Source organism: Actinoplanes sp. NPDC051411 (assembly GCF_040682075.1).
In the GTDB taxonomy this organism is placed as follows: domain Bacteria; phylum Actinomycetota; class Actinomycetes; order Mycobacteriales; family Micromonosporaceae; genus Actinoplanes.
This window is the reverse complement of record NZ_JBFBAD010000062.1, coordinates 1-56,078: the sequence shown is the minus strand read 5'-3', so window position 1 is coordinate 56,078 and position 56,078 is coordinate 1. Positions and strand designations below refer to the sequence as shown.

Annotated in this window: 50 protein-coding genes, 5 tRNA genes and 3 pseudogenes (1 of these 58 running past the window's edge); 33 read left to right on the top strand and 25 right to left on the bottom strand. The window is 70.7% G+C overall.

Annotated features, from left to right (window positions below):
* Positions 1-782: the 5' portion of a LuxR C-terminal-related transcriptional regulator gene (locus AB0M88_RS30425; protein ID WP_364108263.1), read on the bottom strand. Its footprint begins 34 nt before the window's first position; 782 of the gene's 816 nt are visible here — the first part of the coding sequence; the start codon lies at positions 780-782; its stop codon lies beyond the left edge, outside the window.
* A gap of 64 nt (positions 783-846) precedes the next feature.
* Here AB0M88_RS30425 and AB0M88_RS30420 point away from each other — a divergent pair, with 64 nt between their 5' ends.
* Entirely contained in the window at positions 847-2,466 is a 1,620-nt protein-coding gene (locus AB0M88_RS30420) for an AMP-binding protein (RefSeq protein WP_364108261.1), read from the top strand.
* A 27-nt stretch (positions 2,467-2,493) separates the two neighbouring features.
* The gene (ileS, locus tag AB0M88_RS30415) at positions 2,494-5,604 is read left to right on the top strand and encodes an isoleucine--tRNA ligase (RefSeq protein ID WP_364108259.1); all 3,111 of its coding nucleotides are present in this window, start codon (positions 2,494-2,496) and stop codon (positions 5,602-5,604) included.
* A gap of 172 nt (positions 5,605-5,776) precedes the next feature.
* Here the strand turns inward: ileS and AB0M88_RS30410 are convergent, their stop codons facing one another.
* From AB0M88_RS30410 to AB0M88_RS30400, 3 genes are all read right to left on the bottom strand, one after another.
* A complete protein-coding gene (locus AB0M88_RS30410) occupies positions 5,777-7,558 on the bottom strand; it encodes a glycosyltransferase family 39 protein (RefSeq protein ID WP_364108288.1) in 1,782 nt (593 codons plus the stop codon).
* Positions 7,559-7,618: 60 nt separating this feature from the next.
* Positions 7,619-9,295, bottom strand: a complete 1,677-nt coding sequence (locus AB0M88_RS30405) for an AMP-binding protein (protein ID WP_364108257.1) — start codon at positions 9,293-9,295, stop codon at positions 7,619-7,621.
* A gap of 79 nt (positions 9,296-9,374) precedes the next feature.
* A complete protein-coding gene (locus AB0M88_RS30400) occupies positions 9,375-9,812 on the bottom strand; it encodes a hypothetical protein (protein ID WP_364108255.1) in 438 nt (145 codons plus the stop codon).
* A 690-nt stretch (positions 9,813-10,502) separates the two neighbouring features.
* On the opposite strand from AB0M88_RS30400, the gene AB0M88_RS30395 reads away from it, so the two are divergent.
* From AB0M88_RS30395 to AB0M88_RS30375, 5 genes are all read left to right on the top strand, one after another.
* Positions 10,503-10,576, top strand: a tRNA-Trp gene (locus tag AB0M88_RS30395).
* A gap of 112 nt (positions 10,577-10,688) precedes the next feature.
* Positions 10,689-10,761: transfer RNA gene (locus tag AB0M88_RS30390), tRNA-Ala, on the top strand.
* A gap of 11 nt (positions 10,762-10,772) precedes the next feature.
* Positions 10,773-10,846 (top strand) — tRNA-Arg (locus AB0M88_RS30385).
* Positions 10,847-10,851: 5 nt separating this feature from the next.
* Positions 10,852-10,924: transfer RNA gene (locus AB0M88_RS30380), tRNA-Lys, on the top strand.
* A gap of 2 nt (positions 10,925-10,926) precedes the next feature.
* Positions 10,927-11,001: transfer RNA gene (locus tag AB0M88_RS30375), tRNA-Met, on the top strand.
* 249 nt (positions 11,002-11,250) lie between these two features.
* On the opposite strand, the gene AB0M88_RS30370 is transcribed toward AB0M88_RS30375, so the two are convergent.
* Entirely contained in the window at positions 11,251-12,048 is a 798-nt protein-coding gene (locus tag AB0M88_RS30370) for a DUF6745 domain-containing protein (RefSeq protein ID WP_364108253.1), read from the bottom strand.
* Positions 12,049-12,265: 217 nt separating this feature from the next.
* On the opposite strand from AB0M88_RS30370, the gene AB0M88_RS30365 reads away from it, so the two are divergent.
* Together AB0M88_RS30365 and AB0M88_RS30360 are read left to right on the top strand one after the other, a co-directional pair.
* Positions 12,266-13,117, top strand: coding sequence for a CDP-alcohol phosphatidyltransferase family protein (locus AB0M88_RS30365; protein ID WP_364108251.1), 852 nt, complete (start codon positions 12,266-12,268; stop codon positions 13,115-13,117).
* Positions 13,118-13,595: 478 nt separating this feature from the next.
* The gene (locus AB0M88_RS30360) at positions 13,596-13,904 is read left to right on the top strand and encodes a hypothetical protein (RefSeq protein WP_364108249.1); all 309 of its coding nucleotides are present in this window, start codon (positions 13,596-13,598) and stop codon (positions 13,902-13,904) included.
* 267 nt (positions 13,905-14,171) lie between these two features.
* Here AB0M88_RS30360 and ligD read toward each other — a convergent pair whose 3' ends face one another.
* The 3 genes from ligD to AB0M88_RS30345 form a co-directional block, all read right to left on the bottom strand.
* Positions 14,172-15,131 (bottom strand): non-homologous end-joining DNA ligase, encoded by a 960-nt coding sequence (gene ligD / locus AB0M88_RS30355; RefSeq protein ID WP_364108247.1) that lies wholly within the window; start codon positions 15,129-15,131, stop codon positions 14,172-14,174.
* Positions 15,132-15,142: 11 nt separating this feature from the next.
* Complete coding sequence (locus AB0M88_RS30350) at positions 15,143-16,855, bottom strand: acyl-CoA dehydrogenase (protein WP_364108286.1); 1,713 nt, start codon at positions 16,853-16,855, stop codon at positions 15,143-15,145.
* A gap of 73 nt (positions 16,856-16,928) precedes the next feature.
* On the bottom strand, positions 16,929-18,737 hold the full coding sequence (locus tag AB0M88_RS30345) for a diguanylate cyclase (protein WP_364108244.1): 1,809 nt from the start codon (positions 18,735-18,737) through the stop codon (positions 16,929-16,931).
* Between the two features lie 158 nt (positions 18,738-18,895).
* Between AB0M88_RS30345 and AB0M88_RS30340 the strand changes: the two genes are divergently transcribed.
* Together AB0M88_RS30340 and AB0M88_RS30335 are read left to right on the top strand one after the other, a co-directional pair.
* Complete coding sequence (locus AB0M88_RS30340) at positions 18,896-20,614, top strand: alpha/beta-hydrolase family protein (RefSeq protein ID WP_364108241.1); 1,719 nt, start codon at positions 18,896-18,898, stop codon at positions 20,612-20,614.
* A 16-nt stretch (positions 20,615-20,630) separates the two neighbouring features.
* The gene (locus AB0M88_RS30335; protein WP_364108239.1) at positions 20,631-21,671 is read left to right on the top strand and encodes an oxidoreductase; all 1,041 of its coding nucleotides are present in this window, start codon (positions 20,631-20,633) and stop codon (positions 21,669-21,671) included.
* On the opposite strand, the gene AB0M88_RS30330 is transcribed toward AB0M88_RS30335, so the two are convergent.
* From AB0M88_RS30330 to AB0M88_RS30315, 4 genes and pseudogenes are all read right to left on the bottom strand, one after another.
* Positions 21,668-22,327 (bottom strand): ABC transporter substrate-binding protein, encoded by a 660-nt coding sequence (locus AB0M88_RS30330; protein WP_364108284.1) that lies wholly within the window; start codon positions 22,325-22,327, stop codon positions 21,668-21,670. The two genes, AB0M88_RS30335 and AB0M88_RS30330, sit on opposite strands and share 4 nt — an antisense overlap.
* Positions 22,328-22,729: 402 nt before the next feature.
* Positions 22,730-22,945 (bottom strand): annotated as a pseudogene (locus AB0M88_RS30325) (ABC transporter substrate-binding protein); the annotation flags it as partial.
* Positions 22,946-23,109: 164 nt separating this feature from the next.
* Positions 23,110-23,745 carry a response regulator transcription factor gene (locus tag AB0M88_RS30320; protein ID WP_364108237.1) on the bottom strand — a complete coding sequence of 212 codons (636 nt, stop codon included), beginning with the start codon at positions 23,743-23,745 and terminating at the stop codon, positions 23,110-23,112.
* On the bottom strand, positions 23,697-24,983 hold the full coding sequence (locus AB0M88_RS30315) for a sensor domain-containing protein (RefSeq protein ID WP_364108235.1): 1,287 nt from the start codon (positions 24,981-24,983) through the stop codon (positions 23,697-23,699). Before AB0M88_RS30315 ends, AB0M88_RS30320 begins: the two co-directional genes overlap by 49 nt.
* Positions 24,984-25,129: 146 nt before the next feature.
* Between AB0M88_RS30315 and AB0M88_RS30310 the strand changes: the two genes are divergently transcribed.
* The 4 genes from AB0M88_RS30310 to AB0M88_RS30295 all read left to right on the top strand — a co-directional run bounded on the left by AB0M88_RS30310 (position 25,130) and on the right by AB0M88_RS30295 (position 27,635).
* Positions 25,130-26,128 carry an acyl-CoA desaturase gene (locus tag AB0M88_RS30310; protein WP_364108232.1) on the top strand — a complete coding sequence of 333 codons (999 nt, stop codon included), beginning with the start codon at positions 25,130-25,132 and terminating at the stop codon, positions 26,126-26,128.
* A 33-nt stretch (positions 26,129-26,161) separates the two neighbouring features.
* Positions 26,162-26,947, top strand: coding sequence for an SDR family oxidoreductase (locus AB0M88_RS30305; protein WP_364108230.1), 786 nt, complete (start codon positions 26,162-26,164; stop codon positions 26,945-26,947).
* A gap of 81 nt (positions 26,948-27,028) precedes the next feature.
* Positions 27,029-27,226, top strand: coding sequence for a hypothetical protein (locus AB0M88_RS30300; protein WP_364108228.1), 198 nt, complete (start codon positions 27,029-27,031; stop codon positions 27,224-27,226).
* Between the two features lie 4 nt (positions 27,227-27,230).
* Positions 27,231-27,635 carry a type II toxin-antitoxin system VapC family toxin gene (locus AB0M88_RS30295; RefSeq protein ID WP_364108226.1) on the top strand — a complete coding sequence of 135 codons (405 nt, stop codon included), beginning with the start codon at positions 27,231-27,233 and terminating at the stop codon, positions 27,633-27,635.
* 167 nt (positions 27,636-27,802) lie between these two features.
* On the opposite strand, the gene AB0M88_RS30290 is transcribed toward AB0M88_RS30295, so the two are convergent.
* On the bottom strand, positions 27,803-28,507 hold the full coding sequence (locus tag AB0M88_RS30290) for a SemiSWEET transporter (RefSeq protein ID WP_364108224.1): 705 nt from the start codon (positions 28,505-28,507) through the stop codon (positions 27,803-27,805).
* A gap of 192 nt (positions 28,508-28,699) precedes the next feature.
* On the opposite strand from AB0M88_RS30290, the gene AB0M88_RS30285 reads away from it, so the two are divergent.
* The 3 genes from AB0M88_RS30285 to AB0M88_RS30275 all read left to right on the top strand — a co-directional run bounded on the left by AB0M88_RS30285 (position 28,700) and on the right by AB0M88_RS30275 (position 31,556).
* Positions 28,700-29,911: a hypothetical protein gene (locus AB0M88_RS30285; RefSeq protein WP_364108222.1), complete on the top strand. Its 1,212-nt coding sequence runs from the start codon at positions 28,700-28,702 to the stop codon at positions 29,909-29,911.
* Between the two features lie 50 nt (positions 29,912-29,961).
* Positions 29,962-30,519, top strand: coding sequence for a pentapeptide repeat-containing protein (locus tag AB0M88_RS30280; RefSeq protein ID WP_364108220.1), 558 nt, complete (start codon positions 29,962-29,964; stop codon positions 30,517-30,519).
* Between the two features lie 86 nt (positions 30,520-30,605).
* Positions 30,606-31,556, top strand: a complete 951-nt coding sequence (locus AB0M88_RS30275; RefSeq protein WP_364108218.1) for an endonuclease/exonuclease/phosphatase family protein — start codon at positions 30,606-30,608, stop codon at positions 31,554-31,556.
* A 2-nt stretch (positions 31,557-31,558) separates the two neighbouring features.
* Here AB0M88_RS30275 and AB0M88_RS30270 read toward each other — a convergent pair whose 3' ends face one another.
* Positions 31,559-32,725 (bottom strand): hypothetical protein, encoded by a 1,167-nt coding sequence (locus AB0M88_RS30270; protein WP_364108216.1) that lies wholly within the window; start codon positions 32,723-32,725, stop codon positions 31,559-31,561.
* A 147-nt stretch (positions 32,726-32,872) separates the two neighbouring features.
* Between AB0M88_RS30270 and AB0M88_RS30265 the strand changes: the two genes are divergently transcribed.
* Complete coding sequence (locus AB0M88_RS30265; RefSeq protein ID WP_364108213.1) at positions 32,873-34,552, top strand: alpha/beta fold hydrolase; 1,680 nt, start codon at positions 32,873-32,875, stop codon at positions 34,550-34,552.
* Positions 34,553-34,594: 42 nt separating this feature from the next.
* On the opposite strand, the gene AB0M88_RS30260 is transcribed toward AB0M88_RS30265, so the two are convergent.
* Both AB0M88_RS30260 and AB0M88_RS30255 read right to left on the bottom strand, forming a co-directional pair.
* Positions 34,595-35,317: a lysozyme gene (locus AB0M88_RS30260; RefSeq protein ID WP_364108210.1), complete on the bottom strand. Its 723-nt coding sequence runs from the start codon at positions 35,315-35,317 to the stop codon at positions 34,595-34,597.
* A gap of 65 nt (positions 35,318-35,382) precedes the next feature.
* On the bottom strand, positions 35,383-35,505 hold the full coding sequence (locus AB0M88_RS30255) for a hypothetical protein (protein ID WP_364108208.1): 123 nt from the start codon (positions 35,503-35,505) through the stop codon (positions 35,383-35,385).
* A 142-nt stretch (positions 35,506-35,647) separates the two neighbouring features.
* Between AB0M88_RS30255 and AB0M88_RS30250 the strand changes: the two genes are divergently transcribed.
* Positions 35,648-36,598, top strand: a complete 951-nt coding sequence (locus AB0M88_RS30250; protein ID WP_364108206.1) for a helix-turn-helix domain-containing protein — start codon at positions 35,648-35,650, stop codon at positions 36,596-36,598.
* A 30-nt stretch (positions 36,599-36,628) separates the two neighbouring features.
* Positions 36,629-38,029 (top strand): glucose-6-phosphate dehydrogenase, encoded by a 1,401-nt coding sequence (gene zwf, locus AB0M88_RS30245; RefSeq protein ID WP_364108204.1) that lies wholly within the window; start codon positions 36,629-36,631, stop codon positions 38,027-38,029.
* Here zwf and AB0M88_RS30240 read toward each other — a convergent pair.
* Positions 38,000-38,752: an NAD(P)H-binding protein gene (locus AB0M88_RS30240; RefSeq protein ID WP_364108202.1), complete on the bottom strand. Its 753-nt coding sequence runs from the start codon at positions 38,750-38,752 to the stop codon at positions 38,000-38,002. The two genes, zwf and AB0M88_RS30240, sit on opposite strands and share 30 nt — an antisense overlap.
* A gap of 97 nt (positions 38,753-38,849) precedes the next feature.
* Here AB0M88_RS30240 and AB0M88_RS30235 point away from each other — a divergent pair, with 97 nt between their 5' ends.
* From AB0M88_RS30235 to AB0M88_RS30225, 3 genes are read left to right on the top strand one after another with little or no spacing between them, the layout of a single operon-like run.
* Positions 38,850-39,287: a MarR family transcriptional regulator gene (locus tag AB0M88_RS30235; RefSeq protein ID WP_364108200.1), complete on the top strand. Its 438-nt coding sequence runs from the start codon at positions 38,850-38,852 to the stop codon at positions 39,285-39,287.
* Entirely contained in the window at positions 39,284-40,666 is a 1,383-nt protein-coding gene (locus AB0M88_RS30230; RefSeq protein WP_364108198.1) for an MFS transporter, read from the top strand. Before AB0M88_RS30235 ends, AB0M88_RS30230 begins: the two co-directional genes overlap by 4 nt.
* The gene (locus tag AB0M88_RS30225; RefSeq protein ID WP_364108196.1) at positions 40,663-41,238 is read left to right on the top strand and encodes an isochorismatase family protein; all 576 of its coding nucleotides are present in this window, start codon (positions 40,663-40,665) and stop codon (positions 41,236-41,238) included. The genes AB0M88_RS30230 and AB0M88_RS30225 overlap by 4 nt, the downstream gene beginning before the upstream one ends.
* On the opposite strand, the gene AB0M88_RS30220 is transcribed toward AB0M88_RS30225, so the two are convergent.
* Entirely contained in the window at positions 41,235-42,326 is a 1,092-nt protein-coding gene (locus AB0M88_RS30220; RefSeq protein ID WP_364108194.1) for an IS630 family transposase, read from the bottom strand. The two genes, AB0M88_RS30225 and AB0M88_RS30220, sit on opposite strands and share 4 nt — an antisense overlap.
* 324 nt (positions 42,327-42,650) lie before the next feature.
* On the opposite strand from AB0M88_RS30220, the pseudogene AB0M88_RS30215 reads away from it, so the two are divergent.
* Positions 42,651-42,773: pseudogene (locus AB0M88_RS30215) on the top strand (helix-turn-helix domain-containing protein); the annotation flags it as partial.
* Positions 42,774-42,842: 69 nt separating this feature from the next.
* On the opposite strand, the gene AB0M88_RS30210 reads toward AB0M88_RS30215, so the two are convergent.
* Genes AB0M88_RS30210 through cbiE form a run of 5 tightly spaced genes read right to left on the bottom strand, consistent with a single transcriptional unit; the run spans position 42,843 to position 46,769 of the window.
* Positions 42,843-43,382 carry a hypothetical protein gene (locus tag AB0M88_RS30210; protein WP_364108192.1) on the bottom strand — a complete coding sequence of 180 codons (540 nt, stop codon included), beginning with the start codon at positions 43,380-43,382 and terminating at the stop codon, positions 42,843-42,845.
* Entirely contained in the window at positions 43,379-44,008 is a 630-nt protein-coding gene (locus tag AB0M88_RS30205; RefSeq protein WP_364108190.1) for a hypothetical protein, read from the bottom strand. The genes AB0M88_RS30210 and AB0M88_RS30205 overlap by 4 nt, the downstream gene beginning before the upstream one ends.
* Before the next feature lie 13 nt (positions 44,009-44,021).
* Positions 44,022-44,795: a cobalt-precorrin-6A reductase gene (locus AB0M88_RS30200; protein WP_364108188.1), complete on the bottom strand. Its 774-nt coding sequence runs from the start codon at positions 44,793-44,795 to the stop codon at positions 44,022-44,024.
* A gap of 22 nt (positions 44,796-44,817) precedes the next feature.
* Entirely contained in the window at positions 44,818-45,561 is a 744-nt protein-coding gene (cobM, locus tag AB0M88_RS30195) for a precorrin-4 C(11)-methyltransferase (RefSeq protein WP_364108282.1), read from the bottom strand.
* Complete coding sequence (gene cbiE, locus AB0M88_RS30190) at positions 45,558-46,769, bottom strand: precorrin-6y C5,15-methyltransferase (decarboxylating) subunit CbiE (RefSeq protein WP_364108186.1); 1,212 nt, start codon at positions 46,767-46,769, stop codon at positions 45,558-45,560. The genes cobM and cbiE overlap by 4 nt, the downstream gene beginning before the upstream one ends.
* A 54-nt stretch (positions 46,770-46,823) precedes the next feature.
* Between cbiE and AB0M88_RS30185 the strand changes: the two genes are divergently transcribed.
* The 5 genes from AB0M88_RS30185 (at position 46,824) to AB0M88_RS30165 (ending at position 51,029) form a co-directional block, all read left to right on the top strand.
* The gene (locus tag AB0M88_RS30185) at positions 46,824-49,151 is read left to right on the top strand and encodes a ferric reductase-like transmembrane domain-containing protein (protein WP_364108184.1); all 2,328 of its coding nucleotides are present in this window, start codon (positions 46,824-46,826) and stop codon (positions 49,149-49,151) included.
* Positions 49,152-49,169: 18 nt separating this feature from the next.
* Positions 49,170-49,667 carry an FMN-binding protein gene (locus tag AB0M88_RS30180; protein WP_364108182.1) on the top strand — a complete coding sequence of 166 codons (498 nt, stop codon included), beginning with the start codon at positions 49,170-49,172 and terminating at the stop codon, positions 49,665-49,667.
* A 32-nt stretch (positions 49,668-49,699) separates the two neighbouring features.
* Complete coding sequence (locus AB0M88_RS30175; RefSeq protein WP_364108280.1) at positions 49,700-50,428, top strand: FAD:protein FMN transferase; 729 nt, start codon at positions 49,700-49,702, stop codon at positions 50,426-50,428.
* 25 nt (positions 50,429-50,453) lie between these two features.
* Complete coding sequence (locus AB0M88_RS30170; protein ID WP_364108180.1) at positions 50,454-50,744, top strand: protease inhibitor I42 family protein; 291 nt, start codon at positions 50,454-50,456, stop codon at positions 50,742-50,744.
* A 156-nt stretch (positions 50,745-50,900) separates the two neighbouring features.
* Positions 50,901-51,029: a hypothetical protein gene (locus AB0M88_RS30165; RefSeq protein ID WP_364108178.1), complete on the top strand. Its 129-nt coding sequence runs from the start codon at positions 50,901-50,903 to the stop codon at positions 51,027-51,029.
* A gap of 18 nt (positions 51,030-51,047) precedes the next feature.
* On the opposite strand, the gene AB0M88_RS30160 is transcribed toward AB0M88_RS30165, so the two are convergent.
* Both AB0M88_RS30160 and AB0M88_RS30155 read right to left on the bottom strand, forming a co-directional pair.
* Complete coding sequence (locus tag AB0M88_RS30160) at positions 51,048-51,749, bottom strand: hypothetical protein (RefSeq protein ID WP_364108176.1); 702 nt, start codon at positions 51,747-51,749, stop codon at positions 51,048-51,050.
* A 111-nt stretch (positions 51,750-51,860) separates the two neighbouring features.
* Positions 51,861-52,730, bottom strand: coding sequence for a hypothetical protein (locus AB0M88_RS30155; protein WP_364108174.1), 870 nt, complete (start codon positions 52,728-52,730; stop codon positions 51,861-51,863).
* A gap of 175 nt (positions 52,731-52,905) precedes the next feature.
* On the opposite strand from AB0M88_RS30155, the gene AB0M88_RS30150 reads away from it, so the two are divergent.
* The 3 genes and pseudogenes from AB0M88_RS30150 to AB0M88_RS30140 all read left to right on the top strand — a co-directional run.
* On the top strand, positions 52,906-54,678 hold the full coding sequence (locus AB0M88_RS30150; RefSeq protein ID WP_364108172.1) for an FAD-binding dehydrogenase: 1,773 nt from the start codon (positions 52,906-52,908) through the stop codon (positions 54,676-54,678).
* Positions 54,679-54,725: 47 nt separating this feature from the next.
* A complete protein-coding gene (locus AB0M88_RS30145; RefSeq protein ID WP_364108170.1) occupies positions 54,726-55,268 on the top strand; it encodes a GNAT family N-acetyltransferase in 543 nt (180 codons plus the stop codon).
* Positions 55,269-55,457: 189 nt separating this feature from the next.
* Positions 55,458-56,078: pseudogene (locus AB0M88_RS30140) on the top strand (hypothetical protein); the annotation flags it as partial.

The following is a 56,078-nucleotide window of genomic DNA, read 5'->3' as shown; positions in this document are numbered from 1 at the left end:
ACGGTCTCCATGCGGCCGTGCGTGCCCAGCTTGCGCATCGCGTTGCGCAGGTAGCTCTTGACGGTCTCGGGCAGCAGGCCGAGCCGCCGGGCCGCCTCGGCGTTGCCGCAGCCGACCGCGACCATGGCGAGCACGTCGAGTTCGCGCGGGGAGAGGGGATTCAGCGAGGTCGGCGCGGCCTCGCCGGCCAGGCGGGCGGAGATCTCCTGCAACCGCCGGCGCAGGCGGGGATCGTCGGTTTCGGCCGCGAGCGTACGCAGGTCCGCGTGGGCCAACCGCACGTTCTCCCACTCGGCTGTGGTCGCGTCCGGGCGTCCCCGGGCGGCCGCGGTCTCCAGTTCGGCGAGGCGTCGCGCGACCTCCCGGCGGACGGTCAGCTCGGTGCCCAGCCGCACCGCGACCTGCCCCATCGCGTCGAGCGCCCGCGCCCCGACGGAGAGCGGCGCCCGGGTTCCGGCGTAGAGCACCGCGAGCACCGGGCCGCCCATCGCCACCGGCACGGCCGCGATGGCTCGCAGCCCTTCGGTGGTGACCGGCGCGTCGTATTCGTGGCTGATCCGCGGGTCGGCCGCGTAGTCCTCGACCCGGCCCGGCCGCGCGGTCGTCACGACCCGGCCGCCGAGCCCGTTGCCCGCGCTCACCACCAGGCCGTTGAGGGCGAGCGTGGTCGTGCCGGCGAAGTCGGTCAGCCGCATCGAGCGCCCGTCGGCCGACACCAGGCCGCCGAACGCGACCGGCAGCCCGGAGGCCCGTCGAATGCGTTGCAGAGCTGTTTCGAGCACGTTGCCAGCATGGCACCCCCGAACGGGGGTAGCCAGGCTCCGCCGACCGGGCCATGCTGCGGAAATGCAGCCGTCGTACGCCTCCGGCATCTCCGATCTGCCCCTGCTCGGCGAGACGATCGGGGAAAACCTCGAACGCACCGTGGTCCGCTTCGGCGACCGGGAGGCGCTGGTCGACGTGGCGTCGGGACGCCGCTGGACGTACGCGGCCTTCGACGCCGACGTCGACCGGCTGGCGCGGGGCCTGCTCGCGCGCGGCATCGAGAAGGGTGACCGGGTCGGCATCTGGGCGCCGAACTGCGCCGAGTGGGTTCTCACGCAGTACGCGACGGCCAAGATCGGCGCGATCCTGGTGAATGTCAATCCGGCATATCGGACGCATGAGCTGGATTATGTGGTCACGCAGTCCGGTATGCGCCTGTTGATCAGCGCGGTGTCGTTCAAGACGAGCGACTACCGCGGGATGATCGGGGAAATCGGCTTCGACAAGGCCATATTCATCGGGACGGACGGGTTCGATGAGCTCTTCCTCGCCGGGGATAAATCGGGCATTGACGCGCGGGCGGCGACGCTCGCCTTCGACGACCCGATCAACATCCAGTACACGTCGGGCACGACCGGGTTCCCCAAGGGCGCGACGCTCTCGCACCACAACATCCTCAACAACGGCTACTTCGTCGGCGAGCTCGTCAACTACACCGAGCACGACCGTGTCTGCCTGCCGGTGCCGCTCTACCACTGCTTCGGCATGGTCATGGGCAACCTCGGGGCGACCACCCACGGGGCCTGCATCGTGCTCCCGGCACCCGGCTTCGACCCGGCGGCGACCCTCCGGGCCGTCGCCACGGAACGCATCACTTCCCTGTACGGCGTACCGACCATGTTCATCGCCGAACTGGGCCTGGCCGACTTCGCCGACTACGACCTGTCCAGCCTGCGGACCGGCATCATGGCCGGCTCGCCCTGCCCGGTCGAGGTGATGAAGCGGGTCGTCGCCGAGATGAACATGACCGAGGTCGCGATCTGCTACGGCATGACCGAGACGTCCCCGGTGTCGACCATGACCCGCCCGGACGACAACCTGGCCCGCCGCACCGAGACGGTCGGCCGCGTCATGCCGCTCCTGGAGTCCAAGATCGTCGACCCGGCGACCGGCCTGGTGCTGCCCCGCGGCGAGGCGGGCGAGCTGTGCACGCGCGGCTACGCGGTGATGCTCGGCTACTGGGAGCAGCCCGAGGCGACGGCCGGCGCGATCGACGCGGCCCGCTGGATGCACACCGGCGACCTGGCCACGATGGACGCCGACGGCTATCTCAACATCGTCGGCCGGATCAAGGACCTGGTCATCCGGGGCGGAGAGAACGTCTACCCGCGCGAGGTCGAGGAGTTCCTCTACACCCATCCCGACGTCGCGGACGTGCAGGTGATCGGCGTTCCGGACGAGAAGTACGGCGAGGAGCTGATGGCCTGGATCGTCCTTCGAGCCGGTGCGCAGCCGCTTTCCGCCGAGGCCGTGCGCGAGTTCTGCACCGGCCGGCTCGCCCACTACAAGATCCCGCGGTACGTCCATATCGTCGACGGCTTCCCGATGACCGTCACCGGCAAGGTCCGCAAGGTCGAGATGCGCGAGCAGGCGGTCGGCATCCTGGGCCTGGAGGAGGCCGCCGCGGTCCGGAACGCCTAGATCCGAACGCCTGGATAAGGTGGTCGGGTGAAAAATCCGAGCTACCGGCCCGTGCCCGCGCAGGTCGACCTGCCCGCCCTCGACCACGAGGTGCTGCACTTCTGGCACGCCAACAGCGTCTTCGCCCGCAGTCTCGAGCAGACCGAGGGCCGGCCGGACTGGATTTTCTACGAGGGCCCGCCGACCGCCAACGGCATGCCCGGCACGCACCACATCGAGAGCCGGGTCTTCAAGGACGTCTTCCCGCGCTACAAGACGATGAAGGGCTTCCACGTCGCCCGCAAGGCCGGGTGGGACTGCCACGGCCTGCCGGTCGAGCTCGCGGTCGAGAAGGAGCTCGGGTTCACCGGCAAGCAGGACATCGAGGCGTACGGGATCGCCGAGTTCAACGCCAAGTGCCGCGAGTCGGTCACCCGGCACACCGACGCGTTCGCCGCGCTGACCGAGCGCATGGGCTACTGGGTCGACATGGACGGCGCCTACCGCACCATGGACCCCGACTACATCGAGTCGGTGTGGTGGTCGCTCAAGCAGATCTTCGACCAGGGCCTGCTGGTCGAAGACTTCCGCGTGGCGCCCTGGTGCCCGCGTGACCAGACCGCGCTGAGCGATCACGAGCTGGCCCAGGGCTATGAGAACGACATCGACCCCTCGGTCTACGTGCGTTTCCCGCTCACCTCGGGCCCGCTGGCCGGCCGCGCCTCGCTGCTCGTCTGGACGACGACGCCGTGGACGCTGGTCTCCAACACGGCGGTCGCGGTCAACCCGTCGGTCACCTACGTGGTGGTTTCGGACGGCGCGGAAAACCTCGTCGTGGCCGCGGAACTGGTCCCCGAGGGCTTCACGCCGACCGGCGAGTCGTTCACCGGGCGCGAGATGGAGCGCTGGGCCTATCAGCGGCCGTTCGACCTGGTCGAGGTGCCCGACGCGCACTACGTGGTGCTGGCCGACTACGTGACCACCGAGAGCGGCACCGGCCTGGTCCACCAGTCGCCGGCGTTCGGCGCCGACGACCTCGCGACCTGCCGGGCGTACGGGCTGCCGATGGTCAACCCGGTGCGCCCCGACGGGACGTTCGAGCCCGAGGTGCCGCTGGTCGGCGGGGTCTTCTTCAAGACCGCCGACGCCGCGCTCGTCGACGACCTGCGGCGCCGCGGCCGGCTGTTCCGCGAAGTGCCGTACACGCACAGCTACCCGCACTGCTGGCGCTGCCACACGCCGCTGATCTACTACGCGCAGCCGTCGTGGTACGTGCGGACGACCGCGATCCGCGAGAAGCTGCTGCGGGAGAACGAGCGCACCAACTGGCAGCCGTCGACCATCAAATACGGGCGGTACGGCGACTGGCTCGACAACAACGTCGACTGGGCGCTGTCCCGTTCCCGTTACTGGGGAACGCCGTTGCCGATCTGGCGCTGTTCCGACGGCCACCTCACCTGCATCGGTTCGCTCTCTGAACTGGGCACGCTGGCGAAGAAGGACCTCCAGCACCTCGACCCGCACCGGCCCTTCATCGACGAGATCACCTTCGACTGCCCGTCGTGCGGCGAGACCGCGACCCGGGTGCCCGACGTGATCGACGCCTGGTACGACTCGGGCTCGATGCCGTTCGCCCAGTTCGGCTACCCGTACAAAAACAAGGAGCAGTTCGAGAACAGCTACCCGGCGCAGTTCATCTCCGAGGCGATCGACCAGACCCGCGGCTGGTTCTACACGCTCATGGCGGTCGGCACCCTGGTCTTCGACCGCTCGGCCTACGAAAACGTGGTCTGCCTCGGGCACATCGTCGCCGAGGACGGCCGCAAGATGTCCAAGCACCTGGGCAACATCCTCGAGCCGATCCCGCTGCTCGAACGGCACGGCGCCGACGCGGTGCGCTGGTTCATGGCCGCGGTCGGCTCACCCTGGTCGTCCCGCCGGGTCGGGCACAACACGCTTCAGGAGGTCGTGCGCAAGACGCTGCTGACCTACTGGAACACCGCCGCTTTCCAGGCGCTGTACGGGCGTACGGCCGGCTGGTCGCCGTCGGCGACCGACCCCGCCCCGGCCGACCGCCCGGTCCTCGACCGCTGGCTGCTCTCCGAGCTGCACACGCTGGTCCGCGCGGTCGACGCGGCGATGGACGCCTTCGACACCCACGAGACGGGCAAGCTGCTCGCCGCCTTCGTCGACGACCTCTCCAACTGGTACGTCCGGCGCAGCCGCCGCCGCTTCTGGCGCGGCGACCCGGCCGCCCTGGCCACCCTGCACGAGACGCTCCGCACGGTGACGCTGCTGCTGGCGCCGCTGACGCCGTTCCTGACCGAGAAGGTCTGGCAGGACATGGTCGTCGCGGTCGACCCGGCCGCCGCCTCATCGGTCCACCTGGCGTCCTACCCGGTGGCCGACGCCGCCCTCATCGATGAAAACCTGGCCGGCCAGATGGCGCTCGCCCGGCGGCTGGTCGAGCTCGGCCGCACCGCCCGCGCCGAGTCGAGCGTCAAGACCCGGCAGCCGCTGTCGAGCGCGCTGGCCTCGGCTCAGGGCCTCGACCAGCTCGGGCCGGAGCTGATCGCCGAGATCGCGTCCGAGCTCAACGTGGGCACGGTCCTGCCGATGGAACAGTCGCTGGTGGACGCCTCGGCCAAGGCCAACTTCCGCGCGCTCGGCAAGCGTTTCGGCAAGCGGGTGCAGGAAGTCGCGGCCGCGATCGCCGCGGCCGACGCGGCGGCGTTGAAGCGTTCGCTCGCCGACGGCACCGCGTCGCTGACGGTCGGCGACGAGACGATCGAGCTCACCCCCGACGAGGTCTTCATCACCGAAACCCCGCGCGAGGGCTGGGCGGTCGCCTCCGAGTCGGGCGCGGCGGTCGCCCTCGACCTGCGCCTGACGCCGGAGCTGAAGCGGGCCGGCCTGGCCCGCGACGCGATCCGCCTGATCCAGGAGGCCCGCAAGGCCACCGGGCTCGAAGTGTCGGACCGCATCGAGCTGCGCTACTCGGCGTCCCGCGAAGACACCGCCGAAGCCCTCGCCGAACACCGCGACCTGATCGCCGACGAGGTGCTGGCCACAACATTCGGCCCGGGCGAACCCGCCTGGGACGGCAAGCCCCACGAGGAGCCCGAACTGGGCCTGACCTTCTGGCTCCGCTCCGCCTGACCACGTTGCACAAGACCCCACGCACCCGCGATGCTCGGGTGCGTGGGAGTCGATGGGCGAGGCCGGCATGGGCTTCACGGCCGAACCGGCGCCCTGGACCCCCGGAGCGGACGACCGCGAGTGGCGGTCACAGCGCGTGCCCGGCCCATCGGCTTCGAGACCGAGTGACCGCTCAGCGGCGATAGATGGTGATCGAATAGCCGACCTCGTCGATCGGGGTGCTGCTGTCGATCAGCACCTTGAGCTGCCCGGTCGCCAGCGCCACCCGCGAATCCGACACGACCAGCAGCCCGTGCACCTCGTCGTTCGACGCGGTCAGCGGGTCGCGGCCCCGGATGCCGTAATATTCCGGCACGCCGCTGCCCTTGTAGACCAACCAGACCGGCTGTCCGGGATAGCGATCCTTCAGCCGGGTCGCCAGCCGCGCGAGATCCTGCCCCCAGTCCACATTGGCGTCGTGCAGGTTGAGGTGCGTCTTGGCCGGCCCGCCGAACGCCTCGTTGGAATAAGGCAGAAAATACGGAAAAACCCGGGCGGAACTCACGGCCACGAACAAAACCAACGCCAGCGTCGGCAACAGCACCATTTTTCGTACGCGGGGCGACCGCCCCTCAACCGCAGACCGGGCCGCCCCCGCCTTTTCGACCGAGGCGTGGTCACTGTCGTCCCCCACCTCATGACGTTCGTCGCCCGCCCCGTCCAGGTGATCGACGGCCGGCCGCCCCCACCCCGTTCCCGAACCCGCACCCGCACCCGCACCCGAGCTGGAGCCCGCGCCCGCATCCGCGCCCGATGTCGACTCCGAAGCCGGAACCGCGACCACCGAGCCCGTCGGCCCGACGACCGCCCGCCGCCGAACGGTCAGGACGGTCGTCGCCGCCACTGTCATGAACATGGGCATGAAGATGACGTAGCGGGTGCCGAAGTCGCGGGCGCCCGTCATCGCCACCAGGAACAGCACCAGCGACGGCAGCAACGTGTAAAGCGCCGCCACCCGCAACGACCGCCGCACCAGCATGGTCACCGCGCCGGCCGCCCACAACGCCAGCAACCCCAGCGGCGTCTTGATCAGCAGCGCGACCGGCAGGTAATACCAGAGCCGCCCGTGATAGGCGTGGCCGAGCAGGAACCCGTTGAAGCTCGACGACTCGAACTGGAACTGGATCAGCACCCCGTCCCGGTAGGGCTGGGGGAACGGCAGCAGGTCGACCGCGAGCCCGCGCAGCCCGCCCGGGTTGGTCACCCCGGCCGGTGTCACCCACCGCAGCGACGGGTCGACCGCCAGATAGACCGCCCACACCACCGCCACCGCGATCGCGCCGACCCCGACCGCCGCGAGCACCCGGACCCACCAGCGGCGCCGCACCGCCGGCAACGACAGGGCCAGGACGAGCGGCACCATCGGGAGCGCGCTCGCCCGGGTCGCCAGCGCCGCGCCCAGGGCGATCCCGGCCAGCGGCAGATAGAGCCCGGGACGGGACCGGGCCCGCCACAGCATCCAGAAGGTGGTCAGCAGCAGCCCGGCCGCCGGCACGTCGAGCGTGGCCAGCGAGCCGTGGGCGAGCACGTCGGGGTCGAAGGCGTAGAGCACCAGCGCCATCAGCCCCGCCCACGGCCCGGCCAGGTCGCGGGCGAAGCCGAACACCACCAGCCCGAACAGCAGCGTCAGCACGATCATCGGGATGCGGGCGGCCAGCATGAGCCGGTACGGGTTGTTGCCGCTCTCGTAGAGCAGACGCCGCCCGAGCAGCGTCTGGTTCTGGTTGAACGAAGGGTCCAGAACCGCGTGCTCGAAGCCCAGGCCGACCGCCATCGCCAGTTTGCCCAGCGGCGGATGCTCCGGGTTGTAGCGCAGGCCGTGCTGCTGCTCGTAGACCACCGCGCTGCCGACGTAGACCGGCTCGTCGATCGTCGGCGACTGCTGCACCGCCTCGGTGACCATGGCGAACGCCATCCCGCCGAGCAGCGCAGCAACGGCCAGGAGAAAACTCAGGCGTCGCAGCACCGCGCCAATCTAGCCGGTGAACTCTCCGAGCGGCGTGGCGGAAGAGTCGGCGTGCTTCTCCCGTTCGGCCGCACGCAACTCCACCCGGCGGATCTTGCCCGAGACCGTCTTCGGCAAGTCGGCGAACTCCAGGCGGCGGATCCGCGCGTACGGGGGCATGTGTTCCTTCGCGTAAGCGAAAATCGCCTCCGCGGTCGCCGCATCGGGTTCCCAACCGGAGGCCAGCACGATGTACGCCTTCGGCACCGCCAACCGGAGCGGGTCGGGCGACGGCACCACCGCGGCCTCGACCACCGCCTCGTGCTCGAGCAGCACACTTTCCAGCTCGAACGGCGAGATCCGGTAATCGGACGCCTTGAACACGTCGTCGGTGCGCCCGACGTACGTGATGTAGCCGTCGGCGTCCCGGGATGCGACGTCACCGGTGTGGTAGTAACCGCCGGTCATGCGCTCAGCGGTCAGCGCGGAATCGCCGTGGTAGCCGACCATCAGGCCGAGCGGCCGCGGCTCGAGCGCCACGCAGATCTCGCCCTCGCCGGCCGGCGAACCGGTCAGCGGGTCGATCAGCTCGATCGTGTAGCCCGGCACCGGCCGGCCCATCGAACCGGGCTTGACCGGCTGGCCGGGCGAGTTGGCGATCTGCACGGTGGTCTCGGTCTGGCCGAAGCCGTCGCGGATCAGCACGCCCCACGCCTTGTGGACCTGCTCGATGACCTCGGGGTTGAGCGGCTCACCGGCCCCGACGACCAGCCGCGGCGGGGTGCGCAGCTCCGACAGGTCGGACTGGATCAGCATGCGCCACACGGTCGGCGGCGCGCAGAAACTGGTCACGCCGCAGCGCTGCATCTCGGCCATGAGACGGCCGGGGTCGAAGCGCGTGTAGTTGTAGATGAACACGCACGCCTCGGCGTTCCAGGGCGCGAAAACGTTGCTCCAGGCGTGCTTGGCCCAGCCGGGCGAGGAGATGTTGAGATGCACGTCGCCCGGCTCCAGGCCGATCCAGTACATCGTCGAGATGTGCCCGGCCGGGTAGGACGCGTGGGTGTGCTCGACCAGCTTGGGACGGGCCGTGGTGCCCGAGGTGAAATAGAGCAGCAGGGTGTCGCTCGCCTTGGTCACGCCGTCGGGCTCGAACTCTTCCGAGACGGCGTAGGCGTCGTGAAAACGCAGCCAGCCCTCGACGGCGTCGCCGACCGCGATCCGGGTGATGCCGTCCTGCTGGAACTTGCTCGCCGCCGCCGCCGTGGCGATCACATGCTTGGCGCCGCCGCGGCCCACCCGGTCGGCGGCGTCGGCCGGGCCGAGCAGGGGAGTGGCCGGAATGAGCACGGCGCCCAGTTTCATCACCGCGAGGATGGTGTCCCACAGTTCGACCTGATTGCCGAGCATCAGCACGATCCGGTCGCCGCGCTCGACCCCCTGAGCACGCAGCCAGCAGGCCACCTGGTCGGAGCGGTGCGCCATCTCGGCGAACGAGAACCGCTGCTCCGACCCGTCCTCCTCGACGATCCACAGGGCCGGGCTGTCGTTACCCTCGGCGATCACGTCGAACCAGTCGAGCGCCCAGTTGAACTCGTCCAGCTCCGGCCAGTCGAACCGGTCGACGGCCTCCGCATAGTTTTCGCGGTGGGCGATCAGGAAGTCGCGGGCCTCGCGGAACGCGGTCGTGCCCCGGGTCGCTGTCATGGTCAGTCTCCTAGCCGAGCTTTCCTGACAGCCTTCGCTGCCCGGGGCCGCGGCGCTACCCCCGTCCGGGGGTGAAGATCTATCCCACGTTCAACGTGCGGGTCGCGACCAGCCCGCGGCGCTCGTCCCCGGTCACCGACGCGATCAAAAGAGGCTCACCCACGCCGCAGGCGACGGCGAGGTCGCTGCCGATCAAGCTGCTTGAGGCGTACGCGGGGGAGCAGTCCCCAGGAAGCGCGAGCCGCCCGGCCTTCCCGTGGATGTCGAAGTGCAGGTGCGGCCACCGCCCCGGGCCGGCCGCCGGCAGCAGCCCGTCAAACTCGGTCCACCCGAAGTTGTCGCTGATCCGGACCTCGACCGCACCGCCGGCCCGCCGCTGGTCGCCGCAGGGCCGCTCGTCGCAGCGCCACAGCCGAACCGGGCATCCGTGCAGCGGCCGCCCCGAGTTGGCGCTGACCACCTGGAGGCGCACGGTGAGCGTCGTCGACAGGCTGGTCTGTTGCAGTAGGTCGATCATCGGGCTCTCCTCCGTTCGGTGGGCTTCCTACCAGTCGAATCGGCAGGCCCGGCCGCCGGCGGACGATGAGCCGAACTCCGCAACCGCATTGAACCCGTTCCCGGGCCGTCCCGTGGCCTGGTCGAGTCCCGTGGCCGGGCCGTGTCGCCTCGCCTGGCCGTGTCGTGTGGTCTGGCCCGCGTCGCGCGGTCCGGCCCATGTCGCGTGCTCTGGCCGTGCGGTCTGGCCGTGTCGTGCGGTCTGGCGGTGTCGCGTCGCCTTCCCGCGTCGCGCGGCCTGCCTGTGTCGCGTGGTCGTGCGTCTCCGGCGGCGGATGACGGCGGAGAGCTGTGGATGACGGCAGAGAAATGTCAGACCTGGGTGGTTGACTGGTCCCCACCCAGTGCCGGGGTGGGGGAGGGCAGCGGCCGTCCAACAGCCCCATTCCCCGATCAATCAAATTGCGGCGATAAAAGGATTGCCGCGACCGCGCACAGGCACTAATGTTTGTCTCGTTCAACGCTGGAGCGCACGAGAGGGGAAGTCAATGATGTGGCAGGCCGCCGATCAGGTCGTCCTCGCTGCCAAGCGCCTGCGACGAGCGCGGAAGTGGTCCACCCCAGGAGTGAGCTGGCATAACAGCTGAAGCCGCAACGGCTTCCGCTGCCGCCCTCCCCCTGTGGGACGGGCGGCTTTTTCGTCTCCAAGCTTGCGGGCGTAGCTCAATCCGGTAGAGCAACGGCTTCCAAATTCGTGTGTTGCGGGTTCAATTCCTGCCGCCCGTGCGCGCCATTTATAAAAACAATTAAATAGCCGACGGCATCGGACGCGGGCTGGCTACGGCTCGCTGGACGGGACTACTTGCGCTACCCGGCCAACGCGCCGACGCCGTCACCCGGGCTCGTAGCTCATTCGGGAGAGCGCCCGCCCTGCAAGCGGGAGGCAGCCGGTTCGAAGCCGGCCGGGTCCACGGCATCACACACCCCTGTAGCGCAGCTGGACAGCGCGCCGGACTACGAATCCGGAGGGCGGGAGTTCGAACCTCCCCAGGGGTACGCAGGCGCCACTAGCTCAACTGGCAGAGCATCCGCCTCTTAAGCGGCTGGTTCGGGGTTCGAGTCCCCGGTGGCGCACTCGCAGGGTAGAGCAGCTCGGAGTGCTCGCGGGCCTCATAAGCCCGAGGTCGCGGGTTCAAATCCCGTCCCTGCAACGAAGATCCCCCGGGCTGTCTTTGGCGTCGAGGCCGGCGACAACGCGCGGATCGGGGGACGGCCGTGGCCGGCGACCCGACCGCCTTCTCTTACGACGTGCCGTCGGGCGCTGGCTTCGGCGTGGCGTTCCAGAGCCGGCGCACCGAGCGGCCGCGGCCGCTCTCCGAAGGCTCAGGTCCACAAGCTGGCCACGCCCACTGATCGGTGCGTGCCGCCCTCCACGGGGAGGACGGCACGCCAGAAACTGATCAGACAGACCAGCCGTCGCGGTAGACGACACGGTCGAGGGCCACTTCACCGTGCAGTCCGCCCGGCACCGGCGACACCCTCAATTCGACGGGTCGCTCGACGAGCACGCACTCGCGCTCTCCGGGCCACCACCATCCGGCGGCCCGGGTCAGCGCGACCCATCGATCGAACGAGGCCGGATACTGCGCGAGCCCCATCGCCCGCAGCGCCTCGAAGTAGGCGATCCAGGACGCGTCCTGATTCCCGTACCATCCGACCGGGACCGGCGCGCCGAGCGCACCCCGCACCGGCAGATAAGTTCCGCGGCCGAGACTTCGCCACAGACCGTCCCGGACCCCCTGCCGGACGATCTCCAGGAACGGGACCCTGACCCGAAGCGCCTCCAGCGGCGGCAACGACGGCCAGGGCTGGTTCTTCTCGCGCTTGAACGGCGGACGGTCGAGCGGCGGGTCGAGCACCCGGTCGTCCAGATCACTTCGCAGGCGGGACAGCCCGGCCGCGATGTCCGACGCCAACGGGGCCTTGCCGACCACCGGCGCGCGGACCAGGGACATCAGTGAGGCATGCGTGGGCAGACCCCGCAGAAGGGGCAGCGCGGCATGCGGGGAGTCGACCCAGCGGAACACCGGGCGACCGCGCCGGTGCCGGGCATAGACCGCGGCCAGGATTTCTTCGGTGGTGGAGCGATCGGCCGGCTCGGTGGACAGACCCACCTCGAGCCACTCGCGGCGGACGTTCTCCGCCTGCTGCCACATCTGGGTGAGAAGCGCGGTCGTCGATCGCGCGGCGGCGATCAAAGCGCCAGGGCGAACGCGCCCTTCCGGTGCGAGAAAGTCATGCGACCATGATCGGGAAGCACAACCGATGTGGCAAACGAGTTAAATGAGATCAACGTCACATCAGCGGTGGATTCAGGGTTACCGCAGGGGAAACGGCCGTGACCAGCACCCTTTCGTTGTGATCAGGATCGGTCGCCATAGCGGATTCAAAGCATCGCGTTCTAAAGTGCCGCCGGTGAACGTGACCTTGCAGGAGATCCGCGAGCGCACCTACAAGCCGCGGGATGCCTGGTGGACCGTCCTGTTGGTCGACCCGCTGGCTTCCCGGCTCGTCCGGATCGTGGCGCCGCACCGCCGCATCACCCCGAACATGCTGACGACCGTCGCGACGATCCTCGGCCTCGCCGCGGCCGCCTGCTTCGCCCAGCAGACCCGCTGGTGGCTGGTCGCCGGTGCGCTGCTGTTCCACGTGAGCTTCGTGGTCGACTGCATGGACGGCAAAATCGCCCGGCTGAACGGCACCGGCTCCCTGTTCGGCGCCTGGTTCGACTTCGTCTTCGACCGGCTCCGCGTCTTCGCCTGCGCCCTCACCCTGTTCGGCGGCCAATATCTGCGCACCGACCGCGACATCTACCTCTGGCTCCTGGCCGTCGTCATCTTCCTCGACCTCTTCCGCTACCTCAACGGCTCCCAGATGACCAAGGTCCGCACCGAGATGCGCGACCGCCTGGCCGAGGCCCGAGGCGCGGTCGACGACCCCGAGGCGAGCGAGACCCCGGAAATCCCGGCCGACGCATCGACCTCCCTGAAACGCCGGGTCGGCGACGCCCTGCGCAACAACCGCATCCGCACCCACCTGTTCAGCGGCATCGAATACGAGATGACCGTCTTCATCATCGCCCCCCTGACCGGCTGGCTCATCCCGGTCACGATCACCGCCGGCTCGCTCCTGCTGGTCTTCGAGGCCTGGCTGATCTACAAGCTCTACCGCCACACCCAGGCCTTCCCGGCCCAACTCGAGGCCGCGATCAAAGACCGCGACCTCCTGCCACCCCAGCCCACCGAGGCCCTCCCGGCCACCTTTTAGCCGTACGCGGATACGCCGCCCCCAACCGCAACCCGCCCGCTAGTGGTCGTCTAGCGGCGCTCTGAGGTCAGCGAGTGACCCGTAGCGGCGCGGCCCCAATCGCTGCTCGTCTCGCGGCAAGCAGCTCTCGTGCCGCTGGCTCGGCTCGCTCGGAGTCGTCTCGCGCCGAACAGCCCGACCGTGGGGACGAGTGACCTTCCACGGCCCGGTTGATGTGCCCGCCGCTGCCCGCCGGCTTCGCGGCCTGCGAGGGTGTCGCCGAGCCGAGCCCAGCGAGCCGAGCCGAGCCGAGCGAGCCGGGCCAGCCGAGCCGGGCGGGGCGTGCTGGCGCGGGTGGTGCGGGCTGAGGCCTAAGTGGACGGCGCTGGGTGGGACCTGGCGGAGCGCCGGTAAGTTGTAGGCCCCACGCGGGGTCGCCTGGCGGGGCGGGAGCTAGTAACGTCCGTCCACTACAGCTGATCTTGGGTGGGATCGATACATGTCCGAGGATGACGGCATCCTGGTGACCGCCAGCGCCAACCTGTGGCGCGGTGCCGAGGCGGTCGGCGGGCGGCTCACGCTGAGCCGGGCCGGGCTGGAGTTTCGTGCGCATACTTTCAACCGGCTGCCGGAGCCGTTGGAGATTCCGATCGACGAGATCGTCGAGGTGCGCCGGACCCGCACGATGGGCATCATCCCCAACGGCCTGCTGGTCACTACCAAGCTCGGCCTGGAGATCCGCTTTGTGGTCGGTGACCGTGACCGGTTCATCAAGGAGATCGCCAAGCTGACCGGCAGCCGGCACTGACCGTGGCCGGCATCGTCCGGGGATGGTTGCACGGTTGCCGCCGCACCGAGGTCGCCGTTGCCGCTCGATGAAGCCCGCACGCGTCTCCAAGCCGGCGTGGGCCCACGGCACGCTTCATGGATGTTCACCCCGAGGTTCGACAGCGACCAGGTCGATGGCCCGGCTGCGAGCTCGTCTCCGACGGCACGCGGTGCCGCCTGGTCGGAACCGCCCGGGCGCGGTGCTGGTCTTGTCGGGGTTGTGGATCGGCTTGTCGTGGGCTTCGGGCTAGTCGGCGTCGGCCGGGCCCTCCAGGCCGGCCTGTTCGTCGCGCGCCGCCCACTCCAGCAGCTGTTCCAGGGTGAACGGCTGGTCGTCGATGGTGGCGTGGAGGTCGCCCAGTTCGGCGAAGCGGGCCGGGACCGTCTTGACCGTGAAGTCGCGCGGGTCGACGTCGGGGATCTCGGCCCAGGTGATCGGGGTGGAGACGGTCGCGGCGGGGACGCCGCGGATCGAGTATGCGCTGGCGATCGTGTGGTCGCGGGCGTTCTGGTTGTAGTCGACGAACAGCTTCGTCGGGTCGCGGTCCTTGCGCCACCAGGTCGTGGTCACGTCGGAGGGGGCGCGACGTTCGACCTCGCGGGCGAAGGCGAGCGCGGCCCGGCGTACGTCCGAGAAGCCCCAGCGCGGCTCGATGCGCACGTAGACGTGCAGTCCCCGCCCGCCTGACGTCTTGGGGTAGCCGGTGATGCCGAGCGAGTCGAGCACCTCATGGGCCACTCCGGCCACGAGGCGAACCCGGTCGAACGGGCAGTCCGGCATCGGGTCGAGGTCGATGCGCCATTCGTCGGGTTTTTCGGTGTCGGCTCGGCGCGAGTTCCACGGGTGGAACTCGACCGTCGACATCTGGACCGCCCACGCCACGTCGGCCGGCTTGGTCACGCACAGCTCGTCGGCGTGCCGGTTGTAGCGCGGGAACTTCACCCGGACCGTCTCCAGCCAGGGCGGCGCGCCGTGCGGCACCCGCTTCTGGTGCACCTTTTCGCCGGCCAGGCCGTCGGGGAAGCGGTGCAGCATGCACGGGCGCTCGCGCAGCGCCCGGACGATGCCGTCGCCCACCGAGAGGTAGTAGTGGACCAGGTCGAGCTTGGTCAGGCCGAGGTCGGGGAAGTAGATGCGATCCGGGTTGGAGACGCGCACCTCGTATCCGTCGACCTCGACGGTCGTCGCGGGCGATGAACCGGCCATATCAAAAGAACCTAGCCCAACCAGGCCGGATCGAGATCGGCAAGCAGGGTGTCGCGCCGGTCCAGAAGGTCGAGCAGGGGACCGATGCGGGGCAGTTCGTGGGTGATGAAGTAGCGCGCGGCCAGCCGCTTGCCCTCGTAGAAGTCGCCCGGTTTGTCGGAGGTGGCCGCGGCCTGCGACAACCACATCCACGCGATGACCAGGTGCCCCGCCGCCTCGAGATAGGCCGTGGAGTTGGCCAGCGCGACCTGCGGGTCGCCGTCGGCCCAGAGCCGCCGCGTGCTGGAAGCCAGGCGGTCGCAGAAGGAGAGCACCGGCGAGCCGAGGTCGGACGGAACCGAGCGGGCGGAGGCACGGATGCGGTCCAGGAGCAGGGTGAGCCCGGCCCCGCCCTTCATGATCGCCTTACGCCCGAGCAGGTCGAGCCCCTGAATGCCGTCGGTGCCCTCGTGGATCGAGTTGAGGCGGTTGTCGCGGTAGAACTGCTCGACCGGATATTCGCGGGTGTAGCCGTAGCCGCCGTGCACCTGGATGGCGTGGTCGTCGGCCAGCCGGCACCACTGTGACGGCCACGCCTTGACGATCGGTGTCAGCACGTCGAGGAGCAGCGTGTTCTCGTCCGACGGCTCGTCCAGCAGCTTCGCGGAGTAGAGGACGAGGGCGAGACCCCCTTCGACGTACGACTTGGAGGCGAGCAGCATGCGGCGTACGTCGGGATGGGCGACGATCGGCACCGGAGGGGCCGTCGGGTCTTTGTCGGCCAGCGGCCGGCCCTGCAGACGCTCGCGCGCATAGTCGAGCGCGTGCAGATAGCCGGTGTAGCCGAGGGCGACCGCGCCCGCCCCGACCCCGATCCGCGCCTCGTTCATCATGTGGAACATGTAGGCCAGGCCGTGACCCTCCTGGCCGACCAGGTAGCCGACGGCGTCGTCGAAGGCGAGCACCGCGTTGGTCGTGCCGCGGTAGCCCATCTTGTGGTTGAGCCCGGCCAGCGACACCCGGTTGCGCTCGCCGACCGTGCCGTCCTCGCCGACGATGTGCTTGGGCACGACGAACAGCGACAGGCCCTTGACCCCGGCCACCGCCCCCTCGGCGCGGGCCAGCACCAGGTGGACGATGGTCTCGGTGAGCTCGTGGTCCCCACCCGAGATCCACATCTTGCTGCCGGTGATGCGGTAGCTGCCGTCGCCGGCCGGGACCGCCCGGGTCAGCACGTCGCTCAGCGCCGAGCCGGCCTGCGGTTCGGAGAGGCACATCGTGCCGGTGAACCGGCCCTCGAGCATCGGCTTGACGAACCGCTCGACCTGCTCCGGTGTGCCGTGGGCGAGCAGCAGGCTCGCGTTGCCCATGGTGAGCATCGAATAGGCCGAGGTGGCGATGTTGGCCGCCTGCACCCACATGACGCAGGCCCGCAGCACGACCTGCGGCAGTTGCAGGCCGCCGTGCTCCTCGTCGAAGCCGGCCGACAGCAGGCCGGAGTCGGCGAAGGTCTTCAGGGCGGCTCCCACCTCGGGGATCACGTGGACGCGCGTGCCGTCGAAGGTCGGCTCCTCGAGGTCGCTCCTGCGGTTGTGCGGGGCGTAGTCCTGCTCGGCGATCCGGGCCGCGAGGTCGAGGAACGCGTCGAACGTCTCTCGTGAGTGCTCGGTGAACCGTTCCCGTTTGGTCAGGGCCTCGACGTCGAGCCACTCGTAGAGCAGGAAGTCGAGATCACGCCGGGACATAACCTTGGAGGCCACAACGGCACCGCCCGTTCAGTAGAGAGGCTTTTCACTGGAGCCACTCCAGTGTGCCGTCTCAGGCCTCGGCGCGATGCCGTCCTGCCCGCACCGAATGGACCGGGGTAGCACGGTTGCGCCGGCCGTTGCCGGACTTCTTCTCGGTGTACATCGCATGGTCCGCCGCGCGCAGGACCTCGTCGGCGTCCTCGGCCGGAGCGCCGACGTGCAGGCCGACGCTCGCTCCGATCAGCACCTCGCCGCCGTCGATCACGAACGGCTGCTCCACCGCGCGCCGGATGCGGTCGGCCATCGACTCGGCGTCCTCCCAGCCGAGGACGCCCGGCATGAGAACGACGAACTCGTCGCCGCCGACCCGGGCGAGGACGTCCTGCTCGCGTACGCAAGCACTCAGCCTTTGCGCCACCTGGCGCAGGAGTTCGTCGCCGGCCTCATGGCCGTGCGCGTCGTTGACCGGCTTGAAGCCGTCGAGGTCGACGAAGAGCACCGCCACCGCGTCCTGCCGCAGGGTCGAATCGAGCACGTCCTGCATCCGGCGCCGGTTGGGCAGGCCGGTCAGCGCGTCGTGCTGGGCCTCGTGGGCGAGCCGCTCCTGGAAGGCTCGGGTCTCCGAGATGTCCCGGGCGTTGATCACCACGCCGTTGAGCGACGGGTTCTGCATCTGGTTGGACGCGGTGAACTCGAACCAGCGGTAACGCCCGTCGGCCGAGCGTACCCGGCACTGCAGCCGCAGCACCGCGTCCCGGGACGCCAGCAACCGGCCGAACTGCTCGACCATGATCGGCCGGTCCTCGGGGTGGACCAGGTCGAAGACGCTGTCGCCGACCAGGCCGTTGCCGCCGAAGCCGAGCGTGGCGATCGCGCTGGGGCTGGAGTACGCGATCCGCCCGTGCGCGTCGAGCACCGAGACCAGGTCCGGGGCGTGCTGGAAGAGGGCCTCGAACCGCTGGTGGGCGCGGCGCCGCTGCAGCGAGCCGCGGTAGCCGAGCACCGCGATGCCGGCCACGCCGATGAGCAGCATGGCGAGCAGGGTCAGGTTGAGGGTCTGGCTCTTGCTGTGCACCGCGCCGTCGTACGACGACTGCGTCTGCGACCGCACGTACGCCCAGCCACCGGGCAGGTTCCCGATCACGATCGCGATCATCTTGGTGTTGTCGAGCGCGGTGTAGCGCAGGAACGCGCTGGCCGGCCGCTTGGCGATCTCGGCCCGGACGGCCGGGTCGATCTTGGTGCCGAGCAGTCGCGGGTCACCGGACGCGGCCACCGTGCCGGTCGAGTCGACGATCGTGGTGAGAAAGGTGTCCGACTTCAGGGTCAGGGTGTATTTCTGCAGGTCGGTCTCGGCCACGTTGTTGAGGCCGACCAGGATCGCGACCGGTGCCCCGCTGACCACGATCGGCACCGCCACGGCCTCCAGGTGTACGCCGTTGACCGTCATGATCGACGAGAATCCGGGCCGGCCGGCGGCGAGCGACTTGCGCAGTGGTTCCCAGCCGGGGTCGGTCAGCGTTGGCAGACCGGTGTCGCGGCTCGCGTTGAGCACCGCGCCGGTGAGGTCGGTGATCAGTACGCCGTACGAAAAGGTGCCGCTCTTGGCGGCAAACGCCTGCAATGTCGCCCGGTCGCCGCTGTTGCCGGCGCTGAGGCTGAAGCTCTGGCTCTCCGCGAGGGAGTCGAGCCCCTTGGCCGAGAGCAGTTGCATCTGCCCGGTGAGCGTGCCGTTGTTGGTCCCGAGGGCGGTGGTGTCGGCGCGGTGGACCGCGTCGGCCGCCCGCAGCGCCGAGCGGTTGACCAGGAAACCGATGGTTCCCGCGGCGGCCAGCAGGATGACGCTGACGACCACGGCGATCCAGTTCCGCAAGCGCATGACCTGCCCTCCTCAGGGGCTGTGATCGGCAGCCGGGTGCAGAACTGAACCGAATCGGGCATGGCACCTGGGTATGACTCCGCAGATCGGTCCCCGGTATGACGACGGGAGGACATCGGCGGCCGAAGATGGAAGGAAGCCAACACCCGGGAGCGATCATGCGAATACTGGCGGTGAGTGACCTCGTAGCCATTCCCGCGCCGCGACGCTCGTTCGAAGGCGCGCCGCGGCGCTCGATCAAGGACTCGGTCAACGAAAAGACCTGCCCGCCGCTGTTCTTCCGCGGCCTGACGGTCACCGGCTTCGCTCTCGCCGCGCTCTTCTACTGCCTGTCGTTCACCCCGTCGCTGCTGCCCCGCCCCTATTACCTCCAGGGCGTGGTCGCCGGCATCACCGCCGCCACCGGCTATGCGGCCGGCACCGCGGCCGGGGCGCTCGCCCGCACCTACTGGCGACCCGGTCCGCGCACCGTCAAGATCGCGTGGCGGGTGCTGTTCGCCCTGGTCCCGGGCCTGATCCTGATCTTCCTCTGGCTCAGCACGAGATGGCAGCGCCAGCTGCGGGTGCGGCTCGGCATCGCGCCCCAGCAGGAATACGATCTGCTGCGCACGGTCGGGGTCAGCCTGCTCACCTTCGGCGTGATCCTGCTGGTGGCGCGCGTTCTGCGGCTGGCCACCCACGGGCTGGCGCACGCGTTCGGCCACGTCGTGCCGACCAACGCCGCCTACTGCGCCGGGTTCGTGGTGGTCGCGCTGCTCAGCTACACCGCGTTCGACCGGCTGATGATCGACTATCTCTACACGACCGCCGACCGGTCGGCCGCGGTCACCGACAGCGGCACCGGGCGCGGCATCGTGCGCCCGGCCTCGCCGTTGCGCTCGGGCAGCCCGCAGTCGCTGGTCGGCTGGGAGTCGCTCGGCCGGCAGGGGCGCAACTTCGTGGCCAGTGCGCCGACCCGGAAGCAGCTCACCGCGTTCTCCGGGCGGCCGTCGCTCGAGCCGATCCGCCTCTACGCCGGGCTGGCCTCGGCCGACACCCCGCAGGCCCGGGCCGACCTGGTGGTGCGAGAAATGGTGCGCACCGGCGCCTTCGACCGCGCGGTGGTCGCGATCTTCACCCCGACCGGCACCGGCTGGGTCGACAACAACGTGACCAGCTCGCTCGAATACATGTACTCGGGCGACACCGCCCTGGTCTCGATGCAGTATTCCTATCTGCCGAGCTGGATCTCGTTCCTGGTCGACCGGTCCAAGGTCACCGACGCCGCGGCGGCGCTGATCACCGCGGTCCACGACCGCTGGGCGGCGATGCCGCCCGGCGCCCGGCCCAAGCTCCTGATCTTCGGCGAGAGCTTGGGGACGTACGGGACGGAGAAGACGTTCGGCAGCGCGCGGAAGATGGTCGACGGCGCCGACGGCATGCTGCTCGAGGGTCCGACCTTCGCCAATCCGGTCCACCAGCAGCTGACCGGGGCGCGTGCGCCCGGGTCGTCGGTGTGGGACCCGGACTACCCCGGCCTCCCGGTCGCGTTCGCCTCCAAACCGGCCGAGCTCCGCGACCTCGGCGTCACCCGGCCCAAGGTCATCTACATGCAGAACTCGTCCGACCCGGTGGTCTATTGGAACCCGAGCCTGCTCTGGCACCAGCCGTCGTGGCTGAAGGGCGAGCGCGGACCCGACGTCACCCACGACATGCACTGGTACCCGGTGATCACGTTCTGGCAGACCACGGTCGACCTGATCTTCGCCAACAAGGCGCCGATCGGCCACGGCCACGTCTACAAATCGGCGACCGTCGACGGCTGGGCCGCCCTCGCCCCGCCACCCGGCTGGACCGTCGCCGACACCCTCCGCCTGCGTGCACTCCTAGATCGCTAGCGAGTAGGTTCCGCCTATGAGACTGCGAAGGTTGTCGATTGCCGCACTCGCCATGACCACGGTTGCCGGCGTGACCGGCTTCTCCTCCGGGCCCCACCCGTCCTGGCAGCTCACCGACACGTCCACGACGGCCCGGTTCCGCGGCCTGTCGCCGGTCAGCGCCTCGGTCGCCTGGGTCGCGGGCACCGCCGGCACGGTGCTGCGTACGGTCGACGGCGGCCGGCACTGGGCCTCGGTCGGCCCGGCCGACGCGTCGGCGCTGGAGTTCCGCGACATCGAGGCGTTCGACGCCCGGCACGCGGTCGCGCTCACCATCGGCGAGGGCACCGACTCCCGCATCTACTCGACCTCGGACGCCGGCCACACCTGGACCCAGACCTTCCAGAACGACGACCCGGCCGCCTTCTACGACTGCATGACGTTCCTCGACCCGCGGCACGGGCTCGCCCTGTCCGACCCGGTCGACGGCAAGTTCCGGATCCTCGCGACCTCCGACGGCGGCCGGCACTGGGCCGTACGCTCCAATCAGGGCATGCCGGCCGCGCTGACCGGGGAGTTCGCGTTCGCGGCCAGCGGCACCTGCCTGGTGTCGACGCACGGCCGGGCCTACTTCGCCTCCGGCGGCGGCGCCACCTCGCGCATCTTCTCGTCGCCCGACTTCGGCCACAGCTGGACGGTGGTCGACTCGCCGCTGCCGAGCGGGCCCAGCGCGGGCATCTACAGCCTGGCCTTCGCCGACCCGTCGCACGCCATCGCGGTCGGCGGCGACTACGTGACACCCACCGCGGCCCCCGACGGCTCGGCCTACCTGGCCGGCCACCGGTGGACGGTGTCGAAGACGGTGCCGGGCGAATACCGCTCCGGCGCCGCCTGGATCGGGCACGGCCCGGCGGCCCTGACGGTCGGCCCGACCGGCAGCGACATCTCGCTGGACGCCGGGCGCACCTGGAAACCGTTCGACACCGGCAGCTTCGACGTGGTCATGTGCACGCACGACGGCGCCTGCTGGGCCTCCGGCGAGCAGGGCCGCGTGGCCAAGCTCAAGTGGGGTCGCTAGACGCTCATCACCTGGTCCGGCGTGAGGCCGGGGCCGATCTGACCGGCACCCTGCAGCAGGGCGATGCCGCGGGCCACCCGGTTGGCGTCCAGCGCGCCGACCGGCAGGCCCTCGGCCGACGACCGAACATAGGGCGCCAGCAGCGCCAACTCGGCGGTGGCGGCCTCAGCGGTCACCGCCGGCACATACCTGTGCATGATCAGGCCGGCCGCCGCCGGGTCATCGATCGCATCGGCCAGGCCTTGGAGCAGCGCGGCGGCGAACTTCCGGGCGCTGCCCGGCTGGGCTTGCGCGTACGCGGTGGAAGTCGCCAAAGCGTCGCCATAAAGATCCTGCAACTGGTCGCTGTAGGCCAACACTACGGCCGTACGCCCGTGGGTAGCCGCCTCGACCGCCCGCCGCCCGGCGATCGTGTCCCCGACCCCGGCGACCTTGCCGCCCGCCAGCTCACCGGCCACGCTCCGCGGGGTCGCGGCCACCCAGGTCGTGCGCGCCGGATCGATCCCGGCGAGCCGGGCATAGGCCGGGAACAGGTCCCGCACGGTCGAGCCGGGCAGGTCGGCCAGCGTCTTCCCGATCAGATCCCGCGGCCCGCCGATCTTGCCACCACCCGGGGCGACAATCGCCGCCGTCGTGCGCTGATGAATGCCGGCCAAAAACCTGAACCCGGCCGCCGGCCGGCCCGGCCCCGCGGTTAGGCCGCCAGGCCCTGCCCCGGGTCCGCCCGGCCCTGCCCCGGGTCCGCCCGGCCCTGCCCCGGGTCCGCCCGGCCCTGCCCCGGGTCCGCCCAGCCTTGCTCCGGGACCGCTCCGGCCTGCTGCCGGGCCGCCCGGACCCGCTGGGGGTGCGCCCTGTTCAGTGCCGAGTCCGCCCTGGCCTGCCGGCAGTGCGCCCGGTCCTGCCCCGCGTGGGCCTTGCTCCGCGCCGGTTTGGCCTTGATCTGACCCGGGTCCGCCAGGCTGGCCCGGCTCCAGTCCACCCGACAGGGCCGGGCCGGCCGCGAGCAGGCAAGCGGTCAGATCGAGCGCCGCGAAGACCGGGCTACCGCCCGCGCCCACGAGCCGCCGGATGCCGCCCTCGAGGTCTCCACCCGCTTCGATCGTGACGTCGAACCCGGCCGCCCGGAAATAGCCCTTCTCCTGGGCGACATAGGCGTAGGCGTCCCGCCCGCGCGCCCTGTACGAGATCAGCAGCGTGGCCTTGACCGCCGGTCCCGCATCGTCGTCCTTCGAGCCCCTGCATCCGCCCGTCAATGCGGCGATCCCGGCGACCACGAACGTCCTTCTGCGCACCGTGCAACCTCCCTAGCCCGCTGTGACGCGGGGAGACTAGGGCGGTCCGATCGGTGCCGTGGTGCCAAGTTTCGTGATCATTGGGCGCTTTGCCGGGTAATAAGGTGGTTCTCGGCCGCCGAAGTCACCCGGACGGCGGACACCCGTTAGGCGTCCAAATAGGCCAGCACCGCGAGCACGCGCCGATTGTCGTCATCGGACGGTGGCAGGCCGAGCTTGGTGAAGATGCTGTTGATGTGCTTGCTGACCGCCTTCTCGGTGACGAACAGTTTGGCGGCGATCGCCCCGTTGGACCGGCCCTCCGCCATCTGGCCCAGCACCTCCCGTTCCCGTTGGGTCAGCACGTCGAGTGGTCCGCTCCGCTCGAGCAGCCGCGCGACCACCTCGGGGTCCATCACCGTGCCGCCGGAGGCCACCCGCCGCACCGCGTCGACGAACTGCGCCACATTGGACACCCGGTCCTTCAGCAGATAGCCGACGCCGCCTCCGCGCTCGCCCAGCAACTCGCGCGCATAGAGCGGCTCGACGTGCTGGGACAGCACGAGCACCGGCAGCCCGGGAATGGTCGCCCGGGCCGCGATCGCCGCCTGCAGCCCCTCGTCGGTGAACGTCGGCGGCAGCCGCACGTCGACCACCGCCACGTCGGGCCGCTGCGCCGTCAGCGCGGGCAGGAGCGCCGGCCCGTTGTCGACCGTCGCCACCACCTCGAAGTCGAACGCCTCCAGGATGCGGGTCAGCCCGTCTCGGAGGAGAGCATGGTCTTCGGCGATGACGACACGCACGGCAGCTCCATGGTCACGATGGTCGGCCCACCCGGCGGGCTGGACAGCGCCATCGTGCCATCGAACGCGGCCAGCCGGCGCTCGATGCCACGCAGGCCGGTGCCGCCGGACGGGTCGGCCCCGCCGTGACCGTCGTCGCCGACCTGCAGCTGCAGCCGGTCGCCGTCGCGCCGCAGCACCACGAAGCCGAACCGGGCCCCGCTGTGGCGGGTGAGGTTGGCCAGCGCCTCGGCGACCGCGAAGTAGGCTGCCGACTCGACCGGCGTCGGCAGCCGCCCGGTGACGTCGGAATCGACGTTGACCGGGACCGGCAGGTGCAGCGCGAGCGCCCGCACCGCGCCGTCGAGGCCGCGCTCGGCCAGCACCGGCGGGTGGATGCCGCGCACGAGGTGACGCAGCTCGACCAGCGCGGTCGTGCTCGACTCGCGCGCCTCGGCGAGCAGCTTGCGGGCGCCCGCCGGATCGCGCTCGACGATCTCCTCGGCCAGGCCGATCGCCATGCCGAGCGAGACCAGCCGGGCCTGGGCGCCGTCGTGCAGGTCGCGCTCGATGCGGCGCAGCTCGGCGGCCTGGGCGTCGACTGTGTCGGCCCGGGTGACGGTCAGCTGGGTCACCCGCAGCCGCAGGCGGGCGGCCGGGGTGGGTGCGAGCAGCAGCCGGGCGAACTGCGCGTCCCACCGGCGCAGGTAGGGCGCGAGCGCCAGCCCGATGCCGAGGAACAGCGTGCCCTGCGGCAGGGAGAGAAACGCCTCGCCGACGCTGTGGAAGGGCCAGAAGACGCCGTAGCCGTAGTCGCCGAGGCCGAGCCAGAGCCAGAGCGGGATCAGCAGGATGCCCTCGACGCCGTATGCCGGGAGCACCAGCGTGAGCAGGCCGAGAACGACGCCGGCCACGAAACCGGGCACCAGCCAGGCCAGGTCCTGCCAGGTCGCCGAGTCGGTGATGAGGAAGCGCCAGCGCGACCAGCCGACCGGCCGCATGCCCGGCGGCGCGGGCTTGTAGGGCCGGTCGATCGTGACGCCCCAGTCGGCGGCGAGCCGGCGGGACAGGTTGGTGCGCGCCCGGACGAGCCGGACGACGAGCGGGAACAGGAACAGCCCGAGACCGAGCACCGGCGTCAGCGCGAGCGACACGACGAAGAGCACGACGAGCGGGATGTTGGTCAGGGCGAGGACGATCGACACGGCTCCCCAGCCGACCGCCCGCCGGCCGTCGCGAATCCAGTCACGCGTCTCCATGTGCCTCATCCTGGCCCGCGGGGGACGAAAACTCAGTAGTGCTAGCCCTACTTCCGGGACCGGGAAACCGGGTGGTGCTAGCCCTACCAAAAGTCGGGTACTGGCATCACTGACTTCGACGGCCCGGCCCGGTTGGCTTGACCGACATGACGACAACCATCGAGCCACCCCGCACCGCGTCCGACTTCGCCGAGCTCGGCCGCCGGATCAACGCGGCCGGCCTGCTGCGGCGGCGCCCGGCCTACTATGTCGCGCGGCTCGGCCTGGTGTCCCTGGCCGTGATCGGCGGCTGGACCGCCTTCTTCCTGGTCGGGTCCTCCTGGTGGACGCTGGCCGTGGCCGCCTTCCTGGCCGTCGTGTTCGCCCAGGTGGCGCTGGTCGCCCACGACCTCGCCCACCGGCAGGTCTTCCGCACCAACACCCCGAGCCGTCGCGCCGGCCTGATCGCCGGCAACCTGGTGATCGGCATGTCCTACGGCTACTGGATGGACAAGCACACCAAGCACCACGCCAACCCCAACCACGACGACCTCGACCCCGACGTCGGCCCCGGCGTGCTGGTCTGGAGTCGCGAGGCGGCCCGGGGCAAGGGCTTCCTCACCCGCTATCAGGCGTGGTTCTTCTTCCCGCTGCTCACCCTGCTCGGCCTCTCCCTCAAGCGCGAGAGCATCCGGGCCCTGCGCAACGGCACGGTCAAGCGGCGCGGCGTCGAGGCGGCCCTGCTCGTGGCCCACCTCGTCTTCTACGTGAGCGCCCTGCTGGTGGTGCTCGGCCCGCTGCAGGCGCTGGCCTTCTTCGCGGTCCACCAGGCGCTGTTCGGGGTCTACCTGGGCCTCACCTTCGCCCCCAACCACAAGGGCATGCCGCATCCCGACGGCAGCGAGGACTACCTCCGCAAGCAGGTGCTGACCTCCCGCAACGTGCGGGGCGGCCTGGTCGTCGACGCGGCGCTCGGCGGCCTCAACTACCAGATCGAGCACCACCTGTTCCCGGCCATGCCGACGCCCAACCTGCGCAAGGCCCAGCCGATCGTGCGGGCCTACTGCGCCGAGATCGGGGTGCCCTACGAGATGACCGGGCTCGTCGACTCGTACGCCCAAGCGCTGCGCCACCTCCACGCCGTCGGGGAGGATCTGCGGCGATAGCCGCAAGTCTTCGCAACCCCGAGGGGAACCCGGATGGATCTTCAACTCACCGGCAAGGTCGCCGTCATCACCGGCGGCAGCGCGGGCATCGGCCTGGCGATCGCCCACGGCCTGGCGGCCGAGGGCGTCGATCTTGCGCTGTGCGGCCGCGACGAGGACCGCTTGCGCTCGGCGGCGGCCGAGCTTCCGGGCGTACGCGTCCTGACCGTCGCCGCCGACCTCGCCGTCCCGGGCGAGGCGGAGCGGCTGGCCGAGACCGTGACGGCCGAGTTCGGCGGCGCCGACATCCTCGTCAACAACGCGGGCACCGGCAGCGAGGAGACGATCCTGACCGCGCCCGACGAGCGCTGGCAGCACTACTGGGAGCTGCACGTGATGGCCGCGGTCCGCCTGGCCCGCACGATCGCCCCCGGCATGAAGTCCCGCGGCGGCGGCGTCATCCTGCACAACGCGTCGATCTGCGCGACCCAGCCACTCGGCTACGAACCTGTCTACAACGTGACCAAGGCGGCGCTGGTGATGTTCTCCAAGTGCCTGGCCAACGAACTGATCGGCGACAACATCCGCGTCAACGCGGTCAACCCGGGCCTGGTCATGACCGGCGACTGGGTCAAGACCGCGAAGCAGCTGACCGAGGGCACCGACCAGACCTGGGAGCAGTACCTGCAGGAGATCGCCGACGACAACGCCCCGATCGGCCGCTTCGCGACCCCCGAGGAAGTCGCCGACTTCTTCGTCTTCCTCTGCTCCCCGCGCGCCTCCTACTCGGTCGGCTCCTCCTACTACGTCGACGGCGGATGGCTCAACGTCACTACATAAACCTCGCTCAGCATCTAGACATGAGTCATCTGGCGCCTAGACTAGAGGGGTCCTCACACCTCTAGTTCAGGAGGCTTTGCCATGACTACTAGCAGCACCGAAAGGAAGGCAGTCGACGATGCTCTCGATGAGGAGGTCTACGACCGCAGCGGATTCGACCGCCCGCTGATCACGATGGAGGAGTTTCTGGCCAACGGAACCAACGTCTTTCGATCCGACGAAGAGGTCGACGACCTCATCGCCATGGTTCGCGAGTCGCGCCGCACCGGGTTGGCCTGAGCCCATGAAACAACCGGTGGTATTCGATACGGACGTCTCGTCGATGTACATCAAGGGCCGGCTTCCCGCGACCTTGGGCATCAAACTGGCCGAGGCGAACCCGGTCATGACCTTCGTGACTCAGGGCGAGCTCATGAAATGGACGTTGGTCCGCGACCTGGGCCTTCAGCGGAGGGGCGAAGTCCTGAGCTGGATAGACAAGACGCCCTTCCTCGAGGGCAATGAGATCGTCGCGAACCTCTACGGTCGGCTGTCGGCAGCCGCGAAACGTCGCGGCCGTCCCCGGCAGCCGAATGACATGTGGGTCGCGGCTTGCTGCATGGCGCGCCGGCTGCCCCTGGCCACGCTGAATGTCAGGGATTACCAAGATTTCGCCGAACATCACGGGCTTGAGCTGATCACCGCCTAGCGGCGGTCAGCATCCTCTGTCGTCCCCCTAACCCCCGAGGCCGAGCCCAGGCCGACCGCATGAAAGCGCATTTCGCCATGCGAAGCCGGTCACGCTCCAGGCCTCGGGTCCATCGTCGGGTCAGTGCCTGATCGCTGGACGAGTCGTTGAGCTTTCCCCGTGCAGGGTCAGACGCCGGCCATGGCCAGGTTGCGGGTCGTGATGGAGTCGCGCCAGCGGGCGGCCTGGTCGAGGGCCGGGGCCGGGCGGGTCTCGCGGCGCAGGAACAGCACGCCGCAGACGATGGTGGCGCTGATCAGGCCGACGAAGGCCGACGCGGCGACCGGCGGCTGGCCGGTGAGCAGGCCGTAGAGCAGCCAGGACGAGCAGGCGCCCGCGCCCAGGCGCCAGCGGAGCGGAGACAGGCCTGACAGGTCCTGAGTGCGGTCGCGGAGCAGGGCCAGGGGCTGGGGGATCGCGGACAGGAAAGACACCCCGGCCAGGAGCAGGCCGAGCAGCGGGGCGACCTGCTCACCGCGTACGCCCGGAAGGGCCGCCGCCAGGCCGCTCAGAAGGACCGCCGTCAGGACCGTGCCGGCGCTGGCGGCGCTGAGCCGCAGCGCCCGCGGTGAGCGCATGCCCGGCTGGGTGATCAGCAGTGCCGTGAGGATGGCGAGGCCCGCCGTGCCGGTGACCACGTTCGTCACCACCTGGATTTCCTGGCCGCTGAGCAGGCCGTAGGTGATCCAGCCGAGCGGCATGACCACCCCGAGGGCGCAGGCGGTGGGTGAGAGGCCGCGGGTGCGCCGCTGGACGCACGACTTGATGACCTGGGGCCAGGACAGGGACATGGAGAGCGCGGCGCCGAGGACGCCGAGGGTGTGGGTAAGCATGATCCGATTCCGGTAGGGGGCAGGGCCATGTGTCCCTTCGACCTGCCGGCGGGCGGTGCTGACCAAGATCCGACCGGCGCAACCGTCTTGCCACCGAACGGGACCGGTGGCGTGATCTGGAGCACTATCTGCCGGTTCGGCCACCGCGAGGGCGGTGGACACCATGCCGCATGCATTTGGCACAGTGGACGGATGCTGACCGACGTGGACCTGCCGGCGCCTGGCCTGCTCTGGACCAGGTGGGCGACGATTTCGGCCGCGCTGACCGGCATCGGCTATGCCGACGTGTGGTTCGTCGACGACCGGGGTGCCCACCACGACGATCACGGCGGCAGCTGGGCGCGGTTCGCGCTGCTCGACGGCGCCCGCGCGGTTCTCTACGGCTATGCCCGTGAGCACAGCGCGACCGCCGCGGCCGATCCGCCGATCGATCTGCTGACCGGCGCGCCGGACTGGCTGCCCTGGGACGACCTGGCCCCGCTGGCCGAAAGTGATCAGCTCGGGTTCGTGGCCTGGCACGCCGAGGGCCGGTGGTCGCGCGCCCGCTATCGCGAGGGCGTCGGCGATGGCCTGGTCGACGTCGCCGGTGCGGTGCTGAGCACCGAGAACACGCTGGTCGAGCTCAGCGAGATCGTCACCGAGTGGGGCCGGCACGATCTGCGGACGCCGTCCGAGCGCGACGAGGTGCGGGCGGCCGGCGAGCATCTGCTGGCCGCGGCCGTGCGCGGCGAGGTGGGCGGGTCGGCGTTCGAACGGCTGCTCGGCCGCCTCGACGATCCCCCGCTCAACCTGAAGGCGGCCCTGTTCGCGGCCGGCCGGGCGGGCATCACCAGCGGCACCCGGCCACCGCGCATTCCGGCCGGTTCGCGGCCCGCGCTGCGCCGGGTGCGGCGGCTCAGCCAGGGCGAGCACGACCGGCTGGTCTGGGCGGCGATGCGGGACGCGGCCGAGCTGCGGCGCCCGGCGCCGGCGGTGGTCCCGCCGCTTCAGGAGCTGATCGGCTGGTTGCGCGGGCGGTCACCCGCCGGCGACGGGCGGTGTTCGCTTCTGGTGTACGCCGATGCGACCAGCCTGACCGCGCAGCCGGGTGAGTTCCCGCCCGCCGGACGACCGGACGAGGAACGGTTCGCGCTGTTCCACGAGCTGGCCGACCGGGTGCGGGCGCTGCGCGCGGCCGAGTCCGATCCGCGGTACGGCCGGTGGCTGTTCCTGCGGGTCGAGGTGTCGGCGAGCGGCGTGCAGATCGAGCGGCGGTACGACTCGTGGCCGGACTGGTGGGCGGACGACGGCGTCTCCGGCCCGTGGCGCACCAACCTGCGGGAGGAGACCGACCGCCGGGCCGAGGCCTGGCGCCCCGCCTGGACCGCCCTGCTCGATCCGGAGGTCGCGTTCCGCCCGGCCTAGATCCGCGCCGCACGGGCCCGGGAGTTCAGCGCGGTGAGTAGGGTCGCGTCATGTCTGAGATCGACCTCGCGCGGCAGCGGCACGCCGACTCCACCTTCATCGACGTCGACCTGGTCGAGGAGGAGATGGAGGGGCTCGAGTTCGACAGGTGTGAGTTCCGCAGCGTCCGCTTCAACTGCTCGGCTCAGACCGACGTGGCGTTCCTGAACTGCACGTTCGTCAACTGCACGTTCTTCGACGCGACGTTCACCCGCTGCAAGCTGGTCGGCAGCACCTTCGAGCGCTGCACGTTCGACATCACCGAGGTCGACGGCGGCGACTGGTCGTTCGTCAACCTGTCCCGCACCGATCTGGGCAGTGCCACCTTCAGAAATGTCCGCATGCGCGAGACCGACCTCACCGACGCCCGGTGTGAGGGTGGCTCCTTCCGTGACTGCGATCTTTCGGGCGCCACTCTGAGGGGCGCCGACCTGACCCGGGCCGACCTGCGCGGCAGCGACATCTCGTCGCTCGACCCGACCGAGACGATTGTCCGCCACGCCATCATCACGGCCGAGCAGGGGGTCATGCTGGCGATGGCGCTGGGCCTCGACGTCCGCGACGCCTGATCCCGGCGGTGAGCGGCGGCGCAGTCCAGTGTGGAGATCCGCGACCACCGATGTAGCACCTTGCGTGGCCACGGAAGTCTGTGGATATGCGCAAGGTATTCACGTTCTTCCTCGCGGCGCTCGTCGCCTTGGTGACGCTGTCGGCGGCGGGTCCGGCCCGGGCTGACACGCCGGACCCGGCCAACTGGCCCAAGCCGCGGTTCCTCTCCTACAACGTGTGCGGCGCGGCCGGCCAGTGCGGCATTTACCAGAACTCGGCGACCGCGTGGAGCAACACGATGATCTCGGCGATCGACAACTGGGACGCCGACCTGATCATGCTCCAGGAAGTCTGCTATGGACAGTGGACGACGCTGCGGGCCGCGTTGCAGAACCGGACGAGCGGCTCGCCGTACGACTCGATCTGGGGCGCGTCACTGGCCAGCACGAACGGCTGCAAGAAGTGGGGTTCCGATCTGCGCTACGGCCTGGTGATCCTGGCCAAGGGTGGCGCCGGGACGATCAACAACAGCTACCGGGAGGTCACCTACCTTCCGAACCCGTCCGGCGGCGAGGCGCGAATCCTGTTGTGCGGGCGCGCCTCGGTGACCGGGCGGCTGGTCCGCGCCTGCGACACGCACATCGACTACGTCGGCTCCGACCCCCAGCAGCAGGTCGCGGCGGTGGCCGCCAAGACGCGGGGCTACACCGAGCCGGTGGTGCTCGGCGGAGACTTCAACCTGGAGCCGCAGGACGCCCGGCTCAACCCGATCTACGACCACAGCGGCGGCACCGGTGTGTTCCAGGAGGTCGACGAGAACGACACCTCGTACTTCACCGCCGGCTGCGCCGGCCTGGACCGCTGTCGCAGCGGCGAGCCGACCGAGACGGTGACCCCCGACTGTCAGGGGTCGGGCAGCGTCACCCACACGGCGAAGATCGACTACATCTTCGTCAGCGCGGCCTTCTTCACGACGGTGCGCGGTGACGCCGCCGCGTGCACGGTGGGCATGTCCGACCACCATCTCCTGCGGGGCGCCGCCGCCTGGGTGAGCTAGCGCTATTTCTTGAGGGTCGAGCCGCTCTCGGAGTGCGACCGGCCGAGGAAGAAGATGCCGGGGAGGCCGCCGGTCTCGAAGCCGGCGCTCGGGTTGTGCAGCAGCTTCGAGTTGCGGATCTTCAGGGTGCCGGTGCGGTCGTTGCTGACGAAGAAGACCGCGCCGCCGCCCTCCTTGGCCTTGTTGTTCTCGATCAGGGTGCCGTCGAGGGTGAGCGTGAAGTCGTTGCCGTCGAGGTAGATGGCACCGCCGCTGCCGCCGCCCGGCGTGCCCGAGCGGGCCGGGTTGGCGCCGTGGCCGATCGCCGAGTTGCCGGTGAAGACGCTGTTGAGGACGGTCCAGCTGACCTGGATGCTGCTCAGGCCGGAGCCGTTGGAGCAGACGCCGCCGGTGAAGGTGCTGCCCACGACGTACACCGGAAGGTTTTGACTTTGATTGAGCGCGCGGATGGCCGCGCCGCCCAGGTCGGGGCCGGTGCTGTCGCACCGGTTGCCGGTGAAGCGTGAGTTGATCACCTTGAGGCGGCCGCCGCGATCGAAGATCGCGCCGCCGCCTCCGCCGCCGCTGTCGCCGGTCTTCTGGCCGATGCTGTTGCCGTCGGCGAAGGCCAGGTTTTGTACGGTCAGCTTCGGCGTCGCCTGGTTGTCGCAGTGCGAGGTCGTCCAGGTCTGGGCCTTGTCGCAGGTGTCCATGTAGAGGATGCGGCGCTTGCCGCCGCCGCTGAGGGTGACCCGGCCGCCGCCGTCGAGCACCACGCTCGAGCTGGTGTTGCGCACCTTGGCCGTGGCCGTCATCGTGATCGTCACCGGGTCGGGGCCGCAGTCGAACGTGATGATGCCGCCCTGCGCGACCGCCTTGACCACCGCGGCCGACGTGCAGCCCGACGGCGTGCCCTTGCCGATCTTGTGGGTGGGGTGGCTGGTGTCGACCGGCCGGGCGTCGGCCGGGATCGTCGCGTGGCCCGACGGGTTGCCCGGCTTCGGGAGAAGCTTCGGCTTCTTCCTGGTGGCCGTCGGCTTGGGGGTCGCCGACGCCGACGAGGACGGGACCGCCGACGGAGCCGGCGAGGAGGAAGCCGCGGCCGCGGCCGGCGGCTCCTCGAAGGCGGCCGTTTTGTCCGCATGATGCCCGCAGCCGCCCAGCAGGGCCGCCACCAGGGCAGAAGTCACGATCACCAATCGGCGTTTGCGCACCGGCCGACTCTAGACGCGAGTCCGGCCCGGCGGCGAGAGGAACCGGCTTGGCATCGACCTTCTACTATGCGTCCCGTCGCGGCACCGCGGCCGCGGCCACAACCGTCAGAAAGGTCGACCTGTATGCCCTTCAACAAGGCGCACCGACTCCTGACCGCAGCGCTGGCCGGCGCCTTAGCCGCCACCGGCGTCTCCCTGCCCGCCCTCGCCTCGACGGCGAAAACGACGACCGCCGAGGCGAATCGGGTGGACCGGGTTCCCACTCCGCAGCTCGACTGGTATTCCTGCTACGACATCGCCGAGTGCGCGACCGTGCGGTTGCCGCTCGACTACGACCAGCCCCACGGCGCCACCACCGAGGTCGCGGTGCTCCGCGTCAAGGCGAAGGACCAGGCTCACCGCATCGGCAGCCTGTTCCTCAACCCGGGCGGGCCGGGCGGCTCGGGCACCCAGTTCGCGCTCGAGGCACCGCAGTTCCTCAGCGACTCCCTGTTGCAGCGCTTCGACATCGTCGGCGTCGACCCGCGCGGCATCGCGTCGAGCGACAACGTCAAGTGCTTCTCGTCGGTCAAGGACCAGACGGCCGCACTCGCCGATCTCAACGTGCCCTTCCCGGTCGGGAAGGCCGAGGAGCAGACGTACGAGCGGGGCTCGAGGGAACTCGGCCGCGCCTGCTCGACGACCGGCCGTCCGCTGTCCGGCTCGATGTCGACGGCCGAGGACGCCCGCGACATGGACGTCATCCGCCGGGCGGTCGGCGACCAGAAGCTCAACTACCTGGGCTTCAGCTACGGCACCGCCCTCGGGCAGTACTACGCGAACATGTTCCCGGACCGCTTCCGGGTGCTGGTCGTCGACGGCGTGATCGACCCGCGGGCGTGGGTCGGCAACACCCACCAGATCCTCGACGCGCGCATGCACTCGGCCGACGGGGCGTACCGCGCGCTGCACGAGATCCTGGTGCGGTGCGGCCGGGCCGGCCCGTCCTACTGCGCCTTCGCCGGCGGTGGTGACCCGCTCACGAAGTTCGACCAGATCGCGCAGGCGCTGCGGAAGAAGCCGCTGGTCATCGACGGGGAGACGCTCACCTATGCCGGCTTCGTCAGCGGTGTCCAGAGCGTGCTCTACAGCTCGACCGCGGGCGACGACGTGACCCAGATCCTGGCCGAGGTGTGGGACGCGTTGCACGGCGGTTCGACGGCCGCGCTCACGGCCCGGGTCGATGCGGCGAAGGCGGGCAAGGGCTACGACTTCCCGTACGACAACGGCGCCGAAGCCTCGCTGAGCGTCATCTGCACCGACACGCTGGAGCCGGCCGACGCCGCGTTCTGGTCGCCGGCGACCGCCCAGCGCGACCGGGAGGCGCCCTACTTCGGACGCTCGTGGGGCTGGCTGAGCAGCCCGTGTGCCCGTGACAGCTGGACGGTCCGCGACGAGGACGCCTACAACGGGCCGTTCGACAAGCGCACCGCGTCGCCGATGCTCTACGTGGGCAGCCTGTGGGACCCGGCGACCAACTACGACTCGGCGGTCGCGGCCAGCGGGCTGCACCCGACGGCCCGGCTGCTGAGCAGTAACAACTGGGGTCACACCGCGTACGGCACCGGGGCCTGCGCGACCGCCGCCATCGACAACTATCTGCTGACCGGGGCGCTCCCGGCCAAGGGGACGCTCTGCACCGACGCGCCGCAGCCGTTCAGCTCGCCGCTGCCGGCCGCCGCCTCGTTCGCCGCCCGCACCGGCAAGCAGTTGCCGCCGGTGGTTTCGATGCGTCCGAAGTCGATTCTGACCTCGGACAACTGATGCGGGGCCGGGGCGGGCCGAGGGGGCCCGCCCCGGCCGTCTTCAGCAGGCGCCGTTGCAGGCCAGCACCTTGAGCCGGTCAAGGGTGCCGTTCCACTGGTTGGAGTCGCCGGCGAACGGGCCGGTCGACGAGTACTGCCAGATCGACCAGGTCGGCGCGCCGGCCGGCAGGGTGCCGGGCGCGCTGGCATAGCGGGCCAGCCAGAGCGGCGAGTTGGCCCAGAAGCCGCTGTAGTTGCCGGTGCAGCTGGTCCACCAGTCGGTGGTCGTGTAGATGACCGCCCACCGTGCGGTGCGCGCGTGATATTCGTTCAGGAAGGCCGAGATCCAGGAGCGCATGCTCGCCTGGGAGAGGCCGTAGCAGGTCGCGCCGTACGGGTTGTATTCCAGGTCGACCGCGCCCGGCAGCGTCTTGCCGTCCTTCGACCAGCCGCCGCCGTGGGCGACGAAGTAGTCGGCCTGGGCGGCCGCGCCGGCCCCGTTCGGGATCGCGAAGTGGTACGCCCCGCGGATCATCCCGACGTTGTAGGACCCGTTGTACTGCTGCGCGAACGACGGGTTGGTGTAGTAGTTGCCCTCGGTCGCCTTGACGTAGGCGAACCGGGATCCGGCGTTCCACTGGGCCGTCCAGTTGACGCTGCCCTGGTAGCCGGACACGTCCTGGCCGTAGGTGACGGTTGCGGCCTGTGCGGGTGCCGTGGCGACCAGCGCGGTCAGCAGGGTGGCCGCCGCGGTGAGGGCGGCGAGCCGGGTGCGGAATGACACGACTGAACCTCCGTTCAGGAAGGGGAAGGCTCGTCGATTCATTCACATAGATGGATGAATAACAACTACACGGATCTGAATCCTTCGTTCGTGGGCTTCCGATCGGCGTAGTCGCGCGAGTCGGCGGTCCAGCCGGCGATGGCGGCGACGGTGATCACGAGGAAGAAGATTGCCAGCACGATTTCCATGACACCGAGTCTTCTCGCCGTCGCCCGGCGTCGACAGTGGCAGAGATGCCACACACCTTCTAAATCCTGCCAACCCCAAGTACGCTCGGTCACATCCCGTCCGACCACCCCCTCCACCACCCCTCAAAGGACTGAAGGCAGCATGATTCGCAACGTGGCCGTCATAGCTCTCCCCGAGGTGGCCGTCTTCGAGCTCGGCGTGATGTGCGAGCTGTTCGGCTACGACCGCACCGCCGACGGCCTCCCCGGCTACGACTTCGCCCTCTGCTCGGCCGACGGTGCCCCCGTGCGTACGCATGCCGGGTTCGACGTCTCCGTGCACGCCGACCTGTCCCGCACCGACGAGGCCGACCTCGTCGCCGTGGTGCCGTACGGCACCGGTGACGAGTCGCCCGAGGTGCGCGCCGCCCTGCGCCGGGCCCACGAGCGAGGCGCCTGGGTGATGAGCGTGTGCACCGGGGCGTTCGCGCTCGGGGCGGCCGGCCTGCTCGACGGGCGCCGCTGCACCACGCACTGGCGGCACACCGCCGAGCTGTCCCGGCGCTATCCGGCCGCCCAGGTCGACCCGGGCGTGCTCTACGTGCAGGACGGCCGGATCCTGACCAGCGCGGGCACCGCGGCCAGCATCGACGCCGGGCTGCACCTGATCCGCCAGGAGCAGGGCTCGGCGGTCGCCAACATGATCGCCCGGCGGATGGTGGTGCCACCGCACCGCGACGGCGGCCAGGCCCAGTACATCGAGACGCCGATCCCGACCGCCGGCTGCGAGACCCTCCAGCCGGTGCTCAACCACGTGCTGGCCACCCTCGACCACCTGCACACCGTGGACACGATGGCCGAACTGGCGCACATGGCCCCGCGCACGTTCGCCCGCCGGTTCCGCGACGAGACCGGCGCGACCCCGCACGACTGGCTCACCGGCCAGCGCCTGCTGCTGGCCCGGCACCTGCTGGAAGACAGCGACCTCGGCGTCGACTCGATCGCTGAGCGGGCCGGGTTCGGCAGCGCGCAGACCCTCCGGCACCACTTCGCGCAGCGGCTGAGCACCACCCCGCAGGCCTACCGCGGGACGTTCAAGTCACAACCGGTGTAAGCGCGGGCCGGACGGGGCAGACTGGCGGCCATGGCGACGACTCCCGGTCCGACCGTGTTCGTGCTCTTCGGAGCGACCGGCGACCTGGCCCGGCGGATGGTGCTGCCGGCCTTCTACACCCTGGCGATCGAGGGCCTGCTGCCCGACGAGTGGATCCTGGTCGGCAACGGCCGGGGCGATGTCTCGCACGAGAACTTCCGCTCCCGCGTACGGGAAGCGCTGGAGGAATTCGGCCCGAAGCCGGCGCAGGGTCCGTGGTCCTCGTTCGCGGAGCGGCTCCGGTTCGCCGGAGGCGGCTTCAATTCGGATGACCCGGGCAGCCTGCTCGACGTGATCAGTGACGCCCGCTCCTCGTTCCGGAAGCCGGCCGAGCTCGTGCACTACCTGGCCATCCCGCCGGTCGCCTTCCCCGAGATCACCAAGGCGCTCGGGCAGCACGGGCTCTCCGACGGGGCGCGCGTGGTCTACGAGAAGCCGTTCGGCACCTCGCCGGAGAGCTTCCGCACGCTCAACCGCCAGGTCCACCGCGTGCTCGACGAGTCGCAGGTCTTCCGGATCGACCACTTCCTGGGCAAGGAGGCGACGCAGGACCTGCACGTGCTGCGCTTCGCCAACCAGGCGTTCGCGGCGCTGTGGAGCCGTGAGCACATCGAGAGCGTGCAGATCGACGTGCCGGAGACGCTCGGCATCGACGACCGCGCGGTCTTCTACGACGCCACCGGCGCGGTGCTCGACATGCTGGTCACCCACCTGTTCCAGGTCGCGGCCGAGGTGGCGATGGAACCCCCGGCCAGCCTGGGCGCCGACGACCTGCAGGCCGCGCGGGAAAAGGTGATCCGCTCGTTCCGCCCGCTCGACCCGGCCGAGGTGGTGCTCGGGCAGTTCGCCGGCTACAAGAACGTCAAGGGCGTCGCGAAGCGGTCGTCGACCGACACGTTCGTCGCCGCGCGCATGTGGATCGACAACCCGCGCTGGAAGGGCGTGCCGTTCCTGCTGCGCACCGGCAAGCGGATGGCGGCCAGTGAGCAACGGGTCAGCCTGGTGCTGCGCACCCCTTCGCAGCCCTTGAAGGATCTGCCGCCGCAGGCCAACGTGTTGTCGTTCTCCCTGGCCGGCACCGGCGAGATCGACCTGTCCCTGCTGGCCAAGAAGCCGGGCGTGGCCCTGGAGCTCGACCCGGCCGCGGTGAAGCTGCCGCTCGCCCAACTGCCCGACGCCGACCCGCTGCCGCCCTATTCGCGCCTCATCCACGACGTGCTGCTCGGCGACCGGGCCCTCTTCACCCGCCCCGACGGCCTCGCCGCCACCTGGAAGACGATCACGCCGCTGCTGGAGAACCGGCCGCGCATCATCTCCTACGAACCGGGCTCGTGGGGCCCGGCCAAGGCCCGCGCGCTGGCCTTACCCCACCGGTGGCTGCTCGGCGAGTGACGTCCGCCCTTTCCGGGCCGCCGGCCCGGGCAGAAGCGCCCGCTCCGGCAGCGCGGCGCCGAACAGCGGCTTGGCGGTGGGATCGGTGATGACGCGTACGCCGGGGAGCAGGCGCCGCCCGATCTCGTCCAACGGCAGCGCCTCGGGCCCGGCCGCCTCGACGATGTCGTTCGCCGGCGGCGCGGTGAGCACGTCGGCCAGGATCTCGGCGAGGTCGGCCACCGCGATCGGCTGAAGGTAGGAGGCGGGCAGCCGGGCGACGCCGGCGTGCACGTTGCCGGCCAGAATGGCCGGCAGGAACTCGATGAACTGGGCCGCCCGCAGCATCGTGTAGGGCACCCCGCCGGTCCGGATCGTCTCCTCCTGGATCAGCTTGGCCCGGTAGTAGCCGAGCTCCGGCACCCGTTCCATCCCGATGATCGACACGGGGACGTGGAGCTTGACGCCCGCTTCCCGCTCCGCCGCCAGCAGGTTGCCGGTGCTGGTCCGCAGGAAGTCGGTCGCGGCCGCCTCTTCGAGCGAGGGCGTGCGGGTGGTGTCCAAAACCGCGTCGGCCCGGGTCAGGGCCTCGGTGAGGCCTTCGCCGGTGTACGCGTCGACGCCGCTCGACCGGGACACGGGCACCGGGTCGTGGCCGCGCTGCCGGAGCACGGCCACGACCGCCCGGCCGACTCGCCCACTCCCGCCGACGATCACGATCCGCATCCGGTCCTCGCTCTCCACGTCGTTCGATGGGGGCGAGTATTCCGCAGTGTGACGACAGTCAAAACTGTTCAGGTAAAACTGGACAGGTGTACCTGAAGAAATTAGCGTGGGTGGCTTGGAGACGATCCCCGCTTCCTCGGTGCGCGCGGCCAAGGACATCCGCTCGGTGTTCAGCCGGCTGCGGCGCCGCCTGCGCGAGGTGGCCGCGCTCGGCGACCTCACCCCGTCGCAGACGTCGGTGCTCAGCCGGCTCGAGCGGGGCGTCCCCGCCTCGGCCAGCGCCCTCGCCACCCTGGAACGGGTGCGGCCGCAGTCGATGGCGGCCACCCTCGCCGCGATCCAGGAACACGGCCTGATCCAGCGGCAGCCCGACCCGGCCGACGGCCGACGGCAGCTGATCTCGCTCACCGAGGCCGGCCGGGAGGCGATCGCCGGCTCCCGGCGGCAGCGCGAGGAGTGGCTGGCCCGCTCGCTCACCGACCACTACACCGAGGCCGAGCGGCAGACCATCATCGAGGCGCTCGGGCTCCTCGACCGGCTGGTGGAGCTGTGACGACGGCCGACACCCCGGGCTTCGACCGCCGGCTGATCGCCCCGATGGTGCTGGGCGCCGTCCTCAACCCGGTCAACTCGTCGACGCTCGCGGTCGCGCTGGTGCCGATCGGAGTCGCGTTTCACGCCCTGCCCGCGCAGACCGCCTGGCTGGTCTCCGCGCTCTACCTGGCCACCGCGACCGGCCAGCCGGTGGTCGGCCGGCTCGTCGACCGGTACGGCCCCCGCCGCCTCTACCTGATCAGCACCGCCCTGGTCGGCGTGGCCGGCGTCCTCGGCGTGCTCGCCCCCTCGCTCGGCGTCCTGATCGCCGCCCGGGCCCTGCTCGGCATCGGCACCTGCGCCGGCTACCCGGCCGCGATGTACCTGATCCGCGCCGAGTCCCGGCGCACCGGGCTCGACAGCCCGGCCGGCGTACTGACCGCGCTCGCCGTCAGCGCCCAGACCATCGTGGTCATCGGCCCGACGATCGGCGGCCTGCTGATCGCGTTCGGCGGCTGGCGGTCGATCTTCGCCGTGAACATTCCGCTCGCCCTCGCCTGCCTGGTGCTCGGCCTGCTCCGGCTGCCCAAGGCCGACCACGGTCAGGGCGGCACCACGCCGCTCGACTACCTCGGCATCGCGCTGTTCGCCGGGATGCTGACCAGCCTCATGCTCTTCCTGATGTCGCCCACGGCCGGGCACATCTGGCTGCTCGCGCTCACCGTCGCGATCGCGGCCGGCTTCGGCTGGCGCGAACTGCGGTTCGTCGACCCGTTCATCGACCTGCGGGTCTTCGGCGGCAACGGGCCCCTGATCCTCACCTACGTGCGGACGCTGCTGGCCCAGACCATCGCGTACGCCGTGCTCTACGGCTTCACCCAGTGGCTGGAAGCGGGCCGCGGGCTCAGCGCCTCCCACGCCGGCCTGGTCCTGCTGCCGCTGTCGCTGGTCGGCATCGGGGTGTCGACGCTGACCGGACGGCGCCGGGAGTTCCGGGCCAAACTGCTGGTCGGGGCGGCCTCCCAGGTCGTCGGCTGCGTGCTGATGCTGCTGCTCGACGCGCACAGCCCGATCTGGCTGCCGCTGCTCATCGCCTCGGTCAACGGCCTGCCCCAGGGGCTGAACAGCCTCGCCAACCAGAACGCGGTCTACTACCAGGCCGACCCGGCCCGGATGGGCGCGTCGGCCGGGCTGCTGCGGACCTTCGCGTACCTCGGGGCGATGGTGGCGTCCGCCGCGTACGGAAGCTTCTTCCGGCAGAGTGCCGGAACCGCCGGCCTGCACCACTTCGCGGTTTTCCTGATCGTCGTCGCGGCACTCCTGCTCGCGGTGATCCTCGTCGACCCGTCCCTATCCCGGGTCGGGCGCGAACCCCAACCGAAAGGTACGGCTGCATGACCGTCTCCACCCTGGACCCGAAGACCGCCCTGGTCGTGATCGACCTGCAGGAGCGCATCGTCGGCGCCCCGGTCGTCCCCATCCCGGCCGCCGACGTGGTCGCCCGCACGGCTTCGCTGGCGGAGGCGTTCCGTTCGCACGGGCTGCCGGTCGTCCTGGTGAAGGTCGGCGCCGGCCCGGACGAGGCCACCCCCGGCCGCATCCAGGGCCGCCGGTCCGGCAGCGCACCGCGTCCGGCCGGCGGCGAGGACATCGTCGACGACATCCGCGGCGAGGGCGACATCATCGTGCACAAGCGCAACTGGGGCGCCTTCTACGGCACCGACCTCGACCTGCACCTGCGGCGGCGCGGGGTCACCCAGATCGTGCTGACCGGCATCGCGACCAGCATCGGCGTCGAGTCGACCGCGCGGGCGGCCCACGAGCACGGCTACCACGTCACGCTGGCCTCCGACGCGATGACCGACATCAACGCCGACGCCCACGCCAACAGCGTCGACCGCATCTTCCCGATGCTCGGCGAACTCGGCACCACCGCCGAGATCATCGAGCTGCTGGCCAAGACCCGCTAGTGTCGTGAGTCGCTGACGCGTGCGCGGTAGCGGGCGATGGATTCGAGGATCTGGTCGGCGGTCTTGGTCCAGACGTAGGGGCGAGGGTCGTCGTTCCAGTTCCCGATCCAGTCGCGGATGTCGTTGTTCAACGCCCGGACGCTGCGGTGGGTGCCGCGTTGCAGTTTCTTGGTGGTCAGCTCACCGAACCAGCGTTCGACCAGGTTGAGCCAGGAACTGCTGGTCGGGGTGAAGCGCAGGACGAAGCGGGGATGTCCGGCGAGCCAGCGTTTGATCGCCGGGGTCTTGTGGGTGGAGGCGTTGTCCAGCACCACGTGTACGTCCAGGTCGGCAGGGACTTCACGGTCGAGCGTTTGCAGGAACTTCTTGAACTCGATCGCCCGGTGCCGGGCATGCAAACTGCCGATCACCTTGCCGGTGGTCAGAACCAGAGCGGCGTAAAGGCTGGAGGTGCCGGCCCGTACATAGTCGTGACTCGCGCGTTGCGGGGTACCGGGCAGCATCGGCAACACCGGGGCAGTGCGATCCAGAGCTTGGATCTGCGACTTCTCATCGACACACAACACGACGGCGCGTTCGGGCGGGTCGAGATACAAGCCGACGACGTCGCGGACCTTGTCGATGAACTGCGGGTCCTTCGACAGTTTCCACGCGTCTTGCCGGTGCGGCTGCAGGCCGAACGCCCGCCAGATTCTGGAAACCGCCGTCTGGGACAGGCCGACCTCGGCCGCCATCGAGCGCGTCGACCAGTGCGTGGCATCTCTCGGCGTGGTTTCCAGAGTCGTGGTGATGACCCGTTCGACGTCGGCGTCGGCGATCGTGCGAGGCCGGCCCGGCCGTGGCTCGTCCAGCAAACCGTCCAGCCGATCGGCAGCGAACCGGTTACGCCACTTGGTGACCATGTTGCGCGAGACCCCGAGATCCTCGGCGATTTGCCCGTTCGGCGCACCCGGCGCATCAGCGCACGCCAGCACGACCCGCGACCGCAACGCCAGAGCCTGCGCCGACGAAGGCCGCCGTGACCACGCCCCCAGCCGCTCCCGCTCATCGTCAGTGAGCACGATCGGCACCGCCACCGGGTTAGGCATCAACCCACCGTACCCACTGACACATATTTAACGACTCAGGACACTAGTGCCGTGAGTCGTTGACGCGTGTGCGGTAGCGGGCGATGGATCCGAGGATCTGGTCGGCGGTCTTGGTCCCGACGTAGGGCCGGAACTTCGTGAACCCGCACGTAATCGTGGCCGGCCCGCGCCGGGGTTCCGGGCAACAACGGCAACACCGGGGCGGTGCGGTCCAACGCTTGGTCGCGGCGTCGGTCAAGCGCTCAGGCGTGCTGGCGTGCGCGGACGCTGCGGGGGCACCGAACGGGCGATCGCCGGGGAGCTGGGAGTTTCACCTAACACGCGGAGCGGCTCGAAGGATTATTGGACGAGCCCCGGCCCGGCCGGCCTCGCACGATTGCCGACGCGGACGTGGAACGCGTTGCCAAGGTCCGCGACGTCGTCGGTCTCTACCTCGACCCGCCGAACGCGTGCGGCGAGCCGATCACCTTGCCCGTGGTCAGGTTCAGCGCGGCGTCAGCCGCGGGTCCTGGTCGTTCACTCCTCGGCCCGGGCGGCGGGCAGCCAGATCAGGGCGCGGCCGATGTCGTCGGCGGCGGCGCGGTGCTCCTCCGAGCGGTCGACCCGGGCCGCGGCCGCGCACGCCTCCAGGCGCCGGGTCAGGTCGCCGTGGAAGTAGGGATCATCGATCGCGGGCGGCCCGGGCGTAGGCCGCGGCCGGAAACGGCCGATGAACGAGATCACGGCCTGCGCGACGACCGGGCCGGCGCCGATCGCCGCCAGCAGGACCGGCAGCGAAGCGGCCTGGCGAGCGGTCAGCAGGATCGTCAGCGACACCGCGGCCCCGGCGAGCATCCCGGCGAGCGTCCGGCCCCAGTGCGGCGGCAGGCCCGCGCCGAACCGGCCGGCCGCCCGGTCGATCTCGTAGTCGGCCTGCGCCAGCCGCGCGAACCCGACCCGGTCGGGCCGCTCGGCGACCCAGTCGCGGGCCTGCGCGTCCAAGGATGCCGCCCGCACCCGGGCGGACGCACGGCGCAGCCGGTGCTCGACCTCGCCGCCGAAGACGTCGTCGCTCACGGCTGCTCCTTGGTCTCGGCGGCCAGATAGTGCTCAATGTGGTCGATCGCCTGGCAGAGCAGGGTGTCGGCCGCGGCCAGCCGTCCGAAGGTCGCGCTCTCCGCGGCCAGGTGGGCCAGGTATGCCGGCTGCCAGTGCCTCGAACCGGACGCGCGCAGGATCGCCGACACCAGCCGGATGCGCGCGCCGGCCAGCGCCCCGGGCAGCCCGGCCAGGTCGCGCGGGCTGCTCGGCTCGACCGTCACCGCGGCCCGGGCCAGCCGGCGACGGCCCAGCCCGGGCGCGAGCCGGGTGACCGTCCACTTGCGCACCGGATATTCGACCAGCACCGCCGCCACCCAGGCGCAGGCGACCACCCAGAAGGTCGAGAACCCCAGCGCCCGGGCCACGAGCGCGGTCGCCGCGGCGGCGAGCAGCATCGCCGGCGTGCCGACCAGCACCCGGGACCAGCCGCCGAGTCCGCTCGCCGCCATGACCAGATGTTCGTCGACCTCCACCAGCCGGCGCCGGGCCGAATTCAGCGAGAACTGGTCGAGGTCGCCGGTCGCCTCCCGCAGCCGGTCACGCCCATCGGCCACCAGCGCGCGCACGGCGGCGAGATCCTGGGAGAGCTGACGGCCAGGCATGCCCCCGAGCGTGTCACCGCCGGGCAACCTTGGGTAGTGCCGTTTTCAGCCACTCGACCGCCTCCTCGACGGTCGTCACCGCCGGGGCCGGGGGGATCGGCGGCCGGTCGACGACGATGACCGGGATCCGCAGCTCCCGGGCCGCCGCCAGCTTCGGTGCCGGCCCACCACTGTCCTTCGTGACCAGCACGTTTATCGCCCGCTCGCGGAACAGCCGCCGCTCGCCGTCGAGGGTGAACGGCCCCCGGTCGAGCACGGTCTCGAGCCCCCGCGGCATCGGCGGCACCGGCTTCTCGACCGATCGTGACAGAAACCAGGCGCCCTCGACCCGGGCGAAATCGGCGATGCCCTGTCGCCCGGTGGTGAGAAGAACGCGGTCCCCCAGGCGGGGGAGAAGGGCGGCGGCTTCGGTCAGATCCCGTACGCGCCGCCAGTCGTCCCCGCCCTCCTCGACCCATCCGGGCCGCCGCAGAACGAGCAGTGGTGTGCGGGTCTGAGCCGCCGCGTCGACGGCGTGCCGGGTCATCGTCGCCGCGAACGGGTGGGTCGCGTCGACGACGGCGTCGATCCGCTCGGCCGTCAGGTAGTCGACCAGCCCTCGGGTCCCGCCGAACCCGCCGATCCGCACGTCGCCGGCGATCTCCAGTGGTTTCGACGTCCGCCCGGCCAGCGAACTGATCACGCTGTAGGGGGTGCCGGCCGCGGAGGCGAGTGCCGCGGCCAGGCGGCGGCCTTCGCTGGTGCCGCCCAGGATCAGCACCCGGGGGCGGCCGGTCACCTCCGGCATCGGCCCACCGCCGAGAACCCGGTCAGCTTCGGCATCGGCCGGCTGAGTAGAGGTGGCTGTCGGGGAACTGGGCGGCGGTCAAGGCGGCCCCGACCACGATCACGGCCGTGCGCCTGACGCCGGCCGCCTTCACCCGCTCGGCGATATCGGCCAGCGTGCCGCGCACGATCAACTCGTCGGGACGGCTCGCCCGCGCGACCACGGCGACCGGACATTGCGGACCATAGGACGGGAGCAGGTCGGCCACCACGGCGTCGATGCGCTGGACGGCCAGGTGCAGGATCATCGTCGCCCGGCTGGCGCCCAGCGTCGCCAGATCCTCGCCCGGGGGCATGGCGGTGGCGCGTTCGGCGGTCCGGGTCAGGATGACCGTCTGGGCGACCTCGGGCACGGTCAGTTCGCGGCCCAGCGAAGCCGCCGCGGCGGCGAACGCCGGCACGCCCGGGACCACGGCGTAGGGGACGCCGGCCAGGTCGAGGCGGCGCATCTGCTCGGCCACCGCGCTGAACACCGACGGGTCGCCCGAGTGCAGGCGGGCCACGTCCTGGCCGGCCGAGTGGGCCGTGACCATCTCGGCGATGATCTCGTCGAGGGTCAGCCGGGCGGTGTCGATCAGGCGGGCGCCCGGCGGGCACACCGAAAGCAGTTCCGTGGGCACAAGGCTGCCGGCGTACAGACAGACCGGGCTGTCTGCGAGGAGGCGCTGACCGCGTACGGTGATCAGATCGGCGGCCCCCGGGCCGGCGCCGATGAAGTGGACCGTCATCGGGTCACCGACCAGATCGTCACCGGCATCATCGGTCTCCATCCCGTGAATCCGCCGACCGGCGAGGCGCGGTTCACCGCGACGCGGGTCAGGTCACCGCCCAGCTTGCCGTACGCAGCGGCCAGCACCGCCTCGGTCTCCAACGTCACCGCGTTGGCCACCAGGCGGCCGCCCGGCGGCAGCGCGGCCAGGCAGGCGTCGAGCACGCCGTCGCGGGTCAGGCCGCCGCCGACGAAGACCGTGTCCGGCGTCGGCAGCCCGGCCAGGGCAGCGGGCGCCGCGCCTTCGACGACCCGCAGACCGGGGACTCCCAGGGCCGAAGCGTTGCGCCGGATGGAAGCGGCCCGGGCGGAATGCGACTCGATCGCGATCGCCCGGCAGGACGGGTGGCTGCGCATCCACTCGATGCCGATGCTTCCGGAACCCGCGCCGACGTCCCAGAGCAGGGCGCCCGGCACGGGCGCCAGCGCGGCCAGGGTCACCGCGCGAATCTCACGCTTCGTGAGTTGTCCGTCATTTTCGTACGCGTCGTCCTGAAGTCCCGGCACGACCGCGACGCGGGGCCCGTCGCCGCATTCGACGGCGAGCACCGCCAGCGGATCGCCGGGCGGATGCTCCCAGGAGGCGGCAGTCCCGGCGACCACGCGCTCGGCCGGGCCGCCGAGCTGTTCCAGAACGGTGACCGTGGCCTCGCCGTAGCCACAGCCGGTCAGCAGCGACGCGACCAGGGCCGGGGTGCCGGCGTCGCGGGCCAGCACGAGCAGCCGCCGTCCCGGGTTGAGCGCCCGCCGCAGCACCGCCGGGTCGGCGGTGACCAGGCTCACCACCTCGGTCGTCGCGAGCGGCCAGCCCAGCCGGGCGGCGGCCAGCGACGCCGACGACGGGTGGGGGAGGGCCCGCACCCGCGCGGCGCCGAGCAGCCGCACCAGCGTCGCCCCGATGCCGTGGAACATCGGATCGCCGCTCGCCAGCACCGCCCGGCGCCGGCCGGCATGCGCCTCGAGCAGGTCGGGCAGGGCCGGGAGCAGCGGCGACGGCCAGGCGACCCGCTCGGCGGCGACCTCGGCCGGGAGCAGATCGAGTTGCCGGTCGCTGCCGAAGATCACTTGCGCCGCGAGCAGCGCCTCCTGGGGCGTACGCCCGAGGTCCGCCCACCCGCCGGCGCCGACGCCGACGACCGTGACCAGGTCGGGGTTGTCGGTTTGCACGTCGAGACCGTAACCCGGCGCCCGGCCCGGGATTTTTCTCCCCCGGCTTGAGCGATGCCGGTCCCGGCTGCGTACAACAGCCAGACGGCTCCCGAGACCGGGTCGTCACGTTCGCCGCAGGGGGTGGCGGACGACGCCCACGACGACCGTCTGGAGGCTGAGGACGTGGCGCAGCGACCGCCCGTGTTCCCGAGCCCTCAAGATCAGCGCTCGGCCGAGGACGACGACGAGCGGTATTTCGCCGACTTGCGGGCCATGCCCGACGAGGAGGATTCGTTCGCCCGGCCCCGGCGCGACGACTCCTGGAACCGGCATCCGTCCGGCGGGTGGGAGACCACCGAGCCGGTCGACGACTTCGACGCCGTCCGTCCCCGCACCGACGAGTTCGACTCCGTCCGCCCGCGATCCGATGCGTCCGAATACTCCGACCCGACCGGCATGTACTCCGAGGTCCGGCCGCCGAGCGACGAGTTCGCCTCGATCCGGCCCCGCAGCGACGAGTTCGAGACCGTCCGCCCGCGGGGCGACGACTTCGAGCCGATGCGTCCGCGCGGCGACGAGTTCGAGGCCGCCCGGCCCCGCCGCGACGATTACGACACGGGGTCCTACGAGCGGCGGCGGCCGGAGCCGCGCCGCGAGGACACCGGCTCGTTCGAGGCGCGGCGCGAGGAGAGCGGTTCGTTCCGGGCGCGCCGCGAGGACACCGGCTCGTTCGAGGTGCGGCGGGACGCCGGGGCCTACGACGCGCTGCGGCCCGACTCGGGCCAGTTCTCGGCGGTCCAGCTCGACGAGCCGCGGCCCCGGCGCCGCGACGACGATGCCGAGCGGTCCCGGCCGGCCGCCGACCCGTGGGGCGACGACCCCGGCGCGCGTCTCGACGACGCGTACGCCGTACCGGACATCGACGATCAGCCGGCACCGGCGGGCTGGGCCGATCCGCAGGATCCGTATTTCGACGACCCCTACCGCCGCAGCGACATCGTGCAGGAGTCGCAGACCGACCCGAGCGGCTGGAAGGCCAGCGGCCCGGCGCAACCGCCGATCCCGGACGACCGCCCGCCCGCCGAGGCGCTCTCCGGCAACCGCCTGCTGACCATCCTGCTGTTCTTCTCCGGCCTGGCCACCACCGTCTCGCTCTGGCTGTTCGACACCCCGGGCGGCTCGGTCAACGACGCCGCCACGACGATGCTCGCGGCCGGCCGGATCACCGGTCTGGTCTCCGGCTACATCCTGTTCATCCAGCTGCTCATGATGAGCCGGGTCTCCTGGCTCGAGGAGTGGGTCGGCGCGCGTGACCTGCTGCGCTGGCACCGCTGGCTGGGCACCTCGCTGGTCGTCGGGGTGCTCGGGCACATCGTGCTGATCGTCTACGGCTACGCGCTGACCGCGGAGAGCGGCGTCGTGTCGCAGGGCTGGATGATCATCACCACGTTCCCCAAGATGATGAACGCGGTGATCGCCACCGGCATCCTGGTCGTGATCTCGCTGACCTCGATCCGGTTCGCCCGCTCCAGGCTGCCGTACGAGTTCTGGCACCTGCTGCACTTCGCGGGCTACCTGGTGCTGCTGCTCGGCTACGGACACCAGGTCGCGACCGGGGCCGACCTCAGCGGCCGGTTCTCCTCGGTGTTCTGGCCCGGGCTCAGCGCTCTGGTGATCTCGGCGCTGGTCTGGGGCCGGCTGATCGAGCCGCTCTGGCTCAACTCCCGGCACCGGTTCGAGGTCGCCGAGGTGGTCACCGAGGGCACCAACACGTTCTCGATCTACATCGACGGCAAGAAGCTCGACAAGCTGCCCGCCCAGGCCGGCCAGTTCATGCGGTGGCGGTTCCTGACCCGCAACGGCTGGTGGCAGTCCCACCCGTTCTCGCTCTCCGCGGCGCCGAACAAGGAGTGGCTGCGGCTGACCGTGACCGCGGTCGGCGGCCACACCGCGCGGCTGGCCGACATGAAGCCGCGGACGCCGGTGTGGGCGGCCGGGCCGTTCGGGGTGTTCACCGCGCAGCGGCGCACCCGGCGCCGAGCCCTGCTGATCGCCGGTGGCAGCGGCATCGCCCCGATCCGGGCCCTGCTCGAGGACATGCCGCCGGACACGATCGTGATCTACCGGGCGAGCCGGCCCGACGAGCTGGTGTTCCGCGGCGAGCTCGAGGAGCTGGCCGAGCGCCGGGACGCCTGGGTGCGCTACATCGTCGGCTCCCGCAACGACCCGGGCCCGCGCCGCCTGTTCACCCCGCCGGGCCTGCTCGGCCTGGTGCCGGACGTGAGCCGCCGCGACGTCTACCTCTGCGGGCCGCCCGGTCTCGTCGGGGCCGCGGTCGGCACGCTGCGCGAGCTCGATGTTCCGGAGAGCCAGCTCCACCTCGACCCCTTCGAGTTCTAGTTTTCGGGAGTTCCTGTCATGCGACGTAGTACCGCAGCCGCCGTCGGCACCCTGACCGGCGCCGCCCTGATCATCGGGGTGCGACTGAGCGTGACGCCGACGGCGGCCCCGGTCGCCGAAGCGCCGCCTCCGGTCGACGTGGCCGACAACTCTTCGCCGTCCCCGGCCGGGTCCGCCGCGTCCAAGGACAAAGACAAGGCGAAGGCTCCGGCGAAGAAACAGGAGGCCGCCAAGTCCGGCCTCAAGGACGGCGACATCCAGGGCAAGAAGATCCAATACCCGTACGGCGCCATCCAGGTCACGCTGAAGATCGACGGCGGGACGATCACCGATGTGGCGGCGACGTACCCGCTGGCCGGCGACAGCGCGACCATCAACCCGCGGGCTATCCCGGCGCTCAAGCAGGAGGTCCTGAAGGCGCAGAGCGACAAGATCGCGGCGGTCTCGGGGGCGACCTACACCAGCGCGGCCTACCTCAAGTCGCTTCAATCGGCATTGGACGCCGCCAAGGCGTAGGGTCACGCCTCGTGCGTCACGTCGAACACGTCATGGGTACGGTCGTCAGCATCGAACTGGCCGACGACCAGCCCCCTGAGCAGCTCCGCGACATGATCGCCGAGGTGTGCGACTGGTTGCACGAGGTGGACCGCCGGTTCAGCACGTACAAGGCGGAGAGTGAGGTCTGCCGCCTGCAGCGCGGCGAGATCACGCTGGCCGGCTGCTCGCCCGACATGCGGCACGTGCTCGACGTCTGCGCCGACCTGTGGCGCGACACCGACGGCTATTTCGACGCATACGCGGGCGGCTCGCTCGACCCGTCCGGCTACGTGAAGGGCTGGTCGGTCGAGGTCGCCTCGGCCCGGCTGGCCGACGCCGGCTCGACCCGTCACTACATCAACGCCGGTGGCGACATCCGCATGCGCGGCGGCAACCCGGACGGCGAACCGTGGCGGGTCGGCATCCGGCACCCGTGGGAGGCCGACAAGATCAGCTGGGTGCTGGCGGTCACCGAGGGTGCGGTCGCGACGTCCGGCACGTACGAGCGGGGCCATCACGTGGTCAACCCGCGTACGGGAAAGCCCGCGCGTGGATTGCGCAGCGTGACCGTCGTCGGTCCTGATCTCTCGATGGCCGACGCCTATGCGACCGCCGCCCTCGCCATGGGCGAGGCGGGCATCTCGTGGCTCGCCCAGCGGGCCGCCGACGGATATCAATCGGCCGTCGTCACCGACGACGGCCGCGCCTTCTCGTCGGCGAACCTTCCGGCCGCGGTCTGACGATTCCGTTCTGCGGGGAGGTCGGGTGGAAGTCACACTTCGGGTCGGCGAGCGGACCACGGTGCGCCTGCCCGGCCTGGGTACGGCCGGCTACCGCTGGAGCTACCACGTGACCGGCGACGCCGTGGCGGTCTCGGTCGGACCGGCGCCGCGTGAGGAGATCGACGGCCGGCCGCCCGGGGCCAGCGCCGACGAGATCGCCGTCGTCGAGGGCCGGCATCCGGGCCGCGCGACCGTGACCCTGGAACAGCGGCGCTCCTGGGAAAACAAGCCCGAGCCACGGGACCGGCGCGTCCTCGACGTGACCGTCACCTGACTGGTTATCGAACGCCGCCCGGCTGCTCCAGGCGGCCCTCTACGCGATCAGCCGGCGCGACTCCCAGCGCGCCGGATATCCGGCCGACGACCTGGGCGCCCGGGCCGGCGGGCGTCGCTGGCGGCCGGCCGCCCACCGGCCGGCCGGCGCGCGGAGATGCTGTCGCGCCGCCCAGCCCACCCACCGGCCGTACTCCTGGACGCCGGCACGGCGGCCCGGATCGACGCCGAGCCGGCCCCGCTCAGCGCCCGGGTCCGCCGCGCCCTGGCCGAGGCGCACCACTGACCGATCGGCCCGGCGCCCTTACGGGAGGGCCAGCCTGGGCACCCTTGCGCAGGTGATATACGCGGTACCGTCGGCCTCCAGCGCCTGGGAGAAGGTGAACACCCAGTTCCTGGCGTTGGCCGGATCCTGGTAGCTGCCGGTCAAAGTCGCGCCCTCCGACTCGTCCAAGGTGACCGACCCGACGATGGCATCGGCCTCCGCATGGGCACAGCTGACCGTGTACGAGGGGAGGCCACCCGACAGCGGATAACTCTCCCGCTCGAGGATCAGCCCACCGGTGTCGCCCTGTGGACCCTGTGGGCCGGCCGGACCGGGCCAGCCCTGAGGGCCGACCGGGCCGGTGGCGCCCTGAGGACCGGCCGCACCGGTCTCCCCGGCCGGGCCCTGAGGACCGGCCACACCAGCCGGACCCTGGGGGCCGGTCGCACCGGTCGCACCGGTCTCCCCGGGCGGCCCCTGAGGACCGGCCTCCCCCGGAGCCCCGTCCGGGCCGGTGGGCCCCGCCGAGTTCCAGGACATCATCCATTCGCCGGTCCGGCATTTCGCCGTACTCGAGTTGACCCAGCGCACAGCGCCGGTCTTGTTGTCAACGCAAGTCTTGATCACTCCAGCGGGTGCCGTACGGGTCACCTCGGCCCCGCCGGCGGCGACCGCCGGGGCGGCGTTGGCCAGCGCGGCGGCCATGGCGCCGGCCGAGGCGAGCAGGAGACGTTTTCTCATCGGTGGTTGATCCTTCCCCGAGTGCGAGTGTTCGGGCTGGTGCACGGCACCCAGCGTAGGGAAGAAATACTCACTTTCCGGGTAAATAGGTGGGATTACCTCTGACCATATTCACGGTCCCGTGATGTCCCGACGCACGTGCGGGCGGAGGAGGCGGCGGTCGGTGTCTTCGAACAGGCAGATGGCGGCGGTCGCGTCGTCGTATCGCTTGTAGCGCAGGCGGGCGTCGTCGAGGACGGCGGCTGCCTCGGCGGAGCGGATCCGGCCGATGAGCTTGGCTGGTCCGCTGCTGGCGAGGGCGTCAAGCAGGCCGGCCCAGTCGAACAGGCGGAATTGGTCCACCGCGGCGGCGGCGCCATCGGTGAGCAGTGCCGCACGTCGAACCCGATCCGGCCCGGAAAGCGGCGCGCGGCCGGTAACCGAGTGGTGCGCGGCCTGCGGGTTGGCGGCTGCGATCCAGTAGCCGTCGCGCTGGTTGGTGTGCCGCCACTTCGCCACGGTGACAGGCTTTACCGTGGCCTCCGAGCCGGCGACGGTTTCCGGCCGCGTCCGCGCGATGACCTGGTGGATCCGGTTGTCGGTGACGGCGGTAGTCCTCTCGCCGCAGTCGAGGACGAGCGTGCTGTCGCAGAGCACCAGGTAGTCGATGTGGTCCCGCCCCTCACGGAGCATGCACACCGTCGACGCGGGAGTCGCCGGCCGGGTGAGGTCGCACGTGGCGCGGTGCTCGTCGGCGACGTCGCCGATGGCGTGGGCCAGCAGGTCGGGCAGGGGATCTTCGGGTGCGTCCGCGTAGGCGAGCGCGAGTCTTGCGGCGAGGCGGCGCACATACCAGGCCGGGCCATGGCTGCAGCCACTGTCCACCGTCGACGGCTGCGTGACGCCGTCGAAAACAGCGACCAGGGCGCCGATCGCCAGCACGCCGTCTTCGTTGGTGATCCGGTCGGGGGCGGCCTGGGTCGAGAGCCGGACGTCCATCATCAGAACGCTATTACGTGGACGCCGCCTACCTGCGCGACGCCCGGTTCCTTCATGCTTCCTCGCGTTGTGGGCGATCCACAAAGTCTTCCCGTCCGGTTGTAGGCCACTATCGCGGCACCCATCGACGTGATCCTCTATATCGCAAACGCGAAACAACCTCACGTCAGGAGTGGTCATGGAGCCTGGTCTCACTCGTCGCACGGCCCTCGCCGCGGCCGGCGGAGTCGCCGCCGGACTGGCCGTCGCCACGGCGGGGGCGCCCGCGTTCGGGGCCGCGGCGGCCGACGACGCCGACGCGATCGTCATCGGGCACGGGCTGGCCGGACTGGTCGCCACCGCCGAACTGATCGCGGCCGGGCGCAAGGTGCTGCTTCTCGACCAGGAGCCCGAGGCCAGTCTCGGCGGGCAGGCCTACTGGGCGTTCGGCGGGCTGTTCCTCGTCAACTCGGCCGAGCAGCACCTCATGGGCATCAAGGACTCGTACGACCTGGCCTGGCAGGACTGGCAGGGCGCGGCCGGATTCGACCGCGGCGTCGACGACCCGGCCGGCGAGGACTACTGGGCCTACAGGTGGGCGCAGGCGTACGTGCAGTTCGCCTCGGGCGAGAAACGGGCCTGGCTGGCCGGGCTCGGCATGCAGTGGTTCCCGCTCGTGGGCTGGGCCGAACGAGGGGGCGGCCTGGCCGACGGGCACGGCAACTCGGTGCCACGCTTCCACGTCACCTGGGGCACCGGCCCGGCCGTCCTCGAACCGTTCGTGAAGAAGGTGCGCGACGGCGCGGCCGCCGGCCAGGTCACCTTCAAGTTCCGCTATCGGGTCGACGAGATCGTGAGGACGGGTGGCGCGGTCACCGGCGTACGCGGAAAGGTCCTGGAACCGAGCAGCGCGGCCCGCGGCACCCCGAGTTCGCGAGTCGAAGTCGGCGATTTCTCCCTGAAGGCCCCGGTCGTGATCGTGACCTCGGGCGGCATCGGCGGCAACCAGGACCTCGTGCGCCAGAACTGGCCGGCCCGCCTCGGCCCGGTGCCCAAGTTCATGGTCACCGGCGTGCCGGCGCACGTCGACGGCCGCATGCTCGGCATCACCGGACAGACCGGCGGCCGCGTCGTCAACCCCGACCGGATGTGGCACTACACCGAAGGTGTGCGCAACTTCGCCCCGATCTGGCCCAACCACGGCATCCGCATCCTGCCCGGCCCGTCGTCGATGTGGTTCGACGCCACCGGAAAACGCTTCAAGGCGCCCGACATGCCGGGCTACGACACGCTGCACACCCTCGGGACGATCGCGTCGACCGGCTACGACTACTCGTGGTTCATCAGCACGCAGAAGATCGTGGACAAGGAATACGCGCTCTCGGGCTCCGAGCAGAACCCGGACCTGACCAACAAGAACATCCTCCAGTTGCTCTCCCGCATCTGGCAGACACCCGGGCCGATCCAGAACTTCGAGAACAAGGGCGCCGACTTCGTACGCGCCTTGAACCTGCCCGACCTGGTGGCCGGCATGAACCGGCTGGTCGGCAACGACCTGCTTCGCCTGGATGAGGTACAGCGGCAGATCGAGGCCCGCGACCGCGAAATGGACCACAGCTACAGCAAGGACGCCCAGGTCATGGGCATCCGCAACGCCCTGTCGTACCTCGGGGACTCGCTCAGCCGCACCGCCCCCGCCCACAAGATCCTCGACCCGTCGGCCGGCCCGCTGGTCGCCGTCCGCCTCAACATCCTGACCCGCAAAACCCTCGGCGGCCTGCAGACCGACCTCTCCGGGCGGGTGCTGGCCGCCGGCGGCCAGCCGATCCCCGGCCTGTACGCGGCGGGCGAGGTCGCCGGCTTCGGCGGCGGCGGGGTGCACGGCTACCGCTCGTTGGAAGGCACTTTCCTCGGCGGCTGCCTGTTCAGCGGACGCCAGACCGGCCGGGCGGCCGCCGCCGAACTCGCCTGACCACCGTCGCGCGGCCAGCTTCGGCCCGGCAGGTGGAGAATGCGCCGGTGATCACCGAGCGCCTGACCCTTCGCCAGTGGCGGGACGACGACCTCGACTTCCTAGCCGCCATCAATGCCGACCCGGAGGTCATGCGCTACATCCTGGACGGTTCCACCCGTGACCGTCGGCAGAGCGCCGACGGCCTGAACCGGATGAAGGGGGAGTGGGCGGAACTCGGCTACGGGCGGTTCGCGATCGAACTGCGGTCGACCGGCGAGCTGATCGGGTGGGCCGGGCTGGCGGTACCCGACTTCCTGCCGTCGGTCATGCCGGCGGTCGAGGTCGGCTGGCGGCTGGCCCGGTCGGCGTGGGGCCACGGCTATGCGACCGAGGCCGCTCGGGCCGCTTTACGGTTCGGGTTCTCCTCGCGCGGCCTGGATCGGATCATCAGCATTCGCCACCTCGGGAACGACCGGTCGGCCCGGGTGATGGAGAAGTTGGGCCTCCGCTTCGACCACGAGACCGTCGTGCCCGGACACGACCAGCCGGTCGCCGTGCACGCCATCACCAGGGACCAGTGGAGACGGGCCGGGCCGGTGCCGAGGTAATGCGCGTCGGCGTTGCTGTGATTCTCGAACTGGCCGAGGCGACGGCCCGACGCCAGCACTGCCTGCCCTTTCCCGCCGAATGGCGGAGCGCGGTCGGGCGGAGATCCTCGCCGGGCGTTGACAACGTCATAGTCGTCGATGTCTTTGAATCTCAGCCACCCCCGCATTCCCGATCCCCGGAGGCGCATCGTGCGCTGGAGAATCACGTCGAAGAGAGCGCTCTCGCTGATCGCCCTGGCGACCCTTCCCATGGCCGCCGCCGTCGTCGGAACGGAGAACGCCCAGGCCGCGGTCCCGGGCGCGCCGGCCGGCTTCACGCTGACGTGGAGCGACGACTTCAACGGCGCGGCCAACACCGGCATCGACCAGAGCCTCTGGAAATATGACACCGGGCCGGGCAGCACGTTCGGCACCGGCGAGATCGAGACGATGACCAGCAGCACCTCGAACGTCTACTACGACGGCCAGGGACACCTGGTGCTGCAGGCGAACCACTCCGGCTCCGACCCGCGCGGCGGGTGGACCTCCGGCCGGGTCGAGACCCAGGCGGCGACCTTCGGCGCGGCGCCCGGCGGCGTGGTACGCATGGAGTCGATCCTCCAGCAGCCCAACGTCAACACCGCCAACGGGGCGGGCTACTGGCCGGCGTTCTGGATGCTCGGCGCGCCGTTGCGCTCCGGGGTGTCGTGGCCGGGCTCGGGCGAGGTCGACGTCATGGAGGACATCAACGGCCGCAGTTCGGTCTTCGGCACGCTGCACTGCGGTGTCAGCCCGGGCGGCCCGTGCAACGAGTCGACCGGCATCGGCAGC

Coding starts and splice junctions, on each gene's coding strand:
- AB0M88_RS30420 (WP_364108261.1), top strand. CDS start 847: ATGCAGCCGTCGTACGCCTCCGGCATCTCCGATCTGCCCCTGCTCGGC.
- AB0M88_RS30410 (WP_364108288.1), bottom strand. CDS start 7,558: ATGGCGTTCGCCATGGTCACCGAGGCGGTGCAGCAGTCGCCGACGATC.
- AB0M88_RS30405 (WP_364108257.1), bottom strand. CDS start 9,295: ATGACAGCGACCCGGGGCACGACCGCGTTCCGCGAGGCCCGCGACTTC.
- AB0M88_RS30400 (WP_364108255.1), bottom strand. CDS start 9,812: ATGATCGACCTACTGCAACAGACCAGCCTGTCGACGACGCTCACCGTG.
- AB0M88_RS30360 (WP_364108249.1), top strand. CDS start 13,596: ATGTCCGAGGATGACGGCATCCTGGTGACCGCCAGCGCCAACCTGTGG.
- ligD (WP_364108247.1), bottom strand. CDS start 15,131: ATGGCCGGTTCATCGCCCGCGACGACCGTCGAGGTCGACGGATACGAG.
- AB0M88_RS30350 (WP_364108286.1), bottom strand. CDS start 16,855: ATGTCCCGGCGTGATCTCGACTTCCTGCTCTACGAGTGGCTCGACGTC.
- AB0M88_RS30345 (WP_364108244.1), bottom strand. CDS start 18,737: ATGCGCTTGCGGAACTGGATCGCCGTGGTCGTCAGCGTCATCCTGCTG.
- AB0M88_RS30340 (WP_364108241.1), top strand. CDS start 18,896: ATGCGAATACTGGCGGTGAGTGACCTCGTAGCCATTCCCGCGCCGCGA.
- AB0M88_RS30335 (WP_364108239.1), top strand. CDS start 20,631: ATGAGACTGCGAAGGTTGTCGATTGCCGCACTCGCCATGACCACGGTT.
- AB0M88_RS30315 (WP_364108235.1), bottom strand. CDS start 24,983: ATGGAGACGCGTGACTGGATTCGCGACGGCCGGCGGGCGGTCGGCTGG.
- AB0M88_RS30310 (WP_364108232.1), top strand. CDS start 25,130: ATGACGACAACCATCGAGCCACCCCGCACCGCGTCCGACTTCGCCGAG.
- AB0M88_RS30305 (WP_364108230.1), top strand. CDS start 26,162: ATGGATCTTCAACTCACCGGCAAGGTCGCCGTCATCACCGGCGGCAGC.
- AB0M88_RS30300 (WP_364108228.1), top strand. CDS start 27,029: ATGACTACTAGCAGCACCGAAAGGAAGGCAGTCGACGATGCTCTCGAT.
- AB0M88_RS30295 (WP_364108226.1), top strand. CDS start 27,231: ATGAAACAACCGGTGGTATTCGATACGGACGTCTCGTCGATGTACATC.
- AB0M88_RS30290 (WP_364108224.1), bottom strand. CDS start 28,507: ATGCTTACCCACACCCTCGGCGTCCTCGGCGCCGCGCTCTCCATGTCC.
- AB0M88_RS30285 (WP_364108222.1), top strand. CDS start 28,700: ATGCTGACCGACGTGGACCTGCCGGCGCCTGGCCTGCTCTGGACCAGG.
- AB0M88_RS30280 (WP_364108220.1), top strand. CDS start 29,962: ATGTCTGAGATCGACCTCGCGCGGCAGCGGCACGCCGACTCCACCTTC.
- AB0M88_RS30275 (WP_364108218.1), top strand. CDS start 30,606: ATGCGCAAGGTATTCACGTTCTTCCTCGCGGCGCTCGTCGCCTTGGTG.
- AB0M88_RS30265 (WP_364108213.1), top strand. CDS start 32,873: ATGCCCTTCAACAAGGCGCACCGACTCCTGACCGCAGCGCTGGCCGGC.
- AB0M88_RS30255 (WP_364108208.1), bottom strand. CDS start 35,505: ATGGAAATCGTGCTGGCAATCTTCTTCCTCGTGATCACCGTCGCCGCC.
- AB0M88_RS30250 (WP_364108206.1), top strand. CDS start 35,648: ATGATTCGCAACGTGGCCGTCATAGCTCTCCCCGAGGTGGCCGTCTTC.
- zwf (WP_364108204.1), top strand. CDS start 36,629: ATGGCGACGACTCCCGGTCCGACCGTGTTCGTGCTCTTCGGAGCGACC.
- AB0M88_RS30225 (WP_364108196.1), top strand. CDS start 40,663: ATGACCGTCTCCACCCTGGACCCGAAGACCGCCCTGGTCGTGATCGAC.
- AB0M88_RS30220 (WP_364108194.1), bottom strand. CDS start 42,326: ATGCCTAACCCGGTGGCGGTGCCGATCGTGCTCACTGACGATGAGCGG.
- AB0M88_RS30205 (WP_364108190.1), bottom strand. CDS start 44,008: ATGCCTGGCCGTCAGCTCTCCCAGGATCTCGCCGCCGTGCGCGCGCTG.
- AB0M88_RS30200 (WP_364108188.1), bottom strand. CDS start 44,795: ATGCCGGAGGTGACCGGCCGCCCCCGGGTGCTGATCCTGGGCGGCACC.
- cobM (WP_364108282.1), bottom strand. CDS start 45,561: ATGACGGTCCACTTCATCGGCGCCGGCCCGGGGGCCGCCGATCTGATC.
- AB0M88_RS30185 (WP_364108184.1), top strand. CDS start 46,824: ATGCCGGTCCCGGCTGCGTACAACAGCCAGACGGCTCCCGAGACCGGG.
- AB0M88_RS30180 (WP_364108182.1), top strand. CDS start 49,170: ATGCGACGTAGTACCGCAGCCGCCGTCGGCACCCTGACCGGCGCCGCC.
- AB0M88_RS30175 (WP_364108280.1), top strand. CDS start 49,700: ATGGGTACGGTCGTCAGCATCGAACTGGCCGACGACCAGCCCCCTGAG.
- AB0M88_RS30165 (WP_364108178.1), top strand. CDS start 50,901: ATGCTGTCGCGCCGCCCAGCCCACCCACCGGCCGTACTCCTGGACGCC.
- AB0M88_RS30160 (WP_364108176.1), bottom strand. CDS start 51,749: ATGAGAAAACGTCTCCTGCTCGCCTCGGCCGGCGCCATGGCCGCCGCG.
- AB0M88_RS30155 (WP_364108174.1), bottom strand. CDS start 52,730: ATGATGGACGTCCGGCTCTCGACCCAGGCCGCCCCCGACCGGATCACC.
- AB0M88_RS30150 (WP_364108172.1), top strand. CDS start 52,906: ATGGAGCCTGGTCTCACTCGTCGCACGGCCCTCGCCGCGGCCGGCGGA.